Annotated in this window: 64 protein-coding genes (1 of these 64 running past the window's edge); 56 read left to right on the top strand and 8 right to left on the bottom strand. The window is 35.9% G+C overall.

From position 1 onward, the window contains the following. The 32 genes from ACEN33_RS01445 to atpC all read left to right on the top strand — a co-directional run. On the top strand, positions 1-930 hold the 3' portion of the coding sequence (locus tag ACEN33_RS01445) for a phage major capsid protein (protein ID WP_407094422.1). 321 nt of this gene lie to the left of the window's left edge; only the last 930 of its 1,251 coding nucleotides appear in the window; its start codon lies beyond the left edge, outside the window; its stop codon occupies positions 928-930. 2 nt (positions 931-932) lie between these two features. Then, positions 933-1,214 carry a hypothetical protein gene (locus ACEN33_RS01440; RefSeq protein ID WP_407094421.1) on the top strand — a complete coding sequence of 94 codons (282 nt, stop codon included), beginning with the start codon at positions 933-935 and terminating at the stop codon, positions 1,212-1,214. A gap of 549 nt (positions 1,215-1,763) precedes the next feature. Further along, positions 1,764-2,069 carry an HNH endonuclease gene (locus ACEN33_RS01435; protein WP_407094420.1) on the top strand — a complete coding sequence of 102 codons (306 nt, stop codon included), beginning with the start codon at positions 1,764-1,766 and terminating at the stop codon, positions 2,067-2,069. A 132-nt stretch (positions 2,070-2,201) separates the two neighbouring features. Next, a complete protein-coding gene (locus ACEN33_RS01430) occupies positions 2,202-2,546 on the top strand; it encodes a hypothetical protein (RefSeq protein WP_407094419.1) in 345 nt (114 codons plus the stop codon). 34 nt (positions 2,547-2,580) lie between these two features. Next, positions 2,581-4,239 carry a terminase large subunit gene (locus tag ACEN33_RS01425; RefSeq protein ID WP_407094418.1) on the top strand — a complete coding sequence of 553 codons (1,659 nt, stop codon included), beginning with the start codon at positions 2,581-2,583 and terminating at the stop codon, positions 4,237-4,239. 158 nt (positions 4,240-4,397) lie between these two features. Beyond that, positions 4,398-4,763, top strand: coding sequence for a phage head closure protein (locus ACEN33_RS01420; RefSeq protein WP_407094416.1), 366 nt, complete (start codon positions 4,398-4,400; stop codon positions 4,761-4,763). A 453-nt stretch (positions 4,764-5,216) separates the two neighbouring features. After that, positions 5,217-5,747, top strand: a complete 531-nt coding sequence (locus ACEN33_RS01415; RefSeq protein ID WP_407089198.1) for a GNAT family N-acetyltransferase — start codon at positions 5,217-5,219, stop codon at positions 5,745-5,747. 91 nt (positions 5,748-5,838) lie between these two features. Beyond that, on the top strand, positions 5,839-7,164 hold the full coding sequence (gene gdhA, locus ACEN33_RS01410; protein ID WP_407089268.1) for an NADP-specific glutamate dehydrogenase: 1,326 nt from the start codon (positions 5,839-5,841) through the stop codon (positions 7,162-7,164). A 319-nt stretch (positions 7,165-7,483) separates the two neighbouring features. Continuing rightward, a complete protein-coding gene (locus ACEN33_RS01405) occupies positions 7,484-7,936 on the top strand; it encodes a MarR family winged helix-turn-helix transcriptional regulator (RefSeq protein ID WP_407089197.1) in 453 nt (150 codons plus the stop codon). 14 nt (positions 7,937-7,950) lie between these two features. After that, positions 7,951-8,895, top strand: coding sequence for a beta-ketoacyl-ACP synthase 3 (locus ACEN33_RS01400; protein ID WP_407089196.1), 945 nt, complete (start codon positions 7,951-7,953; stop codon positions 8,893-8,895). Between the two features lie 21 nt (positions 8,896-8,916). Then, positions 8,917-9,138, top strand: coding sequence for an acyl carrier protein (locus ACEN33_RS01395; RefSeq protein WP_407089195.1), 222 nt, complete (start codon positions 8,917-8,919; stop codon positions 9,136-9,138). 29 nt (positions 9,139-9,167) lie between these two features. Next, positions 9,168-10,127 (top strand): nitronate monooxygenase, encoded by a 960-nt coding sequence (locus ACEN33_RS01390; RefSeq protein WP_407089194.1) that lies wholly within the window; start codon positions 9,168-9,170, stop codon positions 10,125-10,127. A gap of 16 nt (positions 10,128-10,143) precedes the next feature. Then, positions 10,144-11,094, top strand: a complete 951-nt coding sequence (locus ACEN33_RS01385) for an ACP S-malonyltransferase (protein WP_407089193.1) — start codon at positions 10,144-10,146, stop codon at positions 11,092-11,094. After that, positions 11,094-11,816, top strand: coding sequence for a 3-oxoacyl-[acyl-carrier-protein] reductase (gene fabG, locus ACEN33_RS01380; protein WP_407089192.1), 723 nt, complete (start codon positions 11,094-11,096; stop codon positions 11,814-11,816). Before ACEN33_RS01385 ends, fabG begins: the two co-directional genes overlap by 1 nt. 10 nt (positions 11,817-11,826) lie before the next feature. Continuing rightward, positions 11,827-13,062: a beta-ketoacyl-ACP synthase II gene (gene fabF, locus ACEN33_RS01375; RefSeq protein WP_407089191.1), complete on the top strand. Its 1,236-nt coding sequence runs from the start codon at positions 11,827-11,829 to the stop codon at positions 13,060-13,062. 2 nt (positions 13,063-13,064) lie between these two features. Further along, positions 13,065-13,541: an acetyl-CoA carboxylase biotin carboxyl carrier protein gene (gene accB / locus ACEN33_RS01370; RefSeq protein ID WP_407089190.1), complete on the top strand. Its 477-nt coding sequence runs from the start codon at positions 13,065-13,067 to the stop codon at positions 13,539-13,541. 10 nt (positions 13,542-13,551) lie between these two features. Continuing rightward, positions 13,552-13,986 carry a 3-hydroxyacyl-ACP dehydratase FabZ gene (gene fabZ / locus ACEN33_RS01365; protein WP_138404059.1) on the top strand — a complete coding sequence of 145 codons (435 nt, stop codon included), beginning with the start codon at positions 13,552-13,554 and terminating at the stop codon, positions 13,984-13,986. Between the two features lies 1 nt (position 13,987). Then, complete coding sequence (locus ACEN33_RS01360) at positions 13,988-15,367, top strand: acetyl/propionyl/methylcrotonyl-CoA carboxylase subunit alpha (RefSeq protein ID WP_407089189.1); 1,380 nt, start codon at positions 13,988-13,990, stop codon at positions 15,365-15,367. A gap of 11 nt (positions 15,368-15,378) precedes the next feature. Next, a complete protein-coding gene (gene accD / locus ACEN33_RS01355; RefSeq protein WP_407089188.1) occupies positions 15,379-16,242 on the top strand; it encodes an acetyl-CoA carboxylase, carboxyltransferase subunit beta in 864 nt (287 codons plus the stop codon). A 2-nt stretch (positions 16,243-16,244) separates the two neighbouring features. Continuing rightward, positions 16,245-17,027 (top strand): carboxyltransferase subunit alpha, encoded by a 783-nt coding sequence (gene accA / locus ACEN33_RS01350; RefSeq protein WP_407089186.1) that lies wholly within the window; start codon positions 16,245-16,247, stop codon positions 17,025-17,027. A 566-nt stretch (positions 17,028-17,593) separates the two neighbouring features. Further along, positions 17,594-18,703 carry a pyruvate dehydrogenase (acetyl-transferring) E1 component subunit alpha gene (pdhA, locus tag ACEN33_RS01345; protein ID WP_407089185.1) on the top strand — a complete coding sequence of 370 codons (1,110 nt, stop codon included), beginning with the start codon at positions 17,594-17,596 and terminating at the stop codon, positions 18,701-18,703. 2 nt (positions 18,704-18,705) lie between these two features. Then, positions 18,706-19,683, top strand: a complete 978-nt coding sequence (locus ACEN33_RS01340) for an alpha-ketoacid dehydrogenase subunit beta (RefSeq protein ID WP_407094415.1) — start codon at positions 18,706-18,708, stop codon at positions 19,681-19,683. Between the two features lie 81 nt (positions 19,684-19,764). After that, positions 19,765-21,420, top strand: coding sequence for a 2-oxo acid dehydrogenase subunit E2 (locus ACEN33_RS01335; RefSeq protein ID WP_407094414.1), 1,656 nt, complete (start codon positions 19,765-19,767; stop codon positions 21,418-21,420). 13 nt (positions 21,421-21,433) lie between these two features. Beyond that, on the top strand, positions 21,434-22,840 hold the full coding sequence (lpdA, locus tag ACEN33_RS01330) for a dihydrolipoyl dehydrogenase (RefSeq protein ID WP_407094413.1): 1,407 nt from the start codon (positions 21,434-21,436) through the stop codon (positions 22,838-22,840). A gap of 471 nt (positions 22,841-23,311) precedes the next feature. Continuing rightward, positions 23,312-24,028, top strand: coding sequence for a F0F1 ATP synthase subunit A (gene atpB / locus ACEN33_RS01325; RefSeq protein WP_407089182.1), 717 nt, complete (start codon positions 23,312-23,314; stop codon positions 24,026-24,028). A 30-nt stretch (positions 24,029-24,058) separates the two neighbouring features. Further along, entirely contained in the window at positions 24,059-24,271 is a 213-nt protein-coding gene (atpE, locus tag ACEN33_RS01320; protein WP_407089180.1) for a F0F1 ATP synthase subunit C, read from the top strand. Positions 24,272-24,301: 30 nt separating this feature from the next. Then, positions 24,302-24,814, top strand: a complete 513-nt coding sequence (gene atpF / locus ACEN33_RS01315) for a F0F1 ATP synthase subunit B (RefSeq protein ID WP_407089179.1) — start codon at positions 24,302-24,304, stop codon at positions 24,812-24,814. After that, positions 24,801-25,157 carry a F0F1 ATP synthase subunit delta gene (locus tag ACEN33_RS01310; protein WP_407089178.1) on the top strand — a complete coding sequence of 119 codons (357 nt, stop codon included), beginning with the start codon at positions 24,801-24,803 and terminating at the stop codon, positions 25,155-25,157. The genes atpF and ACEN33_RS01310 overlap by 14 nt, the downstream gene beginning before the upstream one ends. 11 nt (positions 25,158-25,168) lie before the next feature. Beyond that, entirely contained in the window at positions 25,169-26,680 is a 1,512-nt protein-coding gene (gene atpA / locus ACEN33_RS01305; protein WP_407089177.1) for a F0F1 ATP synthase subunit alpha, read from the top strand. 15 nt (positions 26,681-26,695) lie between these two features. Continuing rightward, entirely contained in the window at positions 26,696-27,601 is a 906-nt protein-coding gene (atpG, locus tag ACEN33_RS01300) for an ATP synthase F1 subunit gamma (RefSeq protein ID WP_407089176.1), read from the top strand. 20 nt (positions 27,602-27,621) lie between these two features. After that, a complete protein-coding gene (gene atpD / locus ACEN33_RS01295) occupies positions 27,622-29,076 on the top strand; it encodes a F0F1 ATP synthase subunit beta (protein WP_407094412.1) in 1,455 nt (484 codons plus the stop codon). 32 nt (positions 29,077-29,108) lie between these two features. Then, positions 29,109-29,543, top strand: coding sequence for an ATP synthase F1 subunit epsilon (atpC, locus tag ACEN33_RS01290; protein WP_407089174.1), 435 nt, complete (start codon positions 29,109-29,111; stop codon positions 29,541-29,543). Between the two features lie 221 nt (positions 29,544-29,764). On the opposite strand, the gene ACEN33_RS01285 is transcribed toward atpC, so the two are convergent. Next, positions 29,765-29,941, bottom strand: a complete 177-nt coding sequence (locus ACEN33_RS01285; RefSeq protein WP_407089173.1) for a hypothetical protein — start codon at positions 29,939-29,941, stop codon at positions 29,765-29,767. A gap of 89 nt (positions 29,942-30,030) precedes the next feature. Here ACEN33_RS01285 and ACEN33_RS01280 point away from each other — a divergent pair, with 89 nt between their 5' ends. Then, positions 30,031-30,525, top strand: coding sequence for a cupin domain-containing protein (locus tag ACEN33_RS01280; protein WP_407089172.1), 495 nt, complete (start codon positions 30,031-30,033; stop codon positions 30,523-30,525). A gap of 55 nt (positions 30,526-30,580) precedes the next feature. Here ACEN33_RS01280 and ACEN33_RS01275 read toward each other — a convergent pair whose 3' ends face one another. From ACEN33_RS01275 to ACEN33_RS01265, 3 genes are read right to left on the bottom strand one after another with little or no spacing between them, the layout of a single operon-like run. Then, the gene (locus ACEN33_RS01275) at positions 30,581-31,690 is read right to left on the bottom strand and encodes an alpha-hydroxy-acid oxidizing protein (protein WP_407089171.1); all 1,110 of its coding nucleotides are present in this window, start codon (positions 31,688-31,690) and stop codon (positions 30,581-30,583) included. A 21-nt stretch (positions 31,691-31,711) separates the two neighbouring features. Then, entirely contained in the window at positions 31,712-32,416 is a 705-nt protein-coding gene (locus ACEN33_RS01270; RefSeq protein WP_407089170.1) for an LrgB family protein, read from the bottom strand. Further along, on the bottom strand, positions 32,413-32,787 hold the full coding sequence (locus tag ACEN33_RS01265; RefSeq protein ID WP_407089169.1) for a CidA/LrgA family protein: 375 nt from the start codon (positions 32,785-32,787) through the stop codon (positions 32,413-32,415). The genes ACEN33_RS01270 and ACEN33_RS01265 overlap by 4 nt, the downstream gene beginning before the upstream one ends. A gap of 157 nt (positions 32,788-32,944) precedes the next feature. Between ACEN33_RS01265 and ACEN33_RS01260 the strand changes: the two genes are divergently transcribed. From ACEN33_RS01260 to ACEN33_RS01190, 15 genes are all read left to right on the top strand, one after another. Continuing rightward, positions 32,945-33,838 (top strand): LysR family transcriptional regulator, encoded by an 894-nt coding sequence (locus tag ACEN33_RS01260; RefSeq protein WP_407089168.1) that lies wholly within the window; start codon positions 32,945-32,947, stop codon positions 33,836-33,838. Positions 33,839-33,879: 41 nt separating this feature from the next. Then, the gene (locus ACEN33_RS01255) at positions 33,880-34,194 is read left to right on the top strand and encodes a UPF0223 family protein (protein WP_407089167.1); all 315 of its coding nucleotides are present in this window, start codon (positions 33,880-33,882) and stop codon (positions 34,192-34,194) included. Continuing rightward, complete coding sequence (locus ACEN33_RS01250; protein ID WP_407089166.1) at positions 34,195-34,968, top strand: inositol monophosphatase family protein; 774 nt, start codon at positions 34,195-34,197, stop codon at positions 34,966-34,968. It begins immediately after the preceding gene. Between the two features lie 19 nt (positions 34,969-34,987). Continuing rightward, positions 34,988-36,820, top strand: coding sequence for a translational GTPase TypA (gene typA / locus ACEN33_RS01245; RefSeq protein WP_407089266.1), 1,833 nt, complete (start codon positions 34,988-34,990; stop codon positions 36,818-36,820). Between the two features lie 103 nt (positions 36,821-36,923). After that, positions 36,924-37,526, top strand: coding sequence for a superoxide dismutase (locus ACEN33_RS01240; RefSeq protein ID WP_407094411.1), 603 nt, complete (start codon positions 36,924-36,926; stop codon positions 37,524-37,526). 224 nt (positions 37,527-37,750) lie between these two features. Beyond that, positions 37,751-39,013 (top strand): FtsW/RodA/SpoVE family cell cycle protein, encoded by a 1,263-nt coding sequence (locus ACEN33_RS01235; RefSeq protein ID WP_407094410.1) that lies wholly within the window; start codon positions 37,751-37,753, stop codon positions 39,011-39,013. Between the two features lies 1 nt (position 39,014). Further along, a complete protein-coding gene (locus ACEN33_RS01230) occupies positions 39,015-39,371 on the top strand; it encodes a YlbG family protein (protein WP_407089163.1) in 357 nt (118 codons plus the stop codon). Positions 39,372-39,384: 13 nt separating this feature from the next. After that, positions 39,385-39,957 (top strand): 16S rRNA (guanine(966)-N(2))-methyltransferase RsmD, encoded by a 573-nt coding sequence (gene rsmD / locus ACEN33_RS01225; RefSeq protein WP_407089162.1) that lies wholly within the window; start codon positions 39,385-39,387, stop codon positions 39,955-39,957. Next, complete coding sequence (gene coaD / locus ACEN33_RS01220) at positions 39,950-40,447, top strand: pantetheine-phosphate adenylyltransferase (RefSeq protein ID WP_407089161.1); 498 nt, start codon at positions 39,950-39,952, stop codon at positions 40,445-40,447. Before rsmD ends, coaD begins: the two co-directional genes overlap by 8 nt. 113 nt (positions 40,448-40,560) lie before the next feature. Further along, on the top strand, positions 40,561-41,301 hold the full coding sequence (locus ACEN33_RS01215; protein ID WP_407089160.1) for a helix-hairpin-helix domain-containing protein: 741 nt from the start codon (positions 40,561-40,563) through the stop codon (positions 41,299-41,301). Beyond that, on the top strand, positions 41,298-43,640 hold the full coding sequence (locus ACEN33_RS01210; protein WP_407089159.1) for a DNA internalization-related competence protein ComEC/Rec2: 2,343 nt from the start codon (positions 41,298-41,300) through the stop codon (positions 43,638-43,640). Before ACEN33_RS01215 ends, ACEN33_RS01210 begins: the two co-directional genes overlap by 4 nt. 158 nt (positions 43,641-43,798) lie before the next feature. Continuing rightward, positions 43,799-44,365 carry a GNAT family N-acetyltransferase gene (locus ACEN33_RS01205; RefSeq protein ID WP_407089158.1) on the top strand — a complete coding sequence of 189 codons (567 nt, stop codon included), beginning with the start codon at positions 43,799-43,801 and terminating at the stop codon, positions 44,363-44,365. Between the two features lie 132 nt (positions 44,366-44,497). Further along, entirely contained in the window at positions 44,498-45,385 is an 888-nt protein-coding gene (locus tag ACEN33_RS01200; RefSeq protein ID WP_407093899.1) for a polysaccharide deacetylase family protein, read from the top strand. A gap of 104 nt (positions 45,386-45,489) precedes the next feature. Next, a complete protein-coding gene (locus ACEN33_RS01195) occupies positions 45,490-46,275 on the top strand; it encodes a hypothetical protein (protein ID WP_407090796.1) in 786 nt (261 codons plus the stop codon). Further along, positions 46,276-47,418: an alpha/beta fold hydrolase gene (locus tag ACEN33_RS01190; protein ID WP_407090795.1), complete on the top strand. Its 1,143-nt coding sequence runs from the start codon at positions 46,276-46,278 to the stop codon at positions 47,416-47,418. Positions 47,419-47,464: 46 nt separating this feature from the next. On the opposite strand, the gene ACEN33_RS01185 is transcribed toward ACEN33_RS01190, so the two are convergent. Continuing rightward, positions 47,465-48,313 carry a DegV family protein gene (locus ACEN33_RS01185; RefSeq protein ID WP_407090794.1) on the bottom strand — a complete coding sequence of 283 codons (849 nt, stop codon included), beginning with the start codon at positions 48,311-48,313 and terminating at the stop codon, positions 47,465-47,467. A 171-nt stretch (positions 48,314-48,484) separates the two neighbouring features. On the opposite strand from ACEN33_RS01185, the gene ACEN33_RS01180 reads away from it, so the two are divergent. The 5 genes from ACEN33_RS01180 to ACEN33_RS01160 all read left to right on the top strand — a co-directional run bounded on the left by ACEN33_RS01180 (position 48,485) and on the right by ACEN33_RS01160 (position 52,661). After that, a complete protein-coding gene (locus tag ACEN33_RS01180; protein WP_407090793.1) occupies positions 48,485-49,117 on the top strand; it encodes a hypothetical protein in 633 nt (210 codons plus the stop codon). 98 nt (positions 49,118-49,215) lie between these two features. Continuing rightward, on the top strand, positions 49,216-50,604 hold the full coding sequence (locus ACEN33_RS01175; RefSeq protein ID WP_407090792.1) for a bifunctional metallophosphatase/5'-nucleotidase: 1,389 nt from the start codon (positions 49,216-49,218) through the stop codon (positions 50,602-50,604). 1 nt (position 50,605) lies between these two features. Beyond that, complete coding sequence (locus ACEN33_RS01170; protein ID WP_407090791.1) at positions 50,606-51,268, top strand: YutD family protein; 663 nt, start codon at positions 50,606-50,608, stop codon at positions 51,266-51,268. Continuing rightward, complete coding sequence (locus tag ACEN33_RS01165; RefSeq protein WP_407090790.1) at positions 51,265-52,038, top strand: TIGR01457 family HAD-type hydrolase; 774 nt, start codon at positions 51,265-51,267, stop codon at positions 52,036-52,038. Before ACEN33_RS01170 ends, ACEN33_RS01165 begins: the two co-directional genes overlap by 4 nt. Next, positions 52,038-52,661 (top strand): TIGR01906 family membrane protein, encoded by a 624-nt coding sequence (locus tag ACEN33_RS01160; RefSeq protein ID WP_407090789.1) that lies wholly within the window; start codon positions 52,038-52,040, stop codon positions 52,659-52,661. The genes ACEN33_RS01165 and ACEN33_RS01160 overlap by 1 nt, the downstream gene beginning before the upstream one ends. A 35-nt stretch (positions 52,662-52,696) precedes the next feature. Here ACEN33_RS01160 and ACEN33_RS01155 read toward each other — a convergent pair whose 3' ends face one another. The 3 genes from ACEN33_RS01155 to ACEN33_RS01145 are packed head-to-tail and all read right to left on the bottom strand — an operon-like array spanning position 52,697 to position 54,804. Next, positions 52,697-53,260, bottom strand: a complete 564-nt coding sequence (locus ACEN33_RS01155; RefSeq protein WP_407093902.1) for a phosphatidylglycerophosphatase A — start codon at positions 53,258-53,260, stop codon at positions 52,697-52,699. 11 nt (positions 53,261-53,271) lie between these two features. Continuing rightward, positions 53,272-54,276, bottom strand: a complete 1,005-nt coding sequence (locus ACEN33_RS01150) for an NAD(P)/FAD-dependent oxidoreductase (RefSeq protein WP_407090787.1) — start codon at positions 54,274-54,276, stop codon at positions 53,272-53,274. Positions 54,277-54,297: 21 nt separating this feature from the next. After that, positions 54,298-54,804, bottom strand: coding sequence for a divergent PAP2 family protein (locus ACEN33_RS01145; RefSeq protein ID WP_407090786.1), 507 nt, complete (start codon positions 54,802-54,804; stop codon positions 54,298-54,300). A gap of 193 nt (positions 54,805-54,997) precedes the next feature. Between ACEN33_RS01145 and ACEN33_RS01140 the strand changes: the two genes are divergently transcribed. From ACEN33_RS01140 to ACEN33_RS01130, 3 genes are read left to right on the top strand one after another with little or no spacing between them, the layout of a single operon-like run. Then, entirely contained in the window at positions 54,998-55,585 is a 588-nt protein-coding gene (locus ACEN33_RS01140; protein ID WP_407090785.1) for a peptidylprolyl isomerase, read from the top strand. 29 nt (positions 55,586-55,614) lie between these two features. Further along, the gene (locus ACEN33_RS01135) at positions 55,615-56,028 is read left to right on the top strand and encodes a CvfD/Ygs/GSP13 family RNA-binding post-transcriptional regulator (protein WP_407090784.1); all 414 of its coding nucleotides are present in this window, start codon (positions 55,615-55,617) and stop codon (positions 56,026-56,028) included. Then, positions 56,028-57,371: a glucose-6-phosphate isomerase gene (locus tag ACEN33_RS01130; RefSeq protein ID WP_407090783.1), complete on the top strand. Its 1,344-nt coding sequence runs from the start codon at positions 56,028-56,030 to the stop codon at positions 57,369-57,371. Before ACEN33_RS01135 ends, ACEN33_RS01130 begins: the two co-directional genes overlap by 1 nt. The last annotated feature ends 300 nt before the right edge of the window (positions 57,372-57,671 follow it).

The raw sequence follows: 57,671 nt of genomic DNA, 5'->3' as shown, positions 1-57,671 counted from the left end.
GACTTATTAAACAAACCATTAGAAGAAACAGAGCAACGTGCATTAGAGACAGCAGAACAAGCGACCCATGCTGAGAAACGTTTAGATGGTTTTAATACAGTAACTACAAACGCTCAAGTAATCCCAACACTTACATTAAATGAAGTGGTTCGTAAAGCACGTACACAAGGTGGATTATTAGCTGAAGCACGTGGATTCAATATCCCAAGTAACTTAAAGATTCCAGTCGGTACTCCATTAACTGTAGCAGAATGGCATACAGAAGGTGCGGAGGTAGCAGGTGAAAAAACTACACCTACATCGGTTGAATTTAAAGGCTATGAATTAATCAAGATCTTCTCAATGTCAGCAAGTGCTAAGAAGATGAGTATTCAAGCATTTGAATCATATGTGACAGATGAATTAGTTTCTTCTGTAATGGAAGCGATTGAACAATCTTTAGTTAACGGAACAGGAGTAGGACAAGGTGAAGGTTTAGAATCTATTGAGTTCTCAGAAGTAAATGGTAACTTAGTAGAATTATCTAGCGCACCATCGTACACAGACTTCACAAAAGCATTAGGTTTATTGAAACGTGGCTACTCTAAAAATGCTAAATTCGCTATGAACAACGCTACGTTATACAGCTTAGTATATGGAGTAGTGGACAACAACAACCGTCCTATCTTTAACCCAGATGCACGTAACGCTGATGTCGGAACAATCTTAGGTAAAGTAATCGTTATTGATGATAACATTGCTGATAACGAGATCTACTTAGGAGACTTCTCAAGCTACTTAGGTTACAACATGCCTAACGGAATTGCCTTAGAAGTATCAACTCAAAGCTCATTCAATAAAGGTTTAATTGATTACCGTGCATTAGCAATCGCTGATACTCAAGTAATCTTACCAGAAGCATTTGTTAAGTTAGCTACAGTAGGTGAATAGGAATGGTTCTTAGTACACCAGATGCTGTAGATATATTAGGTCTAGATAGTGATAGCTATTTAATTGATTCATTAGTCGTACCCTTAGTAGACAGCTTACCAAGCCAAATTGAGAAAACAACAGGGCTTACTATTGAGGAACAGGAGAAGGAACCGTTAGTGTTCACACTATCATCCTTCTTAATTCAATTATGGTTCAATGCTGAGGACACTCAATCCTACAGATTACAGAGAGTTATTGATTCATTAACATCTACTATAAAGCATAATCGAGATACTCAGTAACCATCTATCATATCTATACCTTTCAATATATTGTTATTTACACCTCTAAATAATTAATACCACCTTTCAATATATTGTTATTTGCACCTCTAAATAATTAATACCACCTTTCAAAAAAACAACTTAGTATATTTACACATAGGGGGTAGTCAATTTATGGCTACCCTTTATGTTATATATACCTTCTATGATAAGTGATTACCGTTTGCTTATGTTAGATCAGCACACACACAACGTGCTGAGTACATAACATATTAAGTAACAGCTATCATTATCAATACCATCAAACTAGCTCAATCACGAGCCCATACCAATTGAACGACTACCTTTAAAATACTAATACTAATACAAATACTAAAGCGTACATGTTTATCCATTTACCAACAACTGCTGATTTAAGACAGCATCTGTTTTTAAACAGAGTGCTATTTTAAAAAGTACAAGGGGTAATTATACAGGCTATACCTTAGAAGTATAGGGGTATAAATATGTAAGTACTAGTACATATGACTACACACTACATTAAACATAAAAGAGGTGAACAAACAAATGGCGAGAGAATTTGCAGGGAACTTCTATAAGCGTAAGCAATGGATAGATACAAGAGAATATATCATGAGTAAATATGATTGGATATGTCAGCACTGCCAAGCACCAGCTAAGGTAGTACATCACATCGTTCATCTTAATGCACAGAACATTCATGATCCAATGATTGCTTATGGAGAAGAGAATTTGATTCCTTTATGTACTGATTGTCATGCGAAAGTGCATGCAAGCAACGATAAGAGTTTAACAGACAAAGGATTATTGTTCGATATTGATGGTAATTTAATACAAGTTGATAAACGTTGATACACCAAGCTTTCATAGTGTTTTCAAACAAACCCCCCTATATCAACATTCTTCATATAACCTCAAAGACCGCCACCCCCCTTTCCCACACCTCTAAACTGAATTTTGAAAATAATAAGGAGGCTAATTACCTTGAATAAAACGGAATATACAGACAAATTGAAAGAAACTTTACACATAATCCCAGAAGAACACCAACACATTGCTGAAGAATTGATAGAAGAACTAGTATTTATGCGAGAAGTTTTAGATAACGTGAAGCAGGAACTTATAAATGAAGGTGCTACTAGCATGTTTGTTAATGGTGCTCAGAGTAATACACGACAAACACCAGAGTTTAAATCATACATGGATCTATCAAATAGATATAAACAATACTTAGGCGAGTTGAAGAACTTATATCCGAAATCAGAAAATGCTACAGATGAATTAACACCAGAAGCTCAATTACTTGCTGAGTTCATGACCTCTAATTAGAGGGATTAATTTAAATATGAAAGGAGTTGAATAATTGAACTATATTATAGAATACGTAAATAAGATAGAATCAGGAGAAATAATCACTAGTAAGCGTGTAGCTAAGGTTTATAACGAACTAAAGGATAGGATAGAACATCCCACAGGTAGATATATCTTTGATGAGGAATCAGCATTGAGACCAATTAAATTCATTGAATCGTTTTGCAGACACTCTAAAGGAGATAAAGCGAGACAACTTATAGAGTTGGAGTTATTCCAAAAGGCTTATATACAGGCTTTATTTGGATTTGTGGATGCTGATACAGGATTGAGACAATATAGAGAGAGTTTATTATTAGTAGCGAGAAAGTGCGGTAAATCTACACTATTAAGTGCCATTGCCTTATATATGTTACTAGCGGATAATGAAACAGGTGCTGAGATATACTCAATTGCTACTAAACGAGAACAAGCTTATATCGTATTTGAAAGTACCTTGAATATGATTAAACAAGATCAGTATTTATCAACCGTGCTGAAGAAACGTAAAACAGATGTTTATTGTGATTTTAACATGAGTAAGATCCAACCTTTATCATCAGATAGTAATACCCTAGATGGTTTAAACAGCCATCTAGTTATCATTGATGAACTTCATGCGATTAAAAGTAGAGGTACATATGAAGTTATGAAACAATCTTTATCAAGTCGAGAACAACCAATGCTGATTATGATTAGTACAGCAGGTACGATTAGGGAATCAATCTTTGATGATACATACGAATATGCTACTAAAGTAGCTGATGGTATATACCAAGATGAAACATTCCTTCCTATTATATATGAACTAGATGATCCAGAAGAATATTTAGATCCAGATAATTGGATGAAAGCTAATCCAGCATTAGGTACGATAAAAAAACATTCGTATATTGAACAGCAATTAGACCGTGCTAAGAATAATCCAGTTGATTTACGAGGTATTTTAGTTAAGGATTTTAACGTTCGAGGAAGTGAAACAGGTACATGGTTAGACTTTTCTCAAATAAACAATGAAAAAACGTTCGATTTAAGCTCATTTCAGAACTATTATGCCATCGGTGGTATGGATCTATCTTCTAACGTCGATTTAACATGCGCTACAGTACTGATATTTAATCCAGATGACAATACTAAATACGTACATCAGCATTATTGGATTCCAGAGGATAGTAAGAAGATACGCACTGCTGAGGAAAGAAGCTTACTTGAGAAATGGGAAGAACGAGGATTGCTAACTTTCACTCAAGGGAATCTTATAAATTACTCACTGTTGACGAGATGGTTCTTAGATATAGTGAACGTCTATAACATAAACCTTCCTTACATATACTATGATAGGTACAGTGCTAGTCATTTAGTTCTTGAATTGGAACGAGAAGGCTTTAACATGATACCGACAGCACAAGGGGTTAAAACGCTAAGTTTACCAATGCAAACACTAGGTGCTGATCTAGCAGGGAAACGAGTGAACTATAATAATAACCCTATCTTGAAATGGTGTTTAACTAACACAGCAGTGAAGGAAGATATTAACGGTAATATCCAACCAAAGAAAACTTCTAACCCTAGCAGACGTATAGACGGTACAGCCAGTTTATTAGATGCTTACGTTGGATTATTGGAGCGTTACGAGGAGATTAAGAACCTACAGCCTAGTAACGTACAGTGAAACAACATGCTGAGGTGTTATATCAGCATAGGGATACAAGAAAAACCCATGCTGAGGTGTTACATCACCATAGAGATACAAGAAAACCCCATGCTGAGGGGTATATATCAGCATAGAGATACAAGAAACACAACTACTATATAGAAAGGATTGAACAGATGATTACCAACGATAGATTATTTAGTTTAAGACGTGAGAAGGGAAATCGTAAGGATAAAATAATTACCTTCTATGAACCAGTGAATGTTATGGATAGAGAAACAGGTCGTTTAGTTGTTAAGTGGAGAAAACTATTTGATTGCAAAGCATATGTAAGACAAGTAGGAGCTAATGAGTATATGTACGATAACATGGATATTAATTTTGAGGATAGACTATTCATGATCAACTACCGTGAAGAAGGATTAAGTACGAATAATCGTATTGTATATAAAAATAAAATGTATGAGATTAAGAAGATTGATACATTTGAGGATAACAGAAGAGATGATATTCTTATTTTAGGCAATGTATTCACTAAATAGGATAAGACTATCTATGTTATACTTTACAAACCACAATCGAATCGTGGTAATAAGGGGTTCGAAAAAGGTTCAGTAAATAGGTCGAATATCCAGAGCGCTTAGGTATTGATAGGTCAGCAGTCAGCTCACATTAGCATTTCCCAGAGCGTAATAACGGTCGCAGGTTCGAATCCTGCCTAGATCGTACAGAAACATTGATATGACGCGCATTGTATCATGACGTTCTAACTGGGGGTAAGTTGTTTTATGAAACCCCCCCTAAAAGTCGGCTATTATAAGCTTGTCGTATCATGCTGAAATAGGATTATATTGTTGACTGAATAAACCTCTTACTTACTAAAGTAGGAGGTTTTTTTGCTTTTAAAAAATTTTAGATAGAACATCTATCTGAGAATAGTAACATTTTCCCGAAAGGTGTATAGTAGTAATTATCAAAAAAGGTAGGTGATCGGCATGGAATATAAACTCATAACTAAAGACGAAGAAGCAGCATTGAATTTACCGAATGAGCCGGTTGAATTATATGGCAAGTTAGTTGTTTCATTAAATAAGAAACAATGGACTTATAAAGAAGAATTGTTCGAGCAAGATGAAGAACAAACTTTTCCTGAAGAGAACTATATATATGAAGAGATTGTTGTAAAAGGATTTGCGATTGGAGCTTTTCAAGATTCAAAATGTGTCGGCTTAGCTGTCTTTGAACATCAATGGAATAAGTATATGTACTTAGCTGATTTAAAAGTAACAAAAGAATATCGCCGATTTGGACATGGTCAAGAGTTAATTAAACAGGGCTTCATAGAAGCTCAAAGTCTAGGTTATAAAGGCTTATTCACTATTGGACAAGATAATAATTTAGGCGCTTGTAAATTTTATTTAAATCAAGGTTTTGAGATAGGTGGCTTTAATAATCGCGATTATGATTTTACTCAGCAAGAGGGAAAATCAGATATATATTTCTATTTAAATGAGATGAGAAATTAGAGACCTTTATTAAAATATTTTCATAAAAGACAAAGCTGTGTTATAATGACTTATACGAAAAGAGGAGTGACACATAATGACAAATAATTATATGACGCGTGTTTATGACAAATTATCAAAAACTTTTGAGCATGAAACAGAATTTTTACAAGCTGTGAAAGATTTTCTTGATGCAATTGAACCAGTGATTGAAAAACATCCTGAATATGAAGATTTGGCAATACTTGAACGAATCACTGTGCCAGAAAGAATTATATCTTTCCGTGTTCCTTGGGTAGATGACCGAGGGAAAGTTCAAGTGAATCGTGGTTACCGTGTGCAATTTAATTCCTTAAATGGACCTTATAAAGGTGGTATTCGCTTCCATCCATCAGTAAACCAAAGTATCATGAAGTTTCTTGCTTTTGAGCAAATCTTCAAAAATTATTTAACAGGTCTACCAATCGGTGGAGGTAAAGGTGGTGCTGATTTTGATCCTAAAGGGAAATCAGACAATGAAGTGATGAACTTTACTCAAAGTTTTATGACTGAATTACAAAAATACATTGGTGCTGACGAAGATGTGCCTGCCGGTGATATTGGTGTAGGTGCACGAGAAATTGGGTACATGTTTGGACAATACAAACGCTTAAACGCTAAGACTCCGGGTGTATTAACTGGGAAACCTATTCCAGCTGGAGGGAGTCAAGGACGTGCTGAAGCAACGGGTTACGGATTAATTTACTTCTTATTAGAAATGTTGACTGAAGTGAATGAAACACTAGAAGGTAAACGAGTGATTATTTCTGGTTCTGGGAATGTTGCTTATTATGCTGCGAAGAAAGCCATGGAACTTGGTGGTGTAGTTGTTTCTTTTAGTGATTCAGATGGGGCAATTTATGCTGAAAATGGTATCGATTTAGATACGGTAAAACAAATTAAAATTGATAACCGTGGAAGAATTAAAGAATATATTGATGCTCATTCAGATGCTGAGTATTTTGAAGGTTCACTTTGGGATCATGATATTAAAGCAGATATTGCCTTACCATGTGCAACTCAAAATGAAATTAACGAAGAACAAGCCCAACGTTTAGTTGATAATGGAATTAAATTTGTCGCTGAAGGGGCAAATATGCCAAGCCATACAAATGCAGTAAAAGTATATAAAGAAAACAAATTATACTATGGGCCTGGTAAAGCCGCTAACGCTGGTGGGGTTGCGGTATCTGCGCTTGAGATGAGTCAAAACTCACAACGACTAAGATGGACAACGGAAGAAGTTGACGAGAAACTTAAAGTCATCATGAAAGATATCTTCAAACAAGCATTAGATGCAAGTAATGCTTATGACTTAGATCATGATTATGCTGCCGGAGCAGATATTGCATCATTTGAAAGTATTGCTAAATTAATGATTATGAATGGTGTCGTATAAGACACACGAAATAATAAGCTATTGGGTGAATTTTTCATCTGATAGCTTATTTTATTTTCAAAAATCTCAGGGACATTTTTCATATTTCCACACTTTAAATACGACCCAACACATATCTTCAACAAAATAAAGCTATAATAATACTTAAAACGATTACACAATATAACAATAATGATTTGAATAATCGCCATTCCTAATAGTTTCTATCGGCTTAAAAAAACTTTAAACTTTTATAGTTTGACAACCAAACTAATTTCATTTATTATTTGACTATCAAATAGTTTGAATATCAAACGAAGTTGATGAGAGGTGATAATGAGTGGATAATGGGACCGTTACAAAAATTAACGATTATTTGGTCCAAATATTTAATGAAGTACTATTAATTGAAGAAAATTCGCTTAGACAAAGTGAGTTTTCAGATCTAACTATTAAAGAGATGCATACTATTGAAGCAATTGGTCTTAAAGGAAATTTAAGTTCATCACAAGTAGCAGAGAAATTATCTGTCACTAAAGGTACTTTGTCTGTGTCCATACAAAATCTTGTGACAAAAGGCTATGTTGAACGGGTGCGTTTAGAAGAAGATCGTCGAGTTGTTAGACTTAAGTTGTCTAAAAAAGGAAAACTACTCTTTCGCTTGCACCGCAAATTCCATCTAGATATGGTAAGAGATACAATCGCAGGTCTAGATAAAGAAGAAGCGGAAATGTTAATTAAGGGATTAGGTAATCTACATAATTTCTTAAATGACATTAAAGAGAAATTGTAGAAAAGGAAGATGATATGAGTCGTATTATTGCTACAGGAGCGTATTTACCGGAGAAAGCTGTATCAAACACAGAATTAATCGAAGTAAATCAGTTAGACTCATCCACAGAATGGATTGAGCAACGAACTGGTATAAAACAACGTTTTTTTGCAAATGATGAAGAGACAGTGGCGAGTATTGCGACAAATGCCGTAGACGATTTACTTAGTAAACTGGATGAAGATATTCGACATGACATTAAGTTGATTATAGTTGCAACAATGTCTCAAAGAGAATATACACCATCGACAGCCAATAAAGTGCAGTTAAATCTGAATTGTCACAATGCCATTAGTTTTGATATTAATGCCGCATGTAGTGGATTTGTCTATGCATTGGATATTGCTGAGAAAATGTCAAAATCATTTTCATCTGGCTACACATTAGTGATTGGTGCTGAGAAGATGAGTCAGATTTTAGATTTCAATAATCGGGCTACGTCTATCTTATTTGGTGATGGCGCTGGGGCATTGTTAATTGCCAATGACGGCGAAGGTTTACCTGAATATGATAGTTGTTTGAATTCTCGTGGCGATGAAAATCTATCCATCGCAGTAGCTCCTAATGAAGAAGGAGATATTACTTTGACGATGAATGGACGCGAAGTGTTCAATTTCGTTCAAAGAACGGTTCTTCCGTCATTAGATCAATTTGTAAACAAACAAGAAACTTTAGATTATATCGTTAGTCATCAAGCGAATTTCCGCTTTATAAAGATGATGTCCAAAAAACTAAAGATGGATTTATCAAAAATACCATCGAACATAGACCGTGTTGGGAATGTATCTGCTGGAAGTATTCCAATTTTATTAAATGAAATGGTTGAAGCAAAACAAATCAGACTAGATGGCACTCAAAGTGTTGTTATGATTGGTTTTGGTGCAGGCTTAACATGGGGCGAAGTACACACAAAATTATAAAAATTATTGGAGGAAAATATTATGTTTGAAAAAATTAAAGAAATTATCGTGGATCAATTAGGTGTAGAAGAGAATGAAGTAACCTTAAAAACTAGCTTTGAAAACGACTTAGAAGCGGATAGCTTAGATATCTTCCAAGTAATCAATGAAATCGAAGACGAATTCGATATTACAATTGATACTGACCAAGACTTAAAAACAGTTGGAGATTTAGTTAGTTACGTTGAAGGATTAGACAAATAATTTTTCTCGTTAGATAAAGGAAGGTATATATGAAGACAGCCATTACAGAATTACTAAACATTGAATATCCTATTGTTCAAGGTGCAATGGCATGGGTTGCTGATGCAGATTTAGCGAGCGCAGTATCCAATGCTGGTGGATTAGGCGTTATAGGAACAGGACATGACCCTGTTGAATTAGTTCGAGAAAAAGTTGAATTAATGAAGTCAAAAACTGACAAACCATTTGCAGTGAATGTCATGCTTTTAAACGCAAATACCCAAGAGGTTGTTGATTACTTAATCGAATCTGGAATAAAAATCATCACAACAGGTGCAGGAAACCCTGCGAAATACATGCAAAGATTTCACGATGCAGGTATTAAAGTGATTCCAGTTGTAGCTTCAGTCGCTCTTGCGCGACGTATGGAGAAAATTGGAGCTGCCGCTGTTGTTGTTGAAGGGATGGAAGCTGGGGGACATATCGGTAAATTAACGAGTTTAGCCCTTTTAGCTCAAGTCACAGAAGTTGTAACGATTCCTGTCATTGCTGCAGGAGGATTCGGAGATGGTCGTGCTTTAGCAGCAGCTTTAATGCTAAGTGCTGACGGTATCCAAGTGGGTACACGTTTCGTTGTTGCAGATGAATCAAATGCTCATGATAACTTTAAGGACGCGATCCTTAAAGCAAGTGACATTGATACTGTTGTAACAGGTCAGATTACAGGACATCCAGTCCGAGTTCTGAGAAACCGACTAACAAAAGAATATTTACAAGTCGAGAAAGAAATCACAAGTCTTCCAGGTCAAGACTTTTCACGGTTGGAGCAAATGGCTCAAGGCGCTTTAAGAAAGGCCGTTGTGGAAGGCGATACAGTAGGTGGATCAATGATGGCTGGCCAGATTGCCGGTTTAATTAAAGAAAGACAAACTGTTAAAGAAATTATCGAAGATTATATTCAAGTAGCGAAAGAAACATATAAGGAAAAAGCAAATTATTTTGAAGCTTAATTGAAAGGGTGATTTTATGAAATTGGCTATTATATTTAATGGTCAAGGTGCACATTATGAAGGTATGGGAATGGGTTTTGTCGAAGCATTTCAAGAAGCAAAAGAAATCTTCACTCAAGCAGAAGACATCACTCAATTACCGATTCAAACGTGGATCAATTCTGATATCAATCAATTGGCTTTAACAAAAAATGCTCAACCTGCAATCGTTACAACAAGCTTAGCTATTTATGAATCGATTAAAACTAAACTCCCAGCCATACAATATATGGCTGGGTTAAGTTTAGGTGAGTATAGTTCTTTAATTGCCAGTAACATATTAGAACTTGACGAAGGATTAAATTTAATCAAAAAGCGTGGAGATATTATGTCCGCGTACTGTGAACACATCGAAAAGGATGCAAGTTACCTTATGGCAGCAGTAATTAATATGCCCATCGATGAAATTAAGACACTTGTTGAAAGTATTCATACTGAAGAGACGCCTATATATATTGCTAATTACAACTCGCCGACTCAAATTGTCGTCGCAGGCATAAAAGAAGCAGTCACTGCTTTTAGAAAAGAAGCAAAAAGTTTAGGTTATCGTAAGGTCATACCTTTAAAAGTAGAAGGACCTTTCCATACTCCGATTATGAAAGGGATGCAAGCAGACTTCGAAAAAGTACTTGCCGACACAAACTTTCAAGTAGGAACAGTTCCAGTAATTAGTAATGTAACTGTTGAGAATCATTCAACAGATCAGATTCGTACTTTATTAAGCGACCATTTGGTTAAACCAGTGAAATGGTTCCCAACGGTTCATCGCTTAAAAGAAGAGGGAATTACACATGTTATCCAAATTGGACCAGGAAATACCTTAGCTAAATTAATGGCGAAGGATGAATTGGCTCCAGAAGTTTTTGTAGTGGATAAAGTTGAAGATGTTGAAGAATTAATACAATGGTTAAGTAGTGGAGGGAAATAATGATATTAACATGTTTAATCAGCGGTAGCTCAAGAGGAATTGGTCTTGGCATCGCTAAACATTTAGCAGAAGCTGGGCATCAAGTAATTTTAAATAGTCGTAAACCAATTGCTGAGGAAGTACTTCAAGAATTTGCTGACTATGAATTGGAAGTAGGTCAAGCCATCGGAGATATAAGTAACTTTGATGGAGCGAAACAACTTGTTGAAGAAGTACGCGAAACCTATGGCAGAATCGACGTTTTAATTAATAATGCGGGTATTACAAGCGATGGATTATTCCTTCGTATGACAGAAGAAGATTTTGATAACGTGATCAATACAAACTTAAAAGGAACATTTAACTTAACAAGATTTGTATCACCGATTATGTTAAAACAAAAATCTGGGACAATTATTAATATGTCTAGTGTTGTAGGTGTAACAGGAAATCCAGGGCAAGCAAATTATGCTGCCAGTAAAGCAGGCGTAATCGGTTTAACTAAGTCTTTAGCGAAAGAGCTAGGAAGTCGATCAATCACTGTCAATGCGATAGCGCCAGGTTATATTGAAACAGATATGACTGACGCTTTGAGTGATAAAGTTAAGAAAACTATGTTAAGTCACATTCCATTAAAACGCTTTGGTCAAGTTGAAGAGATTAGTTCTGTCGTTGATTTCTTGATTACTAACCGATATATTACCGGTCAAGTCATCGAAGTTAACGGTGGATTACATATTTAAGGAGGATTCTATGAGAAGAGTCGTAATAACAGGTCTAGGAACTGTATCACCTATTGGTAATAGTGTCGATGCATTCTGGGATAGTGTATTAACAAATAAATCAGGTATTGCACCAATAGAAGGTTTTGATGCTTCTGAAACAGGCGTGACTGTTGCTGGCGAAGTCAAAGGTTTTGATGCAAGAGAAGAATTAGGAAGAAAAGATAGCCAGAGAATGGACAAATTCTCACAATTTGGTGTCGCAGCAAGTAAAGAAGCTGTTGAGATGAGTGGTTATGATATTTCAAGTAATCCATTTAATGTTGGGGTAATGGTGAGTTCAGGAATTGGTGGACTACATGCTATTCAAAACGGTATTTTAAAGATGAAAGATAAAGGCCCTAAAAGAGTTCCACCATTATTTGTTCCATTAACAATTGGGAACATGGCCGCTGGGAATATTTCAATGCAGTTTGGTGCACGTGGAATCAGTTTAGATATTGTAACAGCTTGTGCAAGTGCCACAAATGCGATTGGTGAAGCGTTTATTAAGATTCAAAACGGTTTATTAGACGCCTGTATCGCGGGTGGGGCTGAGTCAACGATTAACGAAATCGGAATCTCAGGTTTCGCGGCTTTAACTGCTTTATCTACAAATGAAGATCCAGCAAAAGCATCTCGTCCCTTTGATAAAGACCGTGACGGTTTTGTTATGGGAGAGGGAGCAGGGATTGTATTCTTAGAATCATTAGAATCAGCTCAAGCACGTAATGCAACAATTTATGGTGAAATTGTTGGTTATGGTTCAAACTCAGACGCTTATCACATGACTGCTCCATTACCTAACGGAAGTGGTGCTGGAGAAGCGATGAAAACTGCAATCAAAATGGCAGGAATTGAAGCCGAAGATGTTGATTATATCAATGCTCACGGCACAAGTACACCAACAAATGATTCAGGTGAAACGACAGCGATTAAATATGCTTTAGGAGATCACGCACATAAAGTACCAATTTCAAGTTCTAAAGGACACTTTGGACACTTATTAGGAGCAGCCGGTGGTGTGGAATCAATTATGGTGATTAAATCATTGCAAGAAGGCTTTATCCCACCAACTTTAGGTCTAGAGACACCGGACGAAGAATGCAATCTTGATTATGTACCTGGTGAAGGACGGAAACAAGATATTCAATATGCTTTATCAAATTCTCTGGGTTTTGGTGGTCATAATGCCGTCCTTTGCTTTAAACGTTGGGATGGTGCGTAATTTTGAATCAAGAACAATTATTATCATTAATCGATAAATTAGATCAATCATCACTCGCTTTCTTAAATTATGAAACAGACGATGTAAAACTCGTTCTTTCAAAAGAAATGCCTAATGAAGCACCGGCTTTCTACGGACACCAAGAAGAAAGTAAACTAGCACAAACAACGACAGTAGAGCAAGAAACAGCTCCAACCCAGATCGATGAAGCGAAACCAGTAACAAACGACATCGACGTTGAGGAAGGTGAATTCATTACATCACCAATGGTTGGGGTAGTATATTTACAACCTAACCCAGATAGCGAAGCATTCGTTAAGGTTGGTGACACTGTGTCAGAGGGAGATACAGTCGTAATTATTGAAGCAATGAAATTAATGAATGAAATTCAAGCGAACCATTCAGGAACAGTTGTAGAAATTCTTGTTGAGAATGAAACTGTTGTTGAATTTGGTCAACCAATTATGAGAATTAACTAGGAGGAAAACAATGACACTATTAACAGCAACTCAAGTAATGGAAATTATTCCAAATCGTTACCCAATTTTCTTTATCGATGCAGTGGATGAATTAATTCCGGGTGAAAAAGTTGTCGCACGTAAAAACGTGACAATTAACGAAGAAGTATTCCAAGGACACTTCCCTGGAGAACCTGTATTCCCAGGTGTTCTAATTGTAGAATCATTAGCACAAGCAGGCTCAATTCCATTATTATCATTAGAAGGATTTGACGGAAAGACAGCTTACTTAGGTGGTTTAAATAAAGTTAAATTCCGTAAAAAAGTTGTTCCTGGAGATGTATTACGTCTTGAAGTTAATATTAAAAAACTAAAAAGTAATGCAGGTATCGGAATTGGTAAAGCATACGTTGGAGATAAAGTTGTATGTGAATGTGAAATGACATTCATTATAGGGGCGAAATAAGATGTTTAAAAAAGTTCTCGTGGCAAACCGCGGAGAAATCGCGGTTAGAATTATACGTGCGCTCCGCGAGATGGATATTACTTCAGTGGCTATCTTCAGTGAAGCAGATCGGAATGCCTTACATACTGAATTAGCGGACGAAGCCATTTGTATTGGTCCAGCAAAATCTTTGGATTCATATGCAAATCCAGTCGCTGTCATCAGTGCTGCTTTAGCAACAGGAGTGGATGCAATCCACCCTGGTTACGGTTTTCTATCAGAACGAAGTGATTTTGTGACTTTATGTGAAGATGTAGGTATTGAATTCATTGGACCGAATAGTCATATTATTGATGTTATGGGACATAAACAACATGCCAGAGATACAATGCGTAAGTCTGGTATTCCAATTACTCCTGGTAGTGCTGGGTTAATTTATTCAATTGAAGAAGCCCGTGATATTGCACTTGATATTGGATACCCTTTGATGATTAAAGCCGCAGATGGTGGTGGTGGTAAAGGGATGCGCCGTGTAGAAGACGCTTCACAATTAGATGCATTGTTTAGTCAAGCACAGAATGAGACGGAAGCAATTTATGGAAATAAAGACCTATATATTGAACGTATTATTGCTCCTGCAAAACATATTGAAGTTCAATTGTTAGGAGATAAATACGGTAACGTTATTCATCTAGGAGAAAGAGATTGCTCATTCCAACGTAACAATCAAAAGGTTCTAGAAATCTCTCCAGCGGTCAGTCTGCCCCTAGAGGTCAGAAAAAACATATGTGAAACAGCTGTAAAAGCAGCGGAAGCCATAGGCTATCAGAACGCGGGAACCATTGAGTTTTTAGTTGATAAAGACAATAACTTCTTCTTCATGGAGATGAATACACGTTTACAAGTTGAGCATCCCGTAACTGAAATGGTTACAGGTGTGGATATAGTAAAAGAACAAATCCGTGTAGCCATGGGTGAGCCATTAACTTATAAGCAAGAGGATATTCAAGTAAAAGGCTTTGCGGTTGAAGTACGTTTGAATGCAGAGAATCCAAGAGATAATTTTAGACCTTCCGCTGGTCACATTAATCAATTAATGTTTCCTGCAGGCGGTCTAGGTTTACGAATTGAATCTGCTCTTTATCCTCATTACACATTACCACCATTCTATGATTCAATGGTGGCGAAAGTAATTACGCATTCAAATACTTTAGAAGATGCTTTGAAGATAATGGAGCGCGCTTTATATGAAGTGACTGTTGAAGGTGTTGAAACAAATATCGACTTACTCGAAGCACTTGTAAGTGATGAATATATTAATTGGGACAGAGTGCATACGAAGTGGTTAGAAACCCACTATATGCCAAAATGGTTAGAAAAAGAAGAAAATACTGAAGAATAAGAGGTGATGTTTTGGCTTTATTTAGGCGAAAAAAAACAATAAGAATTAATCCAATTAGTCCCGCTGAAGTAGCCACACAAAGATCATCTATTCCAGATAATATTGCAGAAAAATGTCCACATTGTGATCGAATTATATTACAAAATCAAATTACAGAAGATTACTGTTGCCCACATTGCAGTGAACATCTACATTTTCCAGCTTATGAACGTATTCAATGGTTAGTAGATGAAGGGTCATTTAAGGAATGGGATAGCGATCTAAACGCGAAGAACCCACTAAATTTTCCAGGCTATAGTGCCAAGTTAGAAAAAGCGCAAGATAATACACAATTGAAAGAAGCAGTCGTCGCAGGTGAAGCAGAACTTGATGGTAGAGCAATAGCAATTGGTGTGATGGATAAACGATTCGTCATGGCAAGTATGGGGACAATTGTCGGTGAGAAAATTACACGGCTGTTCGAGCATGCGACGGAGCATAAACTACCTGTTATTCTCTACATTGCTTCTGGTGGAGCTAGGATGCAAGAAGGGATCTTATCCTTAATGCAAATGGCGAAAATCTCGCAAGTGGTTGCGAAACATCAAGACGCAGGTTTATTTTATTGTAGTGTGTTGACAAATCCGACCACCGGTGGTGTCACAGCGAGTTTTGCGATGCAAGGGGACGTAACACTAGCAGAACCTCGGGCAGTCGTAGGTTTTGCAGGGAAACGTGTGATTGAACAAACAATTAAAAGTAAATTAACGAAAGACTTTCAACAAGCTGAATGGGTATTTGATAATGGTTTTATCGATTCAATTGTACCAAGATTAAACCAGAAACAAATCATCAACCAATTAATCCAAGCTCATTCATATGAAGGTGGTGTGTAATTATGAGCAAAGCCTATGAAAAAGTCTTAAAAGCGAGAGATTTAAAAAGAATCTCAACCATTGATATCATTGAGAATTTAACTGATTGGTTTATTGAATTACATGGAGACCGTCATATGGAAGATGATAAATCCATTATTGGAGGTATCGGCATGTATGACGGGCAACCTATAACGATTATCGGTATTCAAAAAGGCCGTACAACCCGTGAGAACATAGAACGAAACTTTGGGTCAGTCGGCCCAGGCGGTTACCGAAAAGCAATTCGTCTTGTCGAACAAGCGAATAAATTTAATCGTCCAATATTAACCTTAATTAATACAGCTGGAGCACATGCCTCACCAGAATCAGAAGAGACAGGTATAGGGGAAGCAATCGCTCAATCACTATTAACTTTTGCGAAAGTTGAAGTTCCTACCTTATCGATAATTCTCGGAGAAGGTGGAAGCGGGGGAGCGCTAGCTTTGGCATTAACAGATGAAGTGTGGATGCTTGAGAATAGCGTTTACTCTATTCTATCTCCAGAAGGCTTTGCATCTATATTATGGAAGGATGCGAAACTGGCTTCAAAAGCAGCGGATGTCATGAAACTTACGGCAGAAGATTTACACGAATTAAAAGTCGTAGAAAAAATCATTTCAGAGATAAATCATGGAGTTCCTTTAAACCGAGATGTCATCTTAAAACGGACTATAAATGATATTAAAGCGAAGTTTAAGGAATTAAATCAGCTGGATGTAGAAACACGATTAGCCAATCGAAATAAACGATTTAGATCTTTTTAAGCGATAAAATAAATAAGTGTTAGTGAAATAGTTCACTGACACTTATTTTTTTGTGACAAAATAATTCGATTAGGTGAAATATAGGCGAAATGAATAAAAATATCTTATTAATTGCTAAAATAATAATTACTTTAGTATATTAAAAATAAACAGTTAACAATGTAGATGCAGCAAGTATTTATATGAAATTTTATGCAATAGATGACTCAAAACATTAAATAGAAACAATTTATAAAAAGAACTATAAAAAAACATTATAACAAACAAATTGGAATCATCTCATTTGATTATAATAAATGTTACAGGCGAATTTTGTACTACAACAGAATTTCCTTATTGAAACACATTTTCAATGAAAATATAACAACAAATAAAATTTTAAATTTCAATCGACATATTGTGAAGATTTTCTCAACAAGCTTAAAATCAGGTTTTGTAATCGTTTTATAATTTTTATAATACTTGCAATTATTTAATGAGCGTGATAAATTAGAAATAACTGAATAGTACAGTTTATTGTGCTTTGTATTATTCTATATTATTTTAAGAGAGGAATGTGTAATAGCATGGCAAATAAAAAAGTTCCTGCAAAAATGGAAGATCTGCTAAGAGCAGACAACTTTGATTTTAGCACAGTTCAAATATTAGATAATGACGGAAAGGTAGTTAATGAGGAATTAATGCCTGAACTTTCAGACGAAGAATTAGTAACATTTATGGAAGATATGGTTTTCTACCGCGAGTGGTATAACCGTACTCAAGCATTAAGTCGTCAAGGACGTTTAGGATTCGTAGCTCCAACAACTGGACAAGAAGCTTCTCAATTAGGAACAATTGCGGCAACAACTGAAGATGACATTATCTTCCCAGGATACCGCGATATACCTCAATTAATGCAACATGGATTACCTAGTTACAAAGCATACTTATGGTCTAAAGGACATGTAGAAGGAAGTACTTACCCTGAAGATTTCCGAGCTTATCCACCACAAATTATTATTGGTGCTCAGTATGTTCAAACTGCTGGTGCAGCTTTGGGTATCAAGAAAAATGGTCGTAAAGCCGTAGCAATGACTTGGACGGGTGACGGTGGTTCATCTCAAGGTGATGTGTATGAAGGAATGAACTTTGCCGGAGCTTATAAAGCACCAGCAATCTTCGTAATTCAAAACAACGGTTGGGCTATCTCAACTCCACGTGAATTCCAAACTGCAGCACCAACATTAGCTCAAAAAGCTGTAGCAGCTGGTATCCCAGGTGTTCAAGTTGATGGTATGGATATTTTAGCGGTTTATGCTGTAACGAAAGCTGCGCGTGAATATGCGATTGCAGGAAACGGACCAGTATTAATCGAAACATTATGTTACCGTTTCGGACCTCACTCACTATCAGGTGATGATCCAAAACGTTACCAACCAGAAGGTGCTCAAGACGAATGGCGTCAACGTGACCCATTAAACCGTTACCGTAAATTCTTAACTGAAAAAGGATTATGGACAGAAGAAAAAGAAAACGAAGTAGTTGAAAACACTAAAGAAGCTGCTAAAGAAGCAATTAAACAAGCAGAATCTACTCCTAAACAAAAAGTTTCGGACTTCTTGAAAAATATGTTTGAAACTCCTGACTATGTAACACAAGAACAAATTGAATACTACGAAGCAAAGGAGAATAAATAATCATGGCTCAAATGACATTGATTCAAGCGATCACAAACGCTTTAGAAATTGAATTAGGCAACGATGACCGTACTTTAGTCTTCGGTGAAGACGTAGGAGCTAACGGTGGGGTATTCCGTGCCACAGAAGGTTTACAAGAAAAATTCGGAGAGGACCGTGTATTTAATACACCTTTAGCAGAATCTGGTATCGGTGGTTTAGCCGTTGGTTTAACATTTGAAAACTTCCGTCCAATTATGGAAATCCAATTCTTCGGATTTGTTTTCGAAGTTATGGACTCAATTGTAGGACAAGCAGCGCGTACTCGTTACCGTACAGGTGGATCACGCACTATGCCGATCACAATTCGTTCACCATTCGGTGGAGGAGTAGCAACACCAGAAATGCACGCGGACTCATTAGAGGGTCTAATTGCACAATCACCTGGTATTAAAGTTGTTATCCCATCTAACCCATATGATGCTAAAGGATTATTAATCTCTGCAATTCGTGATAATGACCCAGTTGTTTACTTAGAACATATGAAACTTTACCGTTCATTCCGTGAGGAAGTTCCAGAAGAAGAATATACAGTTCCATTAGGGAAAGCGAACATTGTTAAAGAAGGAACTGACGTTTCTATCATCACTTACGGTGCAATGGTTCGTGAAGCAATTTCAGCAGCAGAAGCGCTTGAAAAAGAAGGCATCTCAGCTGAAATCGTTGACTTACGTACTGTTCATCCATTAGATATCGAAACAATCGTTGCTTCAGCTGAAAAAACTGGTCGTGTTGTCGTTGTTCAAGAAGCACAACGTCAAGCAGGTGTCGGTGAGAAAGTAATTTCTGAAATTTCACAACGTGCAGTTCTTTCACTAAAAGCTCCAATTGGATTCGTAGCAGCACCAAACACTGTCTTCTCATTCGGTATGGCAGAAAAAGACTGGTTACCAAATGCTGATGATATCGTAGCAAAAGTAAAAGAAGCTACTGATTTCTAAATATAAATACTTAGGGTAGGACTACTACTCTTTGGTTATTTGTTAAACATATCTGAAAACGAGAAAGGATGTAAACACCCAATGGCATTTAAATTTAAATTACCTGAATTAGGCGAAGGTATCGTTGAAGGTGAAGTTGTATCTTGGTTAGTCGCTGAAGGCGACCAAGTTCAAGAAGACGATATTTTAGTAGAAATTCAAAATGATAAAGCAGTAGAAGAATTACCTTCACCAGTGAGTGGAACAGTTTCAAAAATTGTTGCACAAGAAGGTGAAGTAACAACAGTTGGTCAAGTACTACTAGAAATTGACGCACCTGGTTACGAAGATGAAGCTGAAGAAGTGGCTCCAGCGGCTCCAGCTCAAGAAGCACCAGCGGCTAAACCAGCAGCAGGTGGATCTAACTTCATGTTCCGTTTACCTGAATTAGGTGAAGGAATTATTGAAGGTGAAGTTGTATCTTGGTTAGTAGCTGAAGGCGATACAATTGAAGAAGATCAAATTCTAGTAGAAATCCAAAACGATAAAGCAGTAGAAGAACTACCTTCACCATATGCTGGTAAAGTGGTTAAAATCCATGCATCAGAAGGAACAGTTGCAGTCGTTGATGATATCTTAGTTGAAATTGATGCACCGGACTACGAAGGTTCAGGCGAAGATACTCAATCAACTCCAGCATCACCAACAGGTGAAGCAGGCGAAGATCCAGCACAACAACCTGCTGATTCTAACGCTCAACCAGCAGCATCTACAGGTACTGCAGGCGTAAACAGCGCAACAGGACGCGTTCTAGCAATGCCTTCTGTACGTAAATTAGCACGTGACAAAGGAATTGATATCACATCAGTAACACCATCTGGTAAAGGTGGACGTGTTACAGCTGATGACGTGAATAACTTTGATCCAAATCAAACAACAGCTCAAGCTCCAGTGGCAGTAGCAGCACAAACTGAAACAGCTTCTGAAGTGAAAGCAGCTCCAGCTAAAGAAGCACCAGCTAAAGCAGCAGAACCAGCTTCTGTACCAGTTTCAGAACGTCAAACTCGCGAACCTATGTCAGGTATGCGTAAAGCAATTGCTCGTGCAATGGTTAACTCTAAACATACAGCACCTCATGTTACATTACATGACGAAATTGAAGTTTCTAAATTATGGGATCACCGTAAGAAATTCAAAAATGTTGCTGCAGAACGCGATACTAAATTAACATTTTTACCATATGTTGTTAAAGCTTTAGTAGCAGCTGTTAAGAAATACCCAGTATTAAACGCATCGATTGATGACTCAACTAACGAAATAGTTTACAAAAACTACTTCAACATCGGAATTGCAACAGATACAGATCGTGGATTATACGTACCAAATATTAAAGATGCTAACGCATTAAGCATGTTTGATATTGCAGACGCAATCACTGATTTATCAGGTAAAGCTCACGAAGGTAAATTATCTGCTACTGAAATGGGAGACGGAACTGTTACAATCTCTAATATCGGTTCTGCAGGTGGTAAATGGTTCACACCAGTTATCAATTACCCAGAAGTAGCTATCTTAGGATTCGGTTCAATTGTACAACAACCTGTTGTTAATGACGAAGGTGAATTAGCAGTTGGACGTGTTGTTAAATTATCATTAAGTTTTGACCACCGTATCGTTGACGGTGCTACAGCACAACACGCTATGAACGAAATCAAACGTTACTTAGCAGATCCAGAATTATTGTTAATGGAAGGATAAGGTGAATAAATAAATGGTAGTTGGAGATTTCGCAGTTGAATTAGATACAGTTGTTATCGGTTCAGGCCCTGGTGGATATGTTGCAGCGATTCGTGCAGCACAACTAGGCCAAAAAGTTGCCATCATTGAACGTGAACATATTGGTGGAGTTTGTTTAAACGTAGGATGTATTCCTTCTAAAGCACTTATTAGTGCTGGACATGCATACCACAATGCACAAAACAGTGAAGTATTTGGTGTAACAACTAACGAAGTTAAATTAGACTTCAAACGCACACAAGAATGGAAAGACAATGAAGTTGTTTCAAAATTAACTGGTGGCGTTGGAATGTTACTTAAAAAGAATAAAGTTGAAATCATTAAGGGAGAAGCTTTCTTCCAAGATGATCATCATTTACGTGTTATTCATGAAGATGGAGCAGAAAGTTATTCATACAAAAATGCTATCATCGCCACAGGTTCTCGCCCAATTGAAATCCCAGGATTCAAATTCGGTGGACGTGTTATCGATTCAACTGGTGCATTAAACTTAACAGAAGTTCCAAAAAAATTAGTTGTTATCGGTGGAGGAGTGATTGGTTCAGAATTAGGTATGGCTTATGCTAACTTAGGTTCTGAAGTAACAGTTCTAGAAGGTTCACCACAATTATTACCAACGTTTGAAAAAGATATGGTAAGAATTGTAGAAAAAGAAATGAAGAGCCGTAATATGACTGTTCACACTAGCGCAATGGCTAAAGAAGCAGTTGATAACGGTGATTCAGTAACAGTTAAATTCGAAGTTAACGGTAAAGAAGAAGAATTAAACGCTGATTACGTATTAGTTTCAGTTGGACGTCGTCCAAACACTGACGAAATGGGCTTAGAGTTAGCAGGCGTTAAGATGACCGATCGTGGCTTAATTGAAGTAGATAACCAAGGTCGTACTAACTTACCTAACATCTATGCAATTGGTGATATCGTTGCTGGTGCTGCATTAGCACATAAAGCTTCATACGAAGGTAAAGTTGCAGCAGCTGCAATCAGTGGAGAAGCTGATACTGTAGATTACGTTGCAATGCCAGCTGTAGCATTTACAGATCCAGAATTAGCTTCTGTAGGTCATACTGCAAAAACAGCTAAAGATGCTGGATTATCAGTTAAAGCATCTAAATTCCCATTCGGTGGTAACGGTCGTGCAATTTCATTAGACCAAACTGAAGGATTTGTTCGTTTAGTAACTACAACAGAAGATAATATTCTAGTCGGTGCTCAAGTAGTAGGTCCGAACGCATCCGAGGTATTAACTGAATTAATCCTTGCTGTAGAAGGTGGCTTAAATGCAGAAGATTTAGCATTAACTATTCACTCTCACCCATCATTAGGTGAAGTTGTAATGGATACTGCCGAACTAGTATTAGGTCAACCAATCCACATTTAATTTAATTTTTGAGAGAGTAAGTAAAAACTTACTCTCTTTTTTTTGCATATTTTATAAACTATAACAACATGTGGGTGTATATAAAGTACAAAGGAACACTAAAAAAACTTGAAATATTAAAAATAAATTGTTTTTATTATTTTTGTAAACATTTGATTTAATCAAGGTGGTAGCGTAATCATTATGAAATATATAAAAATAATAGCCCGGAAAAATTAAAATAAAAAATAAAATATTTTTTGTTAGTAAACTTAATACAAAAAAATAAATACTATAATGTAAAATATATTCAAGGTCAATATAGTACTACACAAAAAAACGCTGTGGTTACTGACTAGTAAGTGTTTGTGTTAATGTAATTTCCATGGTAAAATAAAAAATGTTGAATAAATATTTAATAGCTTTTTATTTGACGTGATATAAACTATAAAAAGTTTGTGCACAATATTTTTAAAGAAAGAGGGGTCGCTTTTGAGTGAGACAAAATTAGTTAATCTATTCGGTATTAATGTCGGGTTTAATACATTAGTTGCAATGATTGCTACTTTGATTATTGTATTTCTTCTATCTTTATTTTTCACACGTAAACTGAAGGTTGAGAATCCTGGAAAGACACAAACTGTCTTTGAGTATTTAATATCATTTATTAATGGGATAGTTGAGGAATCATTTGGTAGTCAAAGTCAACCTGTCTACGTCATGTTAGCTTTGACGCTATTTTTATTCGTTTTTGTATCAAATGTGCTTGGTTTACCATTTTTAGTAGAAGCTCATGAGATTTCGTATTGGAAAAGTCCGACAGCGGATCCAATCGTCTGTATTGCATTAGCTCTTACTATGAATTTCATTTCGCATATTCTAGGGATCAAAAAATTTGGTTTTGGTGGATATTTCAAAAAGAATTATGCTACACCTAATGTAGCCGTACTCCCGATTAAAGCTGCAGATGAAATTATTTCAATTGCTACTTTGTCATTACGTTTATTTGGGAATATCTTTGCAGGTGAGATACTACTCGCATTAATCGCTCAATTAGGTAACAGTTTCGGTTTAGTTACTTGGTTAGCTGGGATACCATTACAAATGGTATGGCAAGGATTTTCATTATTCATTGGGGCATTACAAGCATATATCTTTGTAACGTTATCCATGGTTTATTTATCACATAAAGTTGTTACTGAACATTAAAATTTTAAAATATAAAGGAGACATATAATTATGAACGGAATTGGTGCTGCAATAGCGATTGCTTTCGCTGCTTTAGGGTCTGCGATCGGGAACGGTTTGGTTATTTCAAAAGCAATTGAGTCGATGGCTCGACAACCAGAAATGGAAAGTAAAATTAGAGGGACAATGTTTATCGGTGTAGGTATGATTGAGGCTATCCCAATTATGGCTGCCGTTATTGCTTTTATGTTACTATTCATGTAAGAATTAACTACGGAAAATGGAGGGAATTAAATGCTTGAATCAATACTTCAAACAGGAGTAGGTCATTTCTTAATGACAATTATATCCTTCGCTATTCTTTTATTTATCGTTTCTAAATTTGCTTGGGATCCCATATCAAAGATTCTACAAGAACGTGAAGAAATAATTGATAGTAATATTAACGATGCTAAAGTAGCGAAAAAAAATGCTGAAGCAACGGAAGATGAAGCAAGAGAAATGCTAACTAACGCGAGAACTGAAGCCAATAAATTAGTACAAGATACAAAATGGCAAGTTTCAAAGATGAAAGCTGATCAAATTGAACGAGCAAAAGAAGAGATAGAAGAAATGCGCACACAAGCAGAACTATCTATTCAACGGGAACGTAGACAAATGCTGGAATCAATGGAAGATCAAATTGGTAAATTATCTATCGAAATTGCTGAACAAGTATTAAGACGTGAAGTAAATTCGGAAGACCACCAACAATTGATATCAGAATTAGTATTAGAAATGGATGCGAGTATAAATGAAAGTAGATAATATAAATAATTCACTTAATGAAGAACAATTACTACAACAACTTGCTTCATTTTCTATAAACAAAAAACGAATCAGAGAAGCAAGTGAGCAAGATGATTATCGTTCGAATGAAAAAGTGAGAATAACAAGTGCACAACAATTAACTGATGAAGAAAGAAAAAAAGTTATTGATGCGGTGAATCATGTCATTCCTTTCGACAATGATAAAGTCGATTTTCGTGTAGATCCATCCATGATAGCTGGAATCAGAGTACAAAGTACAACTTACTTTTACGATAACAGTTTAAAACGTAAATTAAATGATTTAAATGGTTATCTACACAAACAAATCAATATGAAATAGAGGTGAAATAATTGGAAACTGAAAAATTAACTACGCGGTTACGTCAACAGATCCAACAATTTGATGCATCGCATCACCTTGAAGAAATCGGAATCATTTCTTTCATTGGGGATGGTATTGCCCGAGTAAATGGTTTAGATAATGCCATGAACGGTGAGATGATTGAATTCGCTAATGGTACTATTGGCATGGTGCAAAACTTAGAAAAAGATGATATCGGTGTGATTATCCTTGGAGAATATGTTGATATTGACGAAGGAGATTTAGTTCGTCGGACGAATCGAGTGATGCAGGTTCCAGTAGGAGAAGCCCTATTAGGAAGAGTTGTCAATCCACTTGGAGAACCATTAGATGGGAATGGACAAATTATCAATAAGAAAAATCGTCCGATTGAAGCAGAAGCACCAGCAATTATGGATAGAGAAAGTGTTGCTGAGCCAATGCAAACAGGGATTAAATCCATTGATACATTAGTTCCAATTGGACGAGGACAACGTGAATTAATTATCGGAGACAGAAAGACTGGTAAGACAACTTTAGCCGTAGATACGATCATTAATCAAAAAGATGAAGATGTTATTTGTATTTATGTAGCAATTGGTCAAAAAGAATCTACTGTTAAAAACTTAGTGACAACATTGGAACATCACGGAGCAATGGATCATACGATTGTTGTTTCTGCGAGTGCATCATCAATGTCGAGTCTATTATATTTAGCTCCATATGCGGCTACAGCTATGGGTGAAGAATTTATGTATAACGGACGCCACGTATTAATTATTTATGATGATTTATCAAAACAAGCAGCAGCTTATCGTGAGATGAGTTTATTACTTAAAAGACCTCCTGGACGAGAAGCATATCCCGGTGACGTATTCTACTTACATTCACGCTTATTAGAACGTTCAGCTAAATTGAATAAAGAAATGGGTGGCGGTTCAATGACAGCTTTACCGATTGTAGAAACACTTGCTGGAGATATATCTGCATATATTCCGACAAACGTTATTTCGATTACAGATGGACAGATCTTCTTGGATCAAAATCTATTCTTCTCTGGAGTAAGACCTGCCATTGATGCTGGGTTATCAGTATCTCGTGTCGGGGGATCAGCACAATTGAAGGCAATGAAGAAAGTTGCCGGGACACTTCGCTTAAACTTAGCAAGTTACCGAGAACTCGAGGCATTCTCTCAATTCGGAGCAGACTTAGATGAGTCCACTCAAAGAAGATTAGATCAAGGTAAATTAACGGTTGAAGTATTAAAACAATCGTCTCATTCACCAATACCCGTAACGAATCAAGTAATTATGTTATTTGCTTTAACTCACGGGTATTTAGAAAATATCCCTGTTGATCAAGTGAAATACTATGAAGAGCAATTATACGATTATATCGAGACAACTCATTCAGATGTCTTGAAAGAAATTGTAGATACGGGTGATTTGCCGGATCAAGAAAGCTTAGACAATTTATTAAGTAACTTTGGAGAAATGTTCCGAACAATGCAAACAGTAGATTAATCGAGGTGAAATATATTGGCATTAGAAGAAATTAGAAGACAAATTGATTCAATCAATAAGACATCTCAAATTACTAAAGCAATGAGTTTAGTTTCTACGACAAAGTATAACCGAATTGTTAATATATCAAGTAATTATGAAATATATGCAACGAAAATTAAACAAACGGTTGCAAACTTAATGCGTCAAGTTGGTGATATAAGTAATGCTGGTTATGTAACGAATAGTGACTTAACGAGTATCGTCGATTTTCATGATTTACTAATTAATCGACCCGTTAAGAAATCAGGTTACTTAGTGATTACATCAGATAAAGGATTGGCTGGTGGTTACAACTCAACAATATTGAAAGAATTTAAAGCATTATTGGACGAAAGAAATCAAGGTGCAGAAGATATCGTTGTGATGGCCGTCGGTGAACCTATTATGAAATTATGTCGAAAAGAAAATTTTAATGTTGCACACGAGTTGCATCATTTATCTGACTTTCCGACATTTACACAAGTTCAAAGTTTAATCCAAAAATGTGTTGAGTTATTTAAAAACGAGACTTTCGATGAATTATATCTAGTTTATAATCATTCAATAAATGCTTTGCAAAATGAATTTCGTTGTGAGCAATTATTACCTCTGACAAATCTTCCAACTGAAGAAAAAACAGATGTTGATTATGCCATAGAACCTGATGTTCCAGATGTGTTAGATATACTGCTTTCTCAATATGCAGAAAGTATGATTTATGGAACAATCTTAGATGCAAAAACCGCAGAACAAGCAAGTCGCATGCAAGCAATGACTCAAGCAACTGATAATGCAACTGATTTAATTAAGAATTTACAATATGTCTATAATCAACAAAGACAAAAACGCGTAACGAATGAAATCATCGAGATTACGAGTGGTGCGAATGCACAAAATTAAAGGAAAGAAGGCAAGATAACATGAGAATTGGAAAAGTAGAACAAGTTATCGGCCCAGTCGTCGATGTTCGGTTTCCTAAAGACGATGGCGTCCCTCATATTCAGAATGCTTTAGTGATCATTCCAAATGAAACGGAAGAGACAGTTACTGAAGAGGATTTAAATCGTGATGATGTAACAGTCGTCGAAGTATCATTGGACTTAGGTGAAGGGACTGTTAGAACTATTGCTATGAATGCGACTGAAGGTTTAAGTCGTGATATGGTAGTGGTTGATACAGGTTCAACTATCCAAGTTCCTGTTGGAAAAGAAGTTTTAGGACGAGTATTTAATGTGCTCGGTCAGACAATCGATCGCCGTGGTCCATTAGAAACTGGCTATGAATTGAAAAGTATCTATAATGATGCTCCAAAGTATGAAGACTTAGAAAGTAACTTTGAAGTATTGGAAACTGGAATTAAAGTTATTGACCTATTGGCACCTTATTTAAGAGGTGGGAAAGTCGGGCTCTTCGGTGGTGCTGGAGTTGGTAAGACAGTACTCATTCAAGAATTAATCCACAATATCGCACAAGAACGGGATGGGATTTCCGTCTTTGCTGGTGTTGGAGAACGTTCTCGTGAAGGGAATGACTTAATTCAGGAGATGGCTGAGAGTGGTGTTGATAAGAATACTGCCTTGGTGTTTGGTCAAATGAACGAGCCACCTGGAGCGAGAATGAGAACTGTATTAACTGGTTTAACTATGGCAGAATATTTCAGAGATACAATGAAACAAGACGTACTACTATTCGTTGATAATATCTATCGTTTCACTCAAGCAGGATCTGAGGTATCAGCACTATTAGGACGTATGCCGTCTGCTGTTGGTTACCAACCGACATTAGCAAGTGAAATGGGCGCCATGCAAGAACGTATCGCTTCTACGGTTGATGGTGCGATTACTTCGATTCAAGCTGTATATGTTCCAGCAGATGACTATACTGACCCGGCGCCAGCGACAACGTTTGCCCATCTGGATTCAACAACAAACTTAGACCGTAAGTTAACGTCACAAGGTATTTATCCAGCAGTGAACCCGCTAGAATCAACATCGATTGCTTTATCTGAAGATATTGTTGGGAATAGACATTATCAAATTGCAACACAAGTTCAACAAACATTGCAAAGATATAATGAATTGCAAGATATTATCGCAATTCTTGGTATTGAAGAATTAAGTGATGAAGAGAAAGTGACAGTGACACGTGCACGTCGTATTCAATTATTCTTATCACAAAACTTCCATGTAGCTGAACAGTTTACTGGCGTTCCAGGTTCGTTTGTAACCGTTGAAGAAACATTAGATGGCTTTGAAGGTATCTTAGAAGGTAAATACGACACTCTACCTGAAGAAGCGTTTAGAAACGTGGGTGCGATTGATCAAGTGATTGACAAAGCTGAAGAATTAGGTATTGATGTTTCCCAATATAAATAAATAATTCGATTCAGGAAGTGAGGTAAGTAACATTGGCTAAAAAACATGAACTATTACAAGTGAATATTTATGCTCCTGAAGGATTAATTTATACTCACTACTCACGAGGTGTTGTAGTGAAGACAACAGACGGAGAGATGACGATACTTCCCAATCATATTCCAGTGATCACCTCGTTAACGGTTGGTTCAATTAAAGTGAGCCGACGTGAGAAATCGATGGCGGATAACTATATTGCGATAAATGGTGGTATTCTCGAAATGCATGATAATGTTGTAGAAATTACTGCGACGTATGCGATTCGTTCAAGAGATATTGACGAAGGGAAAGCACTTATTGAGAAACAACAGGCTGAGGCAGAATTAGAAACCGCCTTATCAAATAATGATACGGTTGCTCACCGTCGTGCTCGTATTGCTTTGAATCGAGCAATTAATAAGATTAACGTTAGGGCAAAAAATATTTAAAAATATCCAGAACCTACTTACTAAAGTCAGGTCTGGATATTTTTTTATATTTATTTAATTAATTTGTAAAGAGGTTTATAAATCTGATTAAGTGTTTGATATAAATCAGAATCTTCTGTTTCCTTCGAAAGAATCCGTGAAAGATTTTGAATTGTCGTGATGTATTTTGAGGCTAAAGTAGAAATTGATGCTTTATCAGTGCCTTTAAGCTGTTGAGCTTCTTATATAATAACATTCTTTAAAAGCGATAAATTACGACGTGTTTCTGCTCTTTTCTTATCATCAAGTAAAGTCATGCCATCATCAGCTAAACGACTTAAATCGCGAATATGTTGCGTTAAATCCGTATCATTAGAGTCTTGGAGTAAAGCTTCTCTTGTCATTTCATTCATATCCATTGTATCTTGCTCCTTTTCTTCATTGATACATTCATTGTAACAAGATATACTAAAAAGAATGATGATTCTAACTTGAAAAGGAGTAAATTATGCAGAAAAAACAAACTTGGATTGATTATTATAATATGGAAGCCCATCCTGAGGGTGGCTATTTTCATCAAGTTTTAAAGTCAGACGAAACGTTTGAAAGAGAAAATCAATCTCCAACGGCACTTTATACGAGTATATACTTTCTGTTAACTGATTCAAATCCGTCCAGATTTCATCGTTTAACTTCTGATGAGATTTGGTACTATCATTATGGGAATCCATTAACAGTTCATATGATTACTCCTGAAGGGGAGTATCAAAAAGTTTATTTAGGGACGGACATCGAAAAAGGCCAAGTGCTTCAAGCGGTCGTACCTAAAAATACGATTTTTGGATCGACGGTTGAAGAGAAAGACGGTTATTCGCTTGTAGGTTGTATGGTGAGTCCTGGCTTTAAATTTGAAGACTTTGAATTATTTGAACGACAAGTACTGCTGGAACAATATCCCGAACATACAGAAATTATTACTCGCTTAACTACAGAAAAAAAATAATTAAAAAAATAAGCCACACTAGATTTAATTTTCTAGTGTGGCCTTTATCATGTGATTATTTTAAATCTTTTAAGCGAGCATTTTTAACGTCAGTGATTGTTTGTGTTCCTGCAAGTTGCATGACACGTTTTAAATCGTTTTCGAAGTATTCGAATACGCTCTTAACGCCTTTCCATCCACCTAAAGCTAAACTGAATAATACTGGACGACCGACAGCAACGATGTCAGCACCACTTGCTAGCGCTTTGAAGATGTGCTCTCCACGACGGATTCCACTGTCGAATACGATTGGCACACGACCAGCAACTACTTCAGCAATTTCTTCTAATACTTCGAATGAAGCAGGAGCGCCATCTAGTTGACGTCCACCATGGTTTGAAACCCAAATTCCGTCAACACCAACAGCAATGGCTGCCATAGCATCTTCAGGAGTTTGAACACCCTTTAAGAATACTGGAAGGCCAGAGTAATGTTTAATGAATTGAATATCTTTTAAATCAATTTTTTGTTTAGATTGTCCGTAAATATTGTTTAGAGACATGTTTTCCCCTGAACCAGTCAAATAACGTGAAACAATTGGCATACCGAATGGGTATACAAATTTATTTCGTGTATCACGGTCACGGTTACCACTTACTGTGGCATCAGCAGTTAGGATGATTGCTGATGCACCGTCTGCTTTTGCTTCGTCTAAGATGTTTTTGTTTAATTCATCATCTTTACTCATGTAAATTTGGAACCAACGTGGGTTACCTGCTAGACCTTCTTCAATCTCTTCGAATGAAGCACCTGAATAAGCACTAATTGACATAATTGTTCCGCCAAATTCGCTAATTCCTTTCGCTGTTCCGGCTTCTTTAGACTCGTGGGCTAAACCGTGAGCAGCGATTGGAGCCATAATGAATGGTACTTTTAAATCATGCCCAAAGATTTTTGTTTGTGTATCAGGGAATTCAACGTCAGCTGCCATACGAGGTAAGATTCCTTTTTGGTTAAATGCTGAAACGTTACGACGCAATGTAAACTCATCACCAGATCCACCAGCCATGTAATCAAACCCGCCATGAGGAACGATTTCTTTAGCAAAGTCCTCTAATTCGATCGTATTAATAATATTTAAATCTTTTACCTCTTGAGGTGCATTATATTTGTTTTCCTCAGTCATATTAATCTTCTCCTTTTTTAATTAAAATAATAATTGTAATATTTGAGCACCGATAGGTGCGAACACAACAATAACAATACCAGTGACAACAATCGCTAAACCAGACATTGCTCCTTGAACTTCTCCAACTTCAATCGCTTTTGAAGTTCCCATAGCATGAGCACTTGAACCAAAAGCAATTCCTTGAGCTACCGGATTAGTAATATTAGCTACTCTGAATAGAGTAGGTCCAATTAAAGCCCCCACAACACCAGTGAATACCACGACGGCAACAGTTAAAGGTACTAAGCCGCCAACAGATTCAGATATACCAATTGCAATCGCAGTCGTTACCGATTTAGGTAAGAATGTCGCTGCTAATGGGTAGTCGAATCTAAACAACAGGCTAAACAGAATGATCAATACAGTATGGAATGCCACACCGGATACAATCCCTATTAATATTGCTGGGTAATTCTCTTTTAAGTACTTGAAGTTTTTCTCTAGCTTGATTGCTAAGGCAACCGTAGCTGGAGTAACCCAGATACTTTTATATCTTCCTCCCTCATTATAGGTTTCATATGACACATTCGTTAGAAGTAACATAATTATGATACATATGATAGCGAATACTAAAGGATTAAAAAGTGGAAATTTAATCCGCTTATAAAGAATACTTCCAAGTAAATAAAAGCCAATAGAAACCATAAAACCAAAAAAAGGTGTTTCGACTAAATTGCTTATCATTTTTTAGCCCCCTTGTTCTGTCGGTTCTCGATCAGTTTTTGAACAACTGTACCTACACACCACATCATTAATGCAGTTGTTACAAATAAAATTATAAGTAGCTGCCACCAAACGTTCCCACCCAGTACTTCGAACTGAGTCATTAATCCCACCCCAGCTGGGATAAATAAGAAAGCCATGTTATCAGTCAGCCAAGTTCCTACGTCCTCTACTTTTTCAATCGGTAAAATATTGAAATGTAGAGCTAAGAACAATACGACCATTCCGATAACACTACCAGGAATTGCAACAAACGGCGAAATGACTAGCGACGATATTTCTCCAATATAAGAGAATAAGAGTAGCCAAAATAACTGTTTTAACTTATCCATGTATGTCATCCTTTTCAATTATGATATAATCAATATGGAGCAAAATCCATAAGATATGAAAGCGTTTCATAGGAATATAATACCATATTGATATAAAAAGAAATAATACAAATTTATTATTAACTATAAATATAATTTATGAAGCGAGGAATAATATATGAATATTAGAGATTTAAAATACTTTATTCATTTAGCAGAAAGTTTGAGCTTTACTAAGACTGCCGAAGCATTCTATGTATCGCAACCATCTATCTCTATAGCGTTAAAGAGATTGGAGGAGAATTTTGAAACAACACTCATCCAACGTAACCGCGCCGTTCAAAATGTTCAATTAACTGAATCCGGAGAAATCTTATACAGATCTGCCCATGAGATATTACAAACACTAGACCGCACGAAGCAAGAAATAATTAATTCGCAAGCAGAGACAGTATCGTTTGGCTTCCTACCGACGATCGGTGGTTATTATTTACCAAAGATTCTTCCAGATTTAGCTGAGTATAGTATGTTATTGAATTTTATTGAGGAAGAAAGTTCTGAAGTGATGTTTGAAATGATTCGAAACAATCAAGTTTCATCAGCTATTATTTCAAGTGAAAGACCTATTTTTGAGGAAAAATGGTTAACTCAAGTTCCTATGGAAGAACATGAGTTTGCGATTTATGTAAATAAAAATCATAAAATAGCAGACCGTAAGAATCTTTCAGTAGAGGAACTTGAAGAGTTAGACTTCATTACGTTAGGTAATGGGTATACGCATAATACAATTATGAATCATTGGGTAAATGATAATAGTCTAAAGCTAAAGAAAGTTCGTTATTCGAATGAAATTCAAACAATTAATTCAATGATTGATTCAGGAATTTATGCTGGTTTCATGACAGATATTATTATCAGAAATCAAGACCACTTAATTAGGATTCCTATCGAAGATGCACCAAAAGTGTATACTAGCTTAATTATCAATAACGAAACCCCTGTGACAGCAATTCAAAAGAAATTTAATGATGAAGTGTTAGAGATTGTAACAGAACTATATTCAGATAATTAAAGCCGATTTTATAGCAATTTAATAAAGTAAGGAGATTCTATTTGAAAAACTATCAATATCCGATCGACCCAGATTGGTCGAATGAAGACATCATACAGGTCATCACTTTTCTTAATGCAGTTGAATCAACGTATGAACAAGGTATCCACTATGAGAAATTCCAAAAAGCTTATAAGCAATTTAAAGAAGTGGTTCCAAGTAAGAGTCAAGAGAAACAAATGGGAAAAAAATTCGAAGAGTTAAGTGGATATTCAATATACAGAGCGGTTCAACTGATGGGAACTAAAGTAAAAGAAGTGAATTTAAATAAAAAAGCACAAATTATGAATTTAACTACTGAACAAAGGAGAAAATAAGTGGACTATCAATTACATCATCGTATTTTAGTTTGGATGGAGCAAGCTGCAGAAACGTTAAAATATTCTTTGGAACGTGAATTACAAGTAAAAGAGAAGAAAAGTCCGAGTGATTTAGTCACTGAGATGGATAAAGCAACGGAACGATTTTTTATTAATAAAATCCGTGAATATTATCCAACACACCAAATTATTGGTGAAGAAGGACAAGGGGATATTGTTGATGATACGAAAGGCACTGTTTGGGTTATTGATCCCATTGACGGTACTTTAAATTTTGTTAAAGCTAAAAATCATTTTGGAATTATGATTGGTATTTTTGAAGATGGTTTACCAGTTGCTGGTTATATTTATGATGTAATGAATAGTGATTTATACTATGGTATCGTGGGTGAAGACGTTTACTTAAATAATCATCCGCTCGAACCAATAAAAATATCTCAATTAAATGAATCTTTAGTGCTCGGAAATGTAGAATCTTTCTCCAACAACGTGTATAATATGAAAGCCTTACTAAATGTTTCACTCGGCGCAAGATCCTATGGATCAGCTGCGATAGAAATCATTGGCTTAATTAGAGGAGAGGCAGCACTGTATTTCTCAGCAGGTTTACGACCATGGGATTTTGCTGCTGGCTATGCTATATGCGAGTCAATGGGATATAAAGTAACGACAATAGATGGAAGTCGACCGGATATATTAACTCGGTCACCAATATTATTTGCACATCCGAATGTGCATCAAGAGGCATTAGAATTGCTAAGTCATAAATAGATAAGGATTGAATAAAATAATGGAATTACGTAATGATATAAGAAACATCGCAATAATCGCTCACGTTGACCACGGTAAAACATCGTTGGTTAATGAATTGTTAATACAATCGGACACTTTAGATGGACATACACAACTTGACGATCGTGCGATGGACAACAATGATATTGAAAGAGAACGTGGAATTACAATCTTAGCTAAAAATACGGCAGTGGATTATAAAGGGACTCGCATAAATATCATGGATACACCAGGACACGCGGACTTCGGTGGTGAAGTAGAGCGTATTATGAAAATGGTCGACGGTGTAGTATTAGTTGTCGATGCCTATGAAGGAACAATGCCACAAACTCGTTTTGTATTAAAACGTGCTTTGGATGAAGGGTTAGTTCCAGTTGTCGTTGTGAACAAAATAGATAAACCATCTGCACGACCTGAAGAAGTTGTAGATGAAGTCTTAGAATTATTCATCGAACTTGGTGCCGATGACGATCAAATTGAATTCCCAGTTGTATATGCGTCAGCATTAAACGGAACTTCAAGTACGTCAAGTGATCCAGCAGATCAAGAAGATAATATGGATGCCATCTTTGATGAAGTATTGGAACATGTACCTGCGCCTGTGGACAACCGTGACGAACCCCTACAATTCCAAGTATCTATGTTAGATTATAGTGATTACGTTGGACGTATCGGTATTGGGCGCGTGTTCCAAGGAACAATCAAAGTTGGAGATAGCGTGACATTAATGAAGACAGATGGAAGCACTAAAAACTTCCGTGTATCAAAAATGTTCGGTTTCTTCGGTTTAAACAGAGTTGAAATTAACGAAGCCATTGGTGGAGACTTAATTGCTCTATCAGGTATGGATGATATCTTTGTTGGGGAAACAGTATCAAGTAGTACTGACCCAATTGCACTGCCATTACTACACGTGGATGAGCCGACATTACAAATGAAGTTCTTAACGAATAACTCGCCGTTTGCAGGTAGAGAAGGTAAATACGTTACAGCTCGTAATCTTGAAGATAGATTAGCACGTGAATTACAAACTGACGTTTCTTTAAACGTAGAACCGACAGATTCACCTGATGCCTTTACTGTATCAGGACGTGGGGAATTACACTTATCAATCTTAATTGAGAACATGAGACGTGAAGGATACGAATTCCAAGTATCAAGACCAGAAGTAATCATTCGTGAGATTGACGGTGTCGCAAGTGAACCGTTTGAAAGATTACAAATTGATACTCCAGAAGAATATATGGGATCAATCATTGAAGCTTTAGGTACAAGAAAAGCTGAAATGGCTGATATGATTAACCCAGGTAACGGACAAGTGCGTCTAATCTTCTTAGTTCCAGCGCGTGGATTAATAGGCTTCGCAACAGAATTTATGTCATTAACACGTGGTTACGGAATTATGAACCATACTTTTGATGAGTATAGACCAGCTGTAGGCGGATCAATCGGCCGTCGTCGTAACGGTGCTCTAGTTTCACTAGACTCTGGTCAAGCGACAACTTATAGTATTATGAACATCGAAGAACGTGGACAAATTTATATCACGCCCGGTACTGAAGTTTATGGTGGTATGATTATTGGGGAACATAACCGTGAAAATGATTTAACAGTAAATATCACAAAAGCTAAACAACAAACTAACGTACGTTCAGCGAATAAAGACCAAACTAATGTGATTAAACAACCTAAGATTTTAACATTAGAAGAATCATTACAATTCATGGACGAAGATGAGTACTGTGAAGTAACACCAGAAAGTATTCGTTTACGTAAACAAATCTTAGATAAAAGTGCTCGTGAAAAAGCATCTAAAAAAGAGAAGAAATAATATTTTGTAAAACGCTCACATTTAGTGAGCGTTTTATTTTGTGATTACATTCTTAGATGGTAATATGAATATATTATGTGAAATATATAGGAGGAATTTAATTATGGCTTTTACTTTACCAAATTTACCATATGCAAGTGATGCTTTAGAACCAGTTATCGATAAGGAAACAAAGGAAATTCATCATGGCAAACACCACAGCGGATATGTAACAAAATTAAATGATGCATTAGAAGGAACAGAGTTTGCTGATAAAGCAATCGAAGATGTTGTTGCAAACTTAAACGATATTCCAGAAGAAAAACGTACAGCTGTACGTAACAATGGTGGGGGACACTTAAACCATTCATTATTCTGGGAATCTTTACAAGCACCTTCAGATAATAATGAAGTTCCTGCTGAATTAGCTGAAAAATTAGAAGATGCATTCGGATCAGTAGATTCATTTAAAGAGAAATTTGAAGCAGCAGGTGCAGGTCAGTTTGGATCTGGTTGGGCATGGCTTGTTGATAACAACGGAACATTAGAAGTTGTTGGAACTCCAAACCAAGATAACCCACTTACAGATGGTAAAAAACCACTATTAGGTGTAGACGTATGGGAACATGCTTACTACTTAAACTACCAAAACCGTCGTCCAGAATACTTATCAGCTTTCTGGAAAGTTGTTAACTGGTCGAAAGTTGTAGAACGTTTAAACGCGTAAACTAAAGTTTGAATTGATAGTGTCATTGAGAGAAATCTCAGTGGCACTATTTTTTTGCTTGTAAATTTGATTATTGTAGTTAGTGCATTTGAGGATTCAATAAATTGTCATTTTTAATTAAGCGATACATGTTATAATAGCTTATATGAAAAATCATACACTTTTCAATACACTTTTTGAAGTGGTATACTGAGTGTAATTATCTATCCATGAGGAGGCGTTTGATGGCAAACAATGAGGAACATCATGATGCTTCAAAAAGTATGAGGCTTAAAAAGTTATTCAAAGAATCATTCTCAAAAAAAGAGATCGCAAAGAATTTCAGGTTGATTGACAAATCCATCGTTTTAATTACAACTTTATTGGTGGTCATTGGGTTGATTTCAGTCTTTAGTGCGACAATGTATGATAACCCAATGAGGGCGATCACGACACAAGGTCTTTCAGTTGTTATTGGTGTCATCATCATCGGTATAATGGTTGTTGTACCTTTTGAATTATTTAAAAATATCAGGCTCATTCTATTTATGATGGTCATATTAATTGTCTTACTGATATATACTTTGACCACTCAAGAAAGCGTCTGGGGGGCAACCAGTTGGTTTGTCGTATTTGGAGTTAGTTTTCAACCAAGTGAGTTCGTTAAAGTCATTGGAATTCTAGTGATTAGTTGGTTAATCAAGTATTATGATAGGGAGGTCATTCTGACTAATCAGAAACTTCCTTCCTGGTTTAATGTGAATAATGTAGCTATTGCAACATTAGTAGTTTCTTGTGGGCTAATTTTCCTACAACCCGATCTAGGAATGTTGATTATTTTATCAGCGACTCTGGGACTTATTTATCTGTTGACGAAAGGGTCTTTAAAGTGGAACATTATAGCCTATAGTGTTTTATTTGTTGGTTATTTATTATTAACAATCATTGGTCGGCAATTTGGAGATTGGCTAGTTTCAACAGATTTCCATATGTTTGAACGGATTGCATCATTCATTGATCCATTCAGATATTCATCCGATTCAGGTTACCAAATCATCCAAGGCTTAATGGCATTTAGTCGGGGTGGTTGGTTTGGAATGGGATTAGGCGAAGGTGTATCGAAGCAAGGAGCTTTACCGGTCATTGAATCCGATTATATATTGGCAAATATCGCTGAAGAACTTGGCTTAATTGGTGTGTTAGTTGTGGTAGGTTTATTATTTAGCCTCATCGTAATTATTTACCAACGTGCGGCAGCAAGTACAGAGTTATACCGTAAATCAGTTCTAATAGGTGTTGCTTCTTTACTACTCGTTCAATCCGTGATTAATATCGGAGGTGTCGTGAGTATTCTGCCATTAACTGGGGTCACTTTACCATTTATTAGTTATGGAGGAACAAGTATGATGGCAATGCTAAGTGCGATTGGACTGGCTTTAAGAATGATAATTGAAGAAGGTAAAGAACCAAACATTAACTTAGTTTATTCTAAGCAGAAAGGGGAGTAATATGGAATTTAATATGATTGAAAGACAAGCGCTGGTTATTTGGCTATATTCAACAAAGCAGATTAAAGAATTAAGAAAGCATGGCTATATTCATTACTATAGTCGTAGAATGAAGTATGCGATTATGTATGTGAATAAAAAAGATGCAAAAAAAGTTGAGAAAGTAGTGAATGACTATTATTTTGTCAGAGAAGTCGAGTATTCATACCGAGATGACATTGACATGACGTTTGCAAATGCGATTGAACCTTCAACAGACAATTCTTTATCGGGTCCTTTTTCTGTAGAGGATGAAGAAGAGTCATTAATCGAGTCAATTGCAGAAACACTTCGCAACAAAAAAATGAATAATGGATAATTGGTGGTAATATATGCGAGTAATATCAGGAAATTATGGAAGTAGACGTCTAAAAGCCGTCCCAGGTCAAAATACACGGCCGACAACAGATAAAATTAAAGAAAGTATGTTTAATTTAATTGGTGGGTACTTTGATGGTGGTATTTGTTTAGATTTATATGCTGGAAGCGGTGCTTTAGCCATTGAGGCTGTTTCTAGAGGGATGGATTCTGCCGTTCTGTGTGAGAAACACAGACCAGCCATCGAGACAATCAACGAAAACTTAAAGATGACTAAAGAGGAAGAGCGCTTCACTTTATTAAAAGGTGATAATCATAAGAGTTTACGAAACTATGTAACTAGTCAATTGGCTGAGCCATTTAAACTACTCTTTCTAGATCCGCCATATCACAAACAACAAATTGAAAAAGATATACAATGGCTTTGGGATTTAAAAGTCATTAATAACCAAACGACCATTGTCTGTGAAACAGATTCAGATGTAACCCTTCCAGATAGGATTGAAGGTCATGGGTTAATTAAAGTAAAAGATTATGGTGCAACCCGCATCCATATCTTTGAAGGTGAGGAAAATAGTGTTGAGTAATAAACCAAAGATTGGTATTTTTGCTGGAACGTTTGATCCCTTAACTAAAGGGCATTTAAATTTAATTGAACGAAGTAGTAAACTGTTTGATGAAGTCATTGTCGTAATCGCAATCAATACAAATAAGAAAACATTGTTTACGGTTGATGAGCGAATTAAATTAGTTGTTGACAGCGTGAAACATATTGGTAACGTAACAGTGGATACTTTAAAGGATGGGCTGATTGCTCATTATTACGAAGAAAAACAAGCGACTGCGCTTATCAGAGGCTTACGTAATACAACGGATGTAGATTACGAGTACGCCATCGCTTCTGCGAATGCTCGACAAGTAGATGGGTTAGAGACGATGATATTATATGCTGCCGATCAGTATCGCTACTTAAGTTCGACGATTATTAAAGAAATTGCCTTTTTCGATGGGGATATCAGTGATATGGTACCACCAAATGTTGAAGAAGCCATGCACGAAAAAATTAATTCTAAGTAAATATTCAAATAAATTAAGTCATAAAAAAATAATTTGGTCGATTTTCATTTTAAAAAATGAAAATCGGCTTTTTTTTTGTATATATATATAGACAAATATTTAGGAGGAATAATATGAATTTTCAAAATGTGACCTTTAAGACAATCGTGACTCACATTCAACAGAATATTTTTAAGTTATTAGTATTGACGGTGTTGGTTATCGTCTTATTATCGGCTATCTTACCTAGCCAACAATCGTCAACCGATTATGTCAAACTGTTCGAAAGTAACTCAACTCATTCGGCGGAATCAACCCAAGAAACCGAAGTTAATACGGATTTAGCAGCAATATCCGGGCTAAAGCAACAGACGGAAGAGCGAACAGAAGATAATGAACAGCAAGTGTTTTATGTCGATATTAAAGGAGCAGTTGCCAAACCAGATATGTATGCTTTGCCTATCGGAAGTAGAGTTTATGATGCGATAGAAATGGCAGGGGGACTAACTGAAGAAGCCGCCACAGAAACATTAAACCAGGCGAAAATACTTGAAGATCAGATGTTGTTATACATTTATAGCTATTCAGAATTGGAACAAGCAGAGACGATACCGGAAACAAGGTCAGTTGAAACGGCTTATATTGAAGGATCAAATTCAATTAATGACATTATACCTGGCCTAGTAAATATAAATTCCGCCACCGTAGATGAGTTGATGACTCTCCCGAATATTGGACCCAAAAAGGCAGCCGCAATTATTCAATTTAGAGAAGAGAATGGAAGCTTTGCTGCCATTGAAGATATTATGGCTGTTTCTGGGATAGGTGAGAAGACATTCGAGAACCTAACTGACCTTATTACGGTTTCGCCATGATAAAATATTTACAACACATACGATATGAATGGCCCTTTATTTTTCTGCTTATGTATGTCTTGTTACAGGCCTTTTATAACTTTAGTTTTTGGCTAATGTTACCTATTATCTTTATAGCCTTAAGAATAATTAGTTTGGGTAATCTGAAGACAATCATAACCGTTACTGTCATATCTATTTTAGTTCTTGGGTATGCATTCTTTCAAACATTTCAGTTTCAAAAACTCGAGGAATTACCCATTGCCTCGCAAGAAATGCGAGCAATTTTATATACGAATCCTTTTGATGTACAAAGTGATGAGGACTCAGTCCGTGGTGACGGGAAAGTTCAAATCGTTCATCAATCTGAGAAAATCGATTTAAGAGTAAATTTTGTTCAGTGGTTAGAAGGTGACGAACCTGAAATTCAAAGCATACTTGAAGAATCAACTGTTTGGTTCGTTGAAGGTAAGTTTGAAAAGCCGGATGAGGCTAGAAATTTTGATGTATTTGATTATAAAGCTTACTTAGCTACCCAAAATATCGCCTGGGAATTTGAAATTACTAACATATATCAGCTTAAATCGGACCCATCATTGGTTGGTAAATTAGATACATTCAGATATAAGATATTGGAGACCTTTATTAAACTAAACCATCATGAGTGGATTGCGATTTATAATAAGCTGCTTTTCAATATTGACTCCGACACTTATAGGCACTACAAAGAAAACTTTACTGCTTTAGGAGTTGCACACTTCTTTGCAATCTCTGGTTTTCATATTTATTTTATTAGACGCTTGTTAAATAATGTACTGCTCAGATTAGGCATACCAATTGAATATGCGAAGATTTTAATGACAGTTTTGCTATGGCTTTACACGTGGTTAGTCGGTTGGCCCATTGGGGTCATTCGTGTCTTATCTACAAGTGCCTTAAATTCTTTAAAAACAAAGTATCGTTTACCCATCGCTTCTTTAGATAGCCTTGCCATCGTGGGGATTTTATTCATTTGTTTTAACCCTTTAAATGTCTTATCGTTAGGATATACATTAAGTTTTATGATGACTTTTGTTGTGATGAGTTATAACCAAGCCACCCCAAATAAACATTCTGCCATTCAAAGTATTGAAATGACTTTTGCCTGCTTGTTATTGTCCTGGCCAATTATAATGCAGACGTCATTTGAATGGAATGTAATTCAAATAGTGATAGTTATTTTGTTTACAGTCGTTTTTAATTATCTGATTATGCCGCTCGTCTTTTTTACGACTTTATGGATTGTATTTTCTCTCCCAGGTTTAGAAACAGTGAGTGCATTGTTTGATAGAGGTGTTGTCTTCCTTAATGAACTGTTAAGCCAATCTGACGCCTTTCATTCCTTTAATCTGATAGTCGGGAAGCAGACGACAGTAATTTTTTATTTACTTATACTTGTCGCTGTGTTTTTTATTGCGTTCATCCATGTTCGCTCATTTTTAAGTTATGGTGTATTCTTGCTGATGTATTTAATTATTTTGTTTGGGGTACCCTATTTGGATCCGACGGTTAAATTAACGATAATTGATGTGGGGCAGGGAGATGCGATGTTGTTTCAATTAGGTCATCAACAGGGGAATTGGTTGATTGATACCGGCGGTAAGCGACTTTGGGAACCAGTGGAAGGATCGAATATCGACCATAGTTTTGCTGAGAGGAATTTAATCCCCGCTTTAAAAGCCCTAGGTGTGAATCAATTAGATGGTGTCATTATTACCCATCCCGATATTGATCACATTGGGAATTTACAAGCTTTGTCTCACGCGATCAAAATTCAGGAGTTATGGGTCAGTGATTATACTTTGAAGAGTAATATTTGGGAAGAGATTTCAGCTAAAGTTAAAGTTAATACCGTTGTGAGTCTAGACATGGGTGAAAGCTATAAACATCCAACTATTCCGCTGACATTGTATAGCCCAGCACTCTCTGATATTAAATATTCGCAAAGTGAATCCAATGATTCGTCATTGATTACTCAAATCGATATAGAAGGGCTCGCGGTATTATCTTTAGGCGACGTGACTAAGCGAATTGAAACAAAAATCTTAGCGACCTATCCAGAAATCCGAGCGGATATTCTAAAAGTAGCTCATCACGGGAGTGATACGAGTACTTCTGAAGAATTACTGACGCATACTCAACCGTTCTTCGCCTTCATTTCAGCTGGTGTTAATAATCAGTACGGTCATCCCCATGCCGAAGTGTTAGATTTATTAAACCAACACAGTGTTCCTTATTTAAGTACTGAAATGGTCGGCGCTGTTCAACTCACATATCACCCATTAAAGGGGTATAGAATACGGACAGTTATTGAGAAATAAGGTGGAATGTTAATGCGAATAAAGACCGTTATATCAACGTTTTGTAAGAGCTTGAAACTTTACATAAACTTTACAATAAAAGTGACAAAAAGTGATTGCTTATTTCAAATAATTAGCTATAATTATTTTGTTTTAAAAAAGTATACAAGGAGGTTTATATGAAATTTCAGTCACAACAATTAATGATTCGTCCCGCACAGGTTGAGAATGCGAAGCAAATACAACAAATTTATACACCCTATATATTAAATACTGTCTTTAACTTGGAGGAAACAGTAGGGACCCTTTCGTATTATGAACAATTGATTATCGAAGCTCAAAGTCATTTGCCTTTTTTAGTAGCAGAATACGAAGGAGTCATCGTTGGTTTTGTTTATGTGAGTGAAATTTCATTTATGTTGAATCTAGTTAATACGTGTGCTTTGAGTATTTATGTAGCTGAAGATACACCTGTACGAGGTGTCGGCCAATCACTATTCACAGCTTTAGAAAGAACATTAACTGCTTTAGGTATGACACAAATAATTGCGAACATTGTAGCAACGAACGAAAGAAGCATTCGCTTCCATGAAAAGAATGGCTTTCAATTGCTCAGCACATTCCCTCAGGCAGGCTACAAATTCGGCCAATGGCACGATGTTAAATGGTTTGGTAAAAAACTAGTCGCAGAGCCGGAGCAATCTGAAGTATTGCCAACAGAGAGTTTATCTTTCTCTATTTATTAAAATTACCTGGATTGTTTATAATATCTGCTTTTAAACTTATTAAAGTTATTGTAAAATTGGATTATATGACATAAATATCGTTGATATTACGTTTATAAAATAACTATACAATTAACAGGAGGAAGTAAGTCGATGCAGAAGATCTTTTTGAAGGTACTTTTAGGTACAGTATTGCTTGGTAATATGCCAATTCATTCTTGGGTACAGGCTGAAGAGATACCCGAAGATATACCACAAATCCAGATTACAGAAGAAGCGGTGGCAACGGAGAATAATATTGTCAAAACTGATAATGTCCGTGCAGCTTGGACTGATTATGGAAACTACGCTCAACCGAATGAAGAAGGATATGCCTACTACATGCATGCAGATCCAGATATTTCTTCAGAAATCATCCCGTTAGATGAAAATTCTTCTGAAGATGTCTTATTATTTACTTTTGATGATGCGCCACAAGAACCAGATAGCTATGCGCTCGAGATGGCTCAAGTTATGAAAGAAAAAGATGTTAATGCTATTTTCCTAGTTAACGGTATGTATCTAGAGTCGGAGTGGGGCAGAGAGATTACCAAACAAGTGCATGATATGGGCTTTGAAATTGGGAACCATACACATACTCACCCGAATTTACGTGAATTGACATATGAAGAACAATACAATGAGATTGTCGCAACGAATCAAGTAGTCGAAGAGATTACTGGCGCACCCGTACGTTGGTTTAGACCTCCTTTCGGATTGTTTAATATGGATACTATCTTAATTTGTAATGAGTTAGGCTTACAATTAATGACATGGTCATTTGGTTATGACTGGATGGATGAGTATTTATCTGGTCCTGAATTAGCAGCCGTATCATTGGATAATACATATATTCGACCTGGAGCAAACATCTTAATGCATGACCGTTCGTGGACGTTGGATGCTTTACCAACAATGATTGATGGCTACCGCGAGTTGGGCTACCATATCGTTGACCCTTATTTGATCCAACACCAACAGAATAGTACAGAACCTTTATAATTGGTATTAAAAGATTTAAGTTAGACATTAATCTAGTTTAAATCTTTTTTGTTTTACTTATAATTCTGATATTATAGGTATTAGTTGAATGATAGGAGAGATTCATGACAAATAAATTTCCAAAGAGTTTTTACTTTAAATTAAGTTTTATTATACTATTTGTGTTATTTGGATATTATCAGAACCAAAATTTTATACAAGCGACTTTAAATGATGAGTCATTAAATGTGAACGAATCTTTTAATCTCATTATGAGAGAGGTAATGAAATTACCAAACAACGTTGAAAATGACGAAGTTATTTCCGAATATATTTCAGGATACGCCCAACCAGGAAATCAAGTTCCCTATCAAATCCACGAAAAAATATTGTCGGATGATAATTATGCGATAGCAAAACAATCCGCCAATCAATTTAATGCGGCGTTAGATAATCGTGCATTGAATGATGCATTTTTAAGACAAATGAATCACATGCGAGGAACGAAAGGTTGGGAGCAAATTCAATTTGGCGAGCATCTTGAAGAAGGTGTCTGGAGGCGAGTGGAAGAGATGGGGGAGTACCATTATTTAAGCTCTATAACGGCTGATGGAGCTGGTTTTAGAGCCCAATTTCCAAGTGTTTCGGATGCAGAGTATCGCTTAGGTGAGAATTTATATGAACTCTACATCTCCGCAGGGGATGTTCATCTGACAACTTGGGAGAATGAAAAGATTTTAGCCGATTATTTATTTGATGTATATGCTGATGCCGTATCATTATCCAATTATGATATTTATCAAAGCCAATATATTTCGATCTACGCAGCACCGACAGATTATAGTGTCGATGAAGTACCATATGTGAGATTAGTTGTGTCATTAGTTTTGGATACTGAAGGGGGAATTTAGTTGAAGAAAAGTTTAACGTCTAAATTATTAAAAGGTCTAGTTAAAGGTACCTTAGGCTTACTTGCCTATGATTTTGCTTATCGACTAAAACATCCGCGCAAACAAAGTTACCAAGCAGAGGTCAATTTAAATGAATTAGACATGTCATTGCAAGCGAACTTAGCTTGGATTGAAGAAGAGCATTATGACCGAGAGATGAACATTATCGCTCGACCATATATTGAGCAATTTGAACATTCTGGTGAAATTCCGGTGGGTGATGTTGCTTTATCATATTTATTTTATTTAAAAGATAGCAATCGTCCAACTGTCTTTATTGTTCATGGCTTTAATGAGTATAAAGAGATGTATTTTGAAGTTGTATATTATTTATTACAACTCAATTATAATGTGCTTATTTATGATGCGAGAGGTCATGGGTCTTCAAGAGTTGAAACGCGAAATTCTTTAATTGATATTCAACATTTTGATTACTATATTGAAGATTTAAAAGAAGTGATTGAAAGTGTTAAAGAGACCTATGAATTGAACGAGCACTTTTTCTTATTCGCTCATTCAATGGGTGGGGCAGTAAGTACAGGATTAATTAAGAAATATCCAAAGCTAATTAAAGCAGCAATCTTATCTTCACCAATGTTTAGTGTCAATACATATCCATATCCTAGATCTTTAGCTCATGCAGTAGCAAGTGGTGCCGGTTTACTGAACTTAGGTCATAAGCCCATTCCCGCTCAAGGAAGTAATGAATTCATAGAAGCATCAACGAATGCATCTGAATATATTCCGAATCCAGATTTAACACATAGTCAGCAAAGAGAGAAATATGCATTTAATTTGCAGTTGGAATCAGTTGCACATCCAACTTCTGGGGGAACATATAATTGGTTGGCGACATCATTCGATGAAGTGAATAAGATACTGGATGAATCAGCCTTGAAGTATATCGAAACCCCATTATTAGTATTTCGATCTGTCGAAGACAAAGTAGTACGCGGGGATGGAATTTTTACAGCCGCTACCTACGTACCTCAAGTTGAACTTATAGCGGTAGACAATGCTGGGCATTGTATTTACCAAGAACATGATGAGATTACAAAACCATACTTCAGTTTAATCAGTTATTTTCTGAAGCAATATAGTTAAAATAAAAAACAGCAACAATTAAAAATTGTTGCTGTTTTTTAAAATATTAATTTGTTTCGAAACCAACGATCATACCATTATGCTCTGCATAATAGCTACATAGTGCACTCGTTACACGTGTCGTAATCTTAGCGTTCGGATATTCTTTTAGAATTTCTTCTTTAAAGGCATTGGCAATATCTGGGTTAAGAACGTGAGATACTTCAATTTCTCCACCGTTATAACCTTTAGATTTTAATTCGTTAATTAAAGTTTTTAACGCTCTCTTTTGACCTTTTGATTTATGAGCCAATTGAATTGTACCTTCTGGAGTTCGGTTACCAATTAAGCGAATACCTAATAATCCAATCATTTGACCTAAAATCTTAGATACACGTCCATTATTAACTAAGTTATCTACAGATTCTAATAAGAAGGCGATATCTAGATTATCATGGTAAGCATTCAATTCTTTTACGACGGTATCGAAATCAGCCTCCGTTTCAGCTAATTCAAATGCTTTTTTAGCCAATAAGTCCATCTCTGAACCAGCTGATCGACTGTCAAAGATATGAATATTAGCGTCAGGATTTTTCTCCAAAGCAATGTCTTTTCCTAAAGAAGCACTATTGTAACTACCTGAAAGTTGGGAAGAGATAGTAAAGCAGATGACATTCTCTGCACCTTCAAATCGATGTGCATAGACTTCTGGGGAAGGACATGCACTTGATGTTTTTTGTTTTGTATCTTTTATTTCTGATAAGAAGTTCTCAATATCTAGGTCTGCACTATCTACAAAAACATCATTACCAATATTTATCATCAATGGAACGATTTCCAAAACGACGTTTTGATTTGTTGTTTCTATTTCACGAATTGACGACCCTGAGTCGACAACAATTTTCCATTTTTTCACATTAATCACCTCATGTATGCAATATAATAATTATATAGTAACTATCTTGTCATTTCAATTCTAAGCGATGAAGACAAGCATTATTGACGAATAATCCATCTATCAATTGTAAATGAGATAATAAATAGGTATAATAATAACGATTACATATAGTATGAAAGGGTGTGTCAAATGTTCTTAGGTAAAATTAATCAATCCAATGCACTCACATTGTTTAGTTTGTTCTTTGGAGCGGTCGGTGTTGGGTTTTCAATGATTGGAGAATCTCAATATACAATTATATCCTTAATTATCGCTTCAGTCGGTTATATCTTTAGTTACCGTTTCACAGCGATGTTTGAGCGAGAAGATGCTCAGATTTCATTTGATTTGGAATTTGATGTCTTAAGTAAAACCGTTGTCTATGCTTTGCTACCAGCGTCATTATTAATTTCTTTATCTTTAGGATCGGTATTATCGGTCATCGTCGCGGCATTGTATATTTTATCTGTTATCATTCGACTTGCGTATTTTAACCAAGCGATTGAATTTCAAGGTGAACAGTTAGAAGGAAAGACACAAGGTCTTCCTTTAGAAGCAAGTGCGATTATCATACCAATTATTTCACTGTTAGGTTATGTAATACCAATGAATATATTCCAATATGTTCTAGCAGTTGCTTATATTATTCTTGGTGCAAGTTTTGTAGTTAAGTATCCTATTCCAAAACTTCCGGAAAAATGGTTAGTTTATGTTTTAATATTGGCTCTTGTTCTTGTTGTGGCCTTTATTTTCTTAGGAACTTTGACACCGGTCTTAGCTTAGTTTAGGATATTTCCGAACTTCCATTCCCTAGGGATTGAAGTTCGGTCTTTTTTTGTATTATAATCTATAAGAAATGTATAATGAAAGAGGTGTACACATTGCGTCTAAAAATACTACATACCAATGACATACACGGACATTTAGATCATTGGCCTTTAATATCGAAGTTTATAGAAGAGAACCAGGCCCTTGCATCAGTTAAAGGTGAGGCGCTTCTTACCATTGATGTAGGTGATGCTATGGACTCTGTACACCCTTTGGTTGAAGCAACATATGGGAAGGTCATCGTTGATTTGTTCAATGAAGCGAATTATGATGTCGTGACACTTGGGAATAATGAAGGTTTAAACTTTTCTAAAGAACGTCTAAGCGACTTATATAGTCGAGCAGATTATTCAGTAACTATTGCGAATTTATTTGATAAAGATACGCAAGAAGTTCCTTCCTATGCTGAAAATATCGTATACAAAGAGATTGACGATATGAAAGTGGCCTTTATCGGCTTAACTGCACCTTATGAAACTTATCACTTAAATGGATATACCATTGAAAATCCTATTGATAGCTTGCAAGACACTCTTCAACTTATAGATAAAGAAGACACGGACTTAATTATTTTGTTGTCGCATCTAGGTTTAGAAACAGACCGCTATATTTCGAATCTATTTCCTGAAATACAATTAATCATCGGAGCACATACTCATCATGTTCTTATTGAAGGAGAATGGGAGAATCAAAGCTTTCTTTGCGCAGCAGGAAAATACGGTAATTTTGTTGGTTCAATCGATTTGTATTTTGATCAAGCAACGGATACTTGGCAGATGTCTGCAGAAGTTCTTTCCATTCATCAATTGAGTCAAAGATATAATCTGCCAAAAGAATCAGATTATTATAAACATGAAGGAACAAAGCTACTTGAGGAACGCAGGGTTGCTCATATTCCTGAAACTTTTCAAGCACTTCAAACAACGGGATCCAATTCATTCATACAAATGGCACTCAATGCGATTATAGAAGCAACTAGGGTTGAAAATGCAATATTAAGCTCTGGTTTATTTTTAAGTGATTTGCCTAGAGGGCTCATTACTGAATATCACTTACATGAAGCACTACCTCATCCGATGCATTTAGCTGTAGTGGAGATGAATGGGTTGCATTTAAAAGAAATGCTAGCTGAAATGAACCAACAAGCAGATGATTTAAGATACAAATTAATCAATGGACTTGGTTTTCGTGGTAAGATATTTGGAGAACTAATTTTTAAGGGCATTGCTTTTAATGAGCTAAAACATCAGTGGGAAGTAAATGGAGAAGTGATCATTGACGACAAATACTATCAGTTTGTGACGGTGGATCATATTTGGTTCTTACCTTTTTTCCCAACGATTGATGATTATGGGAATCCAAAGTTAATTTTCCCAGATTTTTTAAGACACGTAGTTCGAAATTATTTAGAAAAAACATATCCAATAGAAGGAGGCAAGTGATTTGAGTAATAAAAAAACCATGACAAATCAACTTGAATCTATTTTAGATGACATTATTCAAGGTGAAGAAGTCGAAGATAAACAAATCTATATTATCGACGAAGAAACAATTCAAATTAGCAAACAAGAATACCGTTTGATAAAGAATTACCGAGAAGGGTTTGAACAAGAAGCTTTTACGAATCGGTATCAACCATTCTTTGAAAAGTTTGATTTTATTGTTGGAGACTGGGGGCATGATCTGTTACGTCTAAGAGGATTTTATCAGTTAGGAAGACGCAAAGTGCCACGCGATCAACAAATTGATTTCTTAGATGACTATATTAAAGAGTATTGTAATTTTGGGGCGGCTTACTTTGTCTTAGGTAAGGTGGAAGCCGTAGAGAAGTACCATCAATTAGAGAAGCGCGAAACTATACAAAAGAATGTTTCAAGGCAACCGAAAAACCAAAGACCAAAAACACCTCATGTGACAACTACGACAGACAAAGAAAAAGCAGAAGATACTAACTTTAAACCCAAAAATATTCGTCGTAAAAAAGCCTTTAAAAAGAATCAAACTAAAGGTGAAATAAACAAACCAAAAAAAGTCACTGAGAAAGTCAGTGAAAAAGTGGCTAATGATAAAAAATTCGTAATTAAGAAGGTGACAACTAAGGAATGACAAAGTATGAAGGTTATTTAGTAGATCTCGATGGAACGACGTATCGTGGAAAAGAGCGAATTCCAGAAGCTGAGGTATTTATCCGTCAATTACTTGATGATGGTTTCCCTTTTAAATTAGTGACAAATAATGCAACAAAGGCGGTTGAGGAAATCGTTCATAATTTAAATTCATATTATGATATTCCAATTGATTCTTCTCATGTTTATACTTCAATTATTGCTTTAGGAGATTATATTGAAGTACATCATCCAGGAGCGAATGTTTATGTACTAGGAGAAGCAGCTTTAAAAGAGCAATTGCTTGATAGAAATTTTACGGTTGATCCGAGTAAACCGATTGATGTTGTTGTCCAAGGTTTAAAACGTGATGTTACTTACGACCAGTTAACTGTCGCTGTACAAGCAATCCTTGCTGGAGCTGAATATGTGGTGACGAATACAGACCGATTAATACCAACTGAAACTGGAATGAATCCAAGTTCGGGTGCTATTACTGCCTTTATACAATTTGCGACAAGAAAAGAACCGATTATTATCGGTAAGCCCAATAAACCAATCATGGAAGGGGCACTTAAGCAACTTGGGATTGAGAAAAGCAAGGTTTTAATGATTGGAGATAACTACGATACAGATATTATGGCGGGAATGAATATGGATATGGATACGCTGTTAGTTTTAACAGGTGTCACAGTGAGAGAAGACTTAGAAATGATTCAAAAGCAACCAACTTATACCATCGAATCACTTTCAGAATGGAAGCATGAATAATGGATATATTAAAACGAATAGTGAGCAGTTTTATTATCCTTTTATTTGCAATGTGCTTATCAATTACAACTGTCATCTTTATATCACCATTTTTATACCGATTATGTATTGCTTGGTTTAATTTAACAGACATCTCAGGTTTAACTCAAGCGCAGTTACTTGAAAATTATGATACTATGTTAAGCTATTTAGTGAATCCAACAGTCCATGATTTAAATATGCCTTACTTTAGTATGTCAGAAAGCGGGGCACAGCATTTTGAAGAGGTAAAGGTATTATTCTTTATTAATTTTGTCATCTTAGTGATTTTACTCTCGTTAACGATTTGGGTCATTTCGTACATTAAGAAACGGAATTGGCAATTAGTTATGGCACCTCATTTTACATTTAAATTAGCCTTTCCATTGATTTTATTATTTTTCATTGTTGTCGCATTCGATCAAGTGTTTATTCTTTTCCATCAATTGCTATTTAATAATGATTTATGGTTGTTTAATCCTTTGGAAGATCCGGTTATAACTGTACTCCCACAGGAATTTTTCATGATGTTATTCATCATTGCCTTATTAGTTTATGAATTAATTATCTTAGCTATTCGAAAAGTTGTATATTGGAATAAATAAAAAAAGTGATGAGTCTGCGGGCTCATCACTTTTTCTTAATTTTCATGTGAATCTTCATAAGACTCTTTAGGTGTACTATTAACATTCACCTCATCTGTTTGAGGTTGAGAATGGGCGATTCGACTTGCAGCTGCTGCAGCAAGTGCGCCAACGATATCATCAATGAACGTATTACAATGTTCATCTTTGCTATCGTTTAACTCACCAATAATACCAGGTTTTAATTTATCAACATAACCAAAGTTGGTTAGACCAATTGAGCCATAAACATTAACGATGGATAAGACTAATATTTCGTCAATGCCATATAATCCTTCATCTCGCATCAGTAAATCATTTAAGACAGGTGAGAACTGTTGTCTCTCCGCTGCGATATCAATTTCAATACCTGTGATAACTGCATTTTGAACTTCACGTTTCTTCATCACCGCAATAATATTTTCTAAACAATAGTCTAAAGTTAAATCATCAATGTAGTCTTTTTGTAGATCATAGACAATTTCTGCTATTGACTCTAATTTAACGCCACGCTCTTTTAATAAGTAGTGAGCTTGATCTTCTAGACGACTTTGTTTTATGAATTGTTCATTTTTTGTCATAGTATCTCTCCTTAGAATAAATCTGAGCTGTGAATTGGAGGGTTAACGTTTGTTGGATCTATTTTTAATAAGGCATCATTCACTGCTTGGGGAGCTTCACCAAAGCCTGTCGCAATAATTCTTACTTTGCCTTCATAGTTGGCAATATCTCCAACAGCATAGATGCCAGTTATATTCGTTTCGTATTGAGCATTGACTTCAATTGTATTTCGATTGAGGTTGAATCCCCAATTTCTAATTTCGCCAATACTTGATGTAAAACCGTAACTGACAATAAAGTTATCCACATCCAAAGTAATTATCTCATCTGATTTAGCTTTCTTCAAATTAATCGATTGAATACGACTATCGTCACCGTTGACGGATTCCGGAATAAAAGGAGTCAATAACTCGACTGTGGAATTTTCTAATTGTTTCACACTGCTTTCAACTGCTCTAAATTTGTCACGACGATGGATTAAATGCACTTTATTCGCTAGCGGTTCTAAGGCTAATGCCCAATCAACCGCAGAATCACCACCACCACAGATTGCTACTGTTCTTCCAGTGAATTGTTCGATGTTATTAACATAGTAATGTAGATTACTTTCTTCATATTTCTCAATTTCTGGTAATTTTAATTTTCTAGGAGAAAAGGCACCATTTCCGATTGCTAAAATAATGGTACGTGAATAATGAATTTGTTCACTGGTAATAATTTCAAAATATTCGATGCCATCCTCAGTCATCTTTTTATTTACATTTAAAACTTCTTCTCCCAATTGAATCGAAATATCAAAGCGAGAAATTTGTTGAATAAGATTTCGTTCTAATTCATCGCCTCTAATAGCAGGGAATCCAGGTATGTCATAAATGTTCTTCTCAGCATAAAGATGGGCAGGTTGTCCACCTAAAGATTCTAGACTTTCTATAATCTTTGTTCTCGCATTTCGTAAGCCTGCGTAAAAGGCTGTATATAAACCGACAGGCCCTCCGCCAACAATTGTTATATCAAACAAGGACTCTTCAAAACTCAAAGTATCACACTTTCTATAATATTATAATAAAACTAAACGTAGAAAAATGGCAACAAAACCACCAGTTAGAGTACCAACAATAACTTCACTCGGTTTATGCCCTAGATAACGGTTAATTATCATTCTTTCATAATTATCAATATCATAACTTAAAATCAGAGGGTTATCCTCGACTTCATCATAGCTTATATCATCAGATATATAATTGATCTCAGCTAAATGTTTACGGGCTAATATATCCAAGACAATACCTTGTTCACCACTTTGACGACGGACCCCCATCGAATCGAACATGATAATGACTGCAAATACAGTAGATATGGCTACGTATGGTGAATTAAAACCATATTCTAAAATCAAAGCCGTCGTTAAACTACTCACTGCAGCCGAGTGAGAACTGGGCATACCACCTGTAGAAGTGATTAAATTTAATTTTGCACTTTTTCGATTGGTTAAATAAGCTATAGGATATTTAATCAGCTGTGCAAATAAAATTGAACTCAATGACGCAATTAAAGGGAAATTCATAATTAAACCAACCTTCTTATTTTTTTATTTAAATTAAACTAAATGCCTAAGTATCTTTTGAATTAAAAACTTTTTTAACTCTCCTTCAATAATATCAAAAAAAATTTGATATAACTATTAAAACATTTGTTAAACATAACAAAGTGAATTAGTATATAATGTATATAGAAAATATAAGGAGGAGTGAATTATTTTGACAAAATTTCCACAATTAAACACAGAAGAACTAAATGTTGATATTACATTACATACGAACAAGGGTGATATTGATTTAGCCCTATTCTCGGAGTTAGCTCCAAAGACAGTAGAAAACTTCAAAGAATTATCTAAAAAAGGGTATTACGACGGAATTATCTTCCACCGTATTATTAAAGACTTCATGATTCAAGGTGGAGACCCAACAGGAACTGGTATGGGTGGAGAGAGTATCTATGGTGATGCTTTCGAAGATGAATTCTCAGCGGAAGTATTTAACTTATATGGCGCGTTATCAATGGCTAATGCTGGACCTAACACAAATGGAAGTCAATTCTTCATCGTAACAGCTCCAACTGTACCCGCGCAAATGCTAGGACAATTAAAAGATGCTGGATTTCCTGAAGAAATTATTGAAGCTTATGAAGCAAAAGGTGGAACACCTTGGTTAGACCACCGTCATACAGTATTTGGTCACGTTGTTAATGGTATGGATGTAGTCCTAGATATTCAAGCTCAAGAAACTGGTGCCCAAGACAAGCCCGTAGAAGATATTGTTATTACGAGCGTTACTGTTAATGAGTAGCCTACTATAAAGTAAAGGGTGGATATACATTGACAAAAGAATTTAGAATTGGGGATGTAATCCAAGGAGAAGTAACCGGTATTCAGAATTACGGTGTCTTTGTTAAATTATCGGATACAGAACAAGGATTAGTGCATATATCAGAATGCAAACACGGTTATGTGTCCGAGTTAGATAATTTTATTAATATCGGCGACAAAGTTAAAGTCAAAATTATTGATATTGATGAATATACTCGAAAAATTAGCTTGTCTTTTAGAGCGTTGCAACATCTAAACACACCACCTTTTCCCTCAAAATTAAAAAAGTATCCTAAAAGATATTTACCTAAGATTGGATTCAAGACATTAGGACGCAATATGCCTAAAATTATTGAAGATGGTTTAAGACAAATCGAAGAAGATCAAACTAATATTCTAGAAAAAAATGAGGAGAGATATTAATGACAAATTTAAATTTTGATTATACAAAAGCTTTATCATTCTTTAAAGAACATGAATTAACTCAGATTAAACCATATATTGAATTGGCACATAATCAACTTCATGATAAAACGGGTGCAGGAAATGACTTCTTGGACTGGGTTGATTGGCCAGAAACATACGATAAAGATGAGTATGCACGCATCAAAGCAGCATCCGAAAAAATTAAAGCAGATTCAGATATTCTTATTGTAATTGGTATTGGAGGATCATACTTAGGAGCGAAAGCAGCAATCGAATTCCTAAACGATTCATTTTACAATATTAAAGCAGGGCAAAAAGGAACACCTCAAGTTATCTTTGCGGGTAATAGTATTAGTTCTACTTATTTACACGATCTAGTTGATTTAGTCGGGGACCGTGACTTTTCGGTTAATATTATTTCTAAATCAGGTACAACAACTGAACCTTCTATTGCATTCCGTGTATTCAAAGAATTATTAGATAAGAAATACGGTCACGAAGAAGCGGTTAAACGTATTTATGCAACAACTGATAAAGAGAGAGGCGCTCTAAAATCAGAAGCAAATACTGAAGGATATGAAACATTTGTTATTCCTGATGGTATTGGTGGACGCTTTACTGTATTAACTGCGGTGGGTCTATTACCAATTGCTGTCGCAGGTGGAGACATTGATGCTTTAATGGAAGGTGCACGCGAAGCAATGGAAGAATACAGTAATCCAGATGTTATGGAGAACAGTGCTTACCAATACGCAGCAATCCGTAACTTCTTCTATAAAAAAGGGAAAGATATCGAAATTCTGGCTAACTATGAACCAGGTATGCAATACTTCTCTGAATGGTGGAAACAATTATTTGGTGAATCTGAAGGGAAAGATCAAAAAGGGATTTACCCAGCGAGTGCAAACTTCTCAACAGATTTACACTCTATTGGACAAACAATCCAAGATGGACAAAGAAATATCTTTGAAACAGTCTTAAAAGTTGAAACACCAAGACATGATATTGATATTCCAAAAGCTGAGGAAGATCTAGATGGTTTAAGTTATTTAGAAGGAAAAACAATTGATTTTGTTAACACTAAAGCTTACGAAGGAACATTATTAGCTCACACAGACGGTAATGTACCGAACCTATTAATAAAAATTCCAGCTATGGATGAAAAATCTTTAGGACACTTAATCTACTTCTTTGAAAAAGCAGTAGGAATCTCAGGATACTTAAATGGCGTAAACCCATTTGATCAACCAGGAGTAGAAGACTACAAACGTAATATGTTTGCCTTATTAGGTAAACCAGGATTCGAAGATCTAGCTAAAGAGTTAAACGAACGGTTATAAGCTTAGAACAAATAAATAAGAGTTAAAAAGATTGAAGGCTACTTTTAGTTGTCTTCAATCTTTTTGTATAAAGTGACATTATATAGTAGGAAACGGATCGTCTAATAGTGACTACACCTTCTATATAATGAAGGAAACCTAAAAAGAAGCGATTTTAAGTAAAAAAATAAAAAGGTGTGTTGTAAGATGAAACGCAACACTAAAAAAAGACATGAAGATTCGTTATACTTAAGTCACCACAACATAGTATAAGGAGAGAATCTTCATGTCACACACTCATTTTAACACAAAGAAATCTAA

Origin of the sequence: Ruoffia sp. FAM 24228 (assembly GCF_045528575.1) — a bacterium.
Lineage (GTDB): Bacteria > Bacillota > Bacilli > Lactobacillales > Aerococcaceae > Ruoffia > Ruoffia halotolerans.
This window is presented reverse-complemented; position numbering and strand designations above follow the sequence as displayed.

Bases quoted from the DNA above. Each gene is read 5' to 3' on its own strand.
- ACEN33_RS01440 (WP_407094421.1), top strand. From the start codon at position 933: ATGGTTCTTAGTACACCAGATGCTGTAGATATATTAGGTCTAGATAGT.
- ACEN33_RS01435 (WP_407094420.1), top strand. From the start codon at position 1,764: ATGGCGAGAGAATTTGCAGGGAACTTCTATAAGCGTAAGCAATGGATA.
- ACEN33_RS01420 (WP_407094416.1), top strand. From the start codon at position 4,398: ATGATTACCAACGATAGATTATTTAGTTTAAGACGTGAGAAGGGAAAT.
- ACEN33_RS01415 (WP_407089198.1), top strand. From the start codon at position 5,217: ATGGAATATAAACTCATAACTAAAGACGAAGAAGCAGCATTGAATTTA.
- gdhA (WP_407089268.1), top strand. From the start codon at position 5,839: ATGACGCGTGTTTATGACAAATTATCAAAAACTTTTGAGCATGAAACA.
- ACEN33_RS01400 (WP_407089196.1), top strand. From the start codon at position 7,951: ATGAGTCGTATTATTGCTACAGGAGCGTATTTACCGGAGAAAGCTGTA.
- ACEN33_RS01395 (WP_407089195.1), top strand. From the start codon at position 8,917: ATGTTTGAAAAAATTAAAGAAATTATCGTGGATCAATTAGGTGTAGAA.
- ACEN33_RS01390 (WP_407089194.1), top strand. From the start codon at position 9,168: ATGAAGACAGCCATTACAGAATTACTAAACATTGAATATCCTATTGTT.
- ACEN33_RS01385 (WP_407089193.1), top strand. From the start codon at position 10,144: ATGAAATTGGCTATTATATTTAATGGTCAAGGTGCACATTATGAAGGT.
- fabG (WP_407089192.1), top strand. From the start codon at position 11,094: ATGATATTAACATGTTTAATCAGCGGTAGCTCAAGAGGAATTGGTCTT.
- fabF (WP_407089191.1), top strand. From the start codon at position 11,827: ATGAGAAGAGTCGTAATAACAGGTCTAGGAACTGTATCACCTATTGGT.
- fabZ (WP_138404059.1), top strand. From the start codon at position 13,552: ATGACACTATTAACAGCAACTCAAGTAATGGAAATTATTCCAAATCGT.
- ACEN33_RS01360 (WP_407089189.1), top strand. From the start codon at position 13,988: ATGTTTAAAAAAGTTCTCGTGGCAAACCGCGGAGAAATCGCGGTTAGA.
- accA (WP_407089186.1), top strand. From the start codon at position 16,245: ATGAGCAAAGCCTATGAAAAAGTCTTAAAAGCGAGAGATTTAAAAAGA.
- pdhA (WP_407089185.1), top strand. From the start codon at position 17,594: ATGGCAAATAAAAAAGTTCCTGCAAAAATGGAAGATCTGCTAAGAGCA.
- ACEN33_RS01340 (WP_407094415.1), top strand. From the start codon at position 18,706: ATGGCTCAAATGACATTGATTCAAGCGATCACAAACGCTTTAGAAATT.
- ACEN33_RS01335 (WP_407094414.1), top strand. From the start codon at position 19,765: ATGGCATTTAAATTTAAATTACCTGAATTAGGCGAAGGTATCGTTGAA.
- lpdA (WP_407094413.1), top strand. From the start codon at position 21,434: ATGGTAGTTGGAGATTTCGCAGTTGAATTAGATACAGTTGTTATCGGT.
- atpE (WP_407089180.1), top strand. From the start codon at position 24,059: ATGAACGGAATTGGTGCTGCAATAGCGATTGCTTTCGCTGCTTTAGGG.
- atpF (WP_407089179.1), top strand. From the start codon at position 24,302: ATGCTTGAATCAATACTTCAAACAGGAGTAGGTCATTTCTTAATGACA.
- ACEN33_RS01310 (WP_407089178.1), top strand. From the start codon at position 24,801: ATGAAAGTAGATAATATAAATAATTCACTTAATGAAGAACAATTACTA.
- atpD (WP_407094412.1), top strand. From the start codon at position 27,622: ATGAGAATTGGAAAAGTAGAACAAGTTATCGGCCCAGTCGTCGATGTT.
- ACEN33_RS01285 (WP_407089173.1), bottom strand. From the start codon at position 29,941: ATGGATATGAATGAAATGACAAGAGAAGCTTTACTCCAAGACTCTAAT.
- ACEN33_RS01280 (WP_407089172.1), top strand. From the start codon at position 30,031: ATGCAGAAAAAACAAACTTGGATTGATTATTATAATATGGAAGCCCAT.
- ACEN33_RS01275 (WP_407089171.1), bottom strand. From the start codon at position 31,690: ATGACTGAGGAAAACAAATATAATGCACCTCAAGAGGTAAAAGATTTA.
- ACEN33_RS01270 (WP_407089170.1), bottom strand. From the start codon at position 32,416: ATGATAAGCAATTTAGTCGAAACACCTTTTTTTGGTTTTATGGTTTCT.
- ACEN33_RS01265 (WP_407089169.1), bottom strand. From the start codon at position 32,787: ATGGATAAGTTAAAACAGTTATTTTGGCTACTCTTATTCTCTTATATT.
- ACEN33_RS01260 (WP_407089168.1), top strand. From the start codon at position 32,945: ATGAATATTAGAGATTTAAAATACTTTATTCATTTAGCAGAAAGTTTG.
- typA (WP_407089266.1), top strand. From the start codon at position 34,988: ATGGAATTACGTAATGATATAAGAAACATCGCAATAATCGCTCACGTT.
- ACEN33_RS01240 (WP_407094411.1), top strand. From the start codon at position 36,924: ATGGCTTTTACTTTACCAAATTTACCATATGCAAGTGATGCTTTAGAA.
- ACEN33_RS01235 (WP_407094410.1), top strand. From the start codon at position 37,751: ATGGCAAACAATGAGGAACATCATGATGCTTCAAAAAGTATGAGGCTT.
- ACEN33_RS01230 (WP_407089163.1), top strand. From the start codon at position 39,015: ATGGAATTTAATATGATTGAAAGACAAGCGCTGGTTATTTGGCTATAT.
- rsmD (WP_407089162.1), top strand. From the start codon at position 39,385: ATGCGAGTAATATCAGGAAATTATGGAAGTAGACGTCTAAAAGCCGTC.
- ACEN33_RS01215 (WP_407089160.1), top strand. From the start codon at position 40,561: ATGAATTTTCAAAATGTGACCTTTAAGACAATCGTGACTCACATTCAA.
- ACEN33_RS01210 (WP_407089159.1), top strand. From the start codon at position 41,298: ATGATAAAATATTTACAACACATACGATATGAATGGCCCTTTATTTTT.
- ACEN33_RS01205 (WP_407089158.1), top strand. From the start codon at position 43,799: ATGAAATTTCAGTCACAACAATTAATGATTCGTCCCGCACAGGTTGAG.
- ACEN33_RS01200 (WP_407093899.1), top strand. From the start codon at position 44,498: ATGCAGAAGATCTTTTTGAAGGTACTTTTAGGTACAGTATTGCTTGGT.
- ACEN33_RS01195 (WP_407090796.1), top strand. From the start codon at position 45,490: ATGACAAATAAATTTCCAAAGAGTTTTTACTTTAAATTAAGTTTTATT.
- ACEN33_RS01180 (WP_407090793.1), top strand. From the start codon at position 48,485: ATGTTCTTAGGTAAAATTAATCAATCCAATGCACTCACATTGTTTAGT.
- ACEN33_RS01165 (WP_407090790.1), top strand. From the start codon at position 51,265: ATGACAAAGTATGAAGGTTATTTAGTAGATCTCGATGGAACGACGTAT.
- ACEN33_RS01160 (WP_407090789.1), top strand. From the start codon at position 52,038: ATGGATATATTAAAACGAATAGTGAGCAGTTTTATTATCCTTTTATTT.
- ACEN33_RS01155 (WP_407093902.1), bottom strand. From the start codon at position 53,260: ATGACAAAAAATGAACAATTCATAAAACAAAGTCGTCTAGAAGATCAA.
- ACEN33_RS01145 (WP_407090786.1), bottom strand. From the start codon at position 54,804: ATGAATTTCCCTTTAATTGCGTCATTGAGTTCAATTTTATTTGCACAG.
- ACEN33_RS01130 (WP_407090783.1), top strand. From the start codon at position 56,028: ATGACAAATTTAAATTTTGATTATACAAAAGCTTTATCATTCTTTAAA.